Source organism: Evansella halocellulosilytica (genome assembly GCF_002335745.1).
In the GTDB taxonomy this organism is placed as follows: Bacteria; Bacillota; Bacilli; order Bacillales; family Salisediminibacteriaceae; genus Bacillus_CA; species Bacillus_CA halocellulosilytica.
On the sequence record NZ_NIST01000001.1, the window covers coordinates 1,031,313 to 1,088,983 of the forward strand.

The 57,671-nt window shown below is 38.7% G+C and carries 63 protein-coding genes and 1 pseudogene (2 of these 64 cut by a window edge); 50 read left to right on the forward strand and 14 right to left on the reverse strand.

Annotated elements, in window-relative coordinates; translation table 11 throughout:
• From CD001_RS04885 to CD001_RS04920, 7 genes are all read left to right on the forward strand, one after another.
• A protein-coding gene (locus tag CD001_RS04885) for a hypothetical protein (RefSeq protein WP_096186445.1) crosses the window boundary here: on the forward strand, nt 1–530 show its 3' portion. Its footprint begins 268 nt before the window's first position; only the last 530 of its 798 coding nucleotides appear in the window; its start codon lies off the left edge, out of view; its stop codon occupies nt 528–530.
• Nucleotides 531–533: 3 nt separating this feature from the next.
• Nucleotides 534–920 (forward strand): GntR family transcriptional regulator, encoded by a 387-nt coding sequence (locus CD001_RS04890; RefSeq protein WP_096186446.1) that lies wholly within the window; start codon nt 534–536, stop codon nt 918–920.
• Complete coding sequence (locus CD001_RS04895) at nt 913–1,602, forward strand: ABC transporter ATP-binding protein (RefSeq protein ID WP_096186447.1); 690 nt, start codon at nt 913–915, stop codon at nt 1,600–1,602. The genes CD001_RS04890 and CD001_RS04895 overlap by 8 nt, the downstream gene beginning before the upstream one ends.
• 139 nt (nt 1,603–1,741) lie before the next feature.
• Complete coding sequence (locus CD001_RS04900) at nt 1,742–1,945, forward strand: hypothetical protein (protein ID WP_179298604.1); 204 nt, start codon at nt 1,742–1,744, stop codon at nt 1,943–1,945.
• 402 nt (nt 1,946–2,347) lie between these two features.
• The gene (locus tag CD001_RS04910) at nt 2,348–3,544 is read left to right on the forward strand and encodes a DUF418 domain-containing protein (RefSeq protein ID WP_096186449.1); all 1,197 of its coding nucleotides are present in this window, start codon (nt 2,348–2,350) and stop codon (nt 3,542–3,544) included.
• Between the two features lie 144 nt (nt 3,545–3,688).
• A complete protein-coding gene (locus CD001_RS04915) occupies nt 3,689–4,318 on the forward strand; it encodes a TetR/AcrR family transcriptional regulator (protein ID WP_096186450.1) in 630 nt (209 codons plus the stop codon).
• A gap of 331 nt (nt 4,319–4,649) precedes the next feature.
• A complete protein-coding gene (locus CD001_RS04920; RefSeq protein ID WP_096186451.1) occupies nt 4,650–5,033 on the forward strand; it encodes a GrpB family protein in 384 nt (127 codons plus the stop codon).
• An 83-nt stretch (nt 5,034–5,116) separates the two neighbouring features.
• Here the strand turns inward: CD001_RS04920 and CD001_RS04925 are convergent, their stop codons facing one another.
• Nucleotides 5,117–6,289, reverse strand: a complete 1,173-nt coding sequence (locus tag CD001_RS04925; protein WP_096186452.1) for a hypothetical protein — start codon at nt 6,287–6,289, stop codon at nt 5,117–5,119.
• Between the two features lie 4 nt (nt 6,290–6,293).
• Nucleotides 6,294–6,896 carry a TetR/AcrR family transcriptional regulator gene (locus CD001_RS04930; RefSeq protein WP_096186453.1) on the reverse strand — a complete coding sequence of 201 codons (603 nt, stop codon included), beginning with the start codon at nt 6,894–6,896 and terminating at the stop codon, nt 6,294–6,296.
• Between the two features lie 302 nt (nt 6,897–7,198).
• Here CD001_RS04930 and CD001_RS04935 point away from each other — a divergent pair, with 302 nt between their 5' ends.
• From CD001_RS04935 to CD001_RS05015, 17 genes are all read left to right on the forward strand, one after another.
• Nucleotides 7,199–8,638, forward strand: a complete 1,440-nt coding sequence (locus CD001_RS04935; protein WP_096186454.1) for a PTS mannitol transporter subunit IICB — start codon at nt 7,199–7,201, stop codon at nt 8,636–8,638.
• A 747-nt stretch (nt 8,639–9,385) separates the two neighbouring features.
• The gene (ltrA, locus tag CD001_RS04940) at nt 9,386–10,657 is read left to right on the forward strand and encodes a group II intron reverse transcriptase/maturase (protein ID WP_096186455.1); all 1,272 of its coding nucleotides are present in this window, start codon (nt 9,386–9,388) and stop codon (nt 10,655–10,657) included.
• A gap of 470 nt (nt 10,658–11,127) precedes the next feature.
• Nucleotides 11,128–13,242, forward strand: coding sequence for a BglG family transcription antiterminator (locus tag CD001_RS04945; RefSeq protein WP_096186456.1), 2,115 nt, complete (start codon nt 11,128–11,130; stop codon nt 13,240–13,242).
• The gene (locus CD001_RS04950) at nt 13,239–13,676 is read left to right on the forward strand and encodes a PTS sugar transporter subunit IIA (RefSeq protein WP_096186457.1); all 438 of its coding nucleotides are present in this window, start codon (nt 13,239–13,241) and stop codon (nt 13,674–13,676) included. The genes CD001_RS04945 and CD001_RS04950 overlap by 4 nt, the downstream gene beginning before the upstream one ends.
• Complete coding sequence (locus tag CD001_RS04955) at nt 13,677–14,819, forward strand: mannitol-1-phosphate 5-dehydrogenase (protein ID WP_096186458.1); 1,143 nt, start codon at nt 13,677–13,679, stop codon at nt 14,817–14,819.
• A gap of 250 nt (nt 14,820–15,069) precedes the next feature.
• Nucleotides 15,070–15,804: a class I SAM-dependent methyltransferase gene (locus tag CD001_RS04960; RefSeq protein WP_096186459.1), complete on the forward strand. Its 735-nt coding sequence runs from the start codon at nt 15,070–15,072 to the stop codon at nt 15,802–15,804.
• 497 nt (nt 15,805–16,301) lie between these two features.
• Nucleotides 16,302–17,036: a coiled-coil domain-containing protein gene (locus CD001_RS04965; protein WP_096186460.1), complete on the forward strand. Its 735-nt coding sequence runs from the start codon at nt 16,302–16,304 to the stop codon at nt 17,034–17,036.
• Nucleotides 17,037–17,069: 33 nt separating this feature from the next.
• On the forward strand, nt 17,070–18,290 hold the full coding sequence (locus CD001_RS04970; RefSeq protein ID WP_096186461.1) for a polysaccharide deacetylase family protein: 1,221 nt from the start codon (nt 17,070–17,072) through the stop codon (nt 18,288–18,290).
• A gap of 90 nt (nt 18,291–18,380) precedes the next feature.
• A complete protein-coding gene (locus tag CD001_RS04975) occupies nt 18,381–18,839 on the forward strand; it encodes a VOC family protein (protein WP_096186462.1) in 459 nt (152 codons plus the stop codon).
• A gap of 205 nt (nt 18,840–19,044) precedes the next feature.
• A complete protein-coding gene (locus CD001_RS04980; RefSeq protein ID WP_096186463.1) occupies nt 19,045–20,361 on the forward strand; it encodes a spore germination protein in 1,317 nt (438 codons plus the stop codon).
• Nucleotides 20,362–20,368: 7 nt separating this feature from the next.
• Nucleotides 20,369–21,448 (forward strand): spore germination protein, encoded by a 1,080-nt coding sequence (locus CD001_RS04985; protein ID WP_257009706.1) that lies wholly within the window; start codon nt 20,369–20,371, stop codon nt 21,446–21,448.
• Nucleotides 21,441–22,511, forward strand: coding sequence for a Ger(x)C family spore germination protein (locus tag CD001_RS04990; RefSeq protein WP_096186464.1), 1,071 nt, complete (start codon nt 21,441–21,443; stop codon nt 22,509–22,511). Before CD001_RS04985 ends, CD001_RS04990 begins: the two co-directional genes overlap by 8 nt.
• 667 nt (nt 22,512–23,178) lie before the next feature.
• Nucleotides 23,179–24,852 (forward strand): GAF domain-containing sensor histidine kinase, encoded by a 1,674-nt coding sequence (locus tag CD001_RS04995; protein ID WP_096190494.1) that lies wholly within the window; start codon nt 23,179–23,181, stop codon nt 24,850–24,852.
• Nucleotides 24,849–25,481 (forward strand): response regulator, encoded by a 633-nt coding sequence (locus tag CD001_RS05000; protein WP_096186465.1) that lies wholly within the window; start codon nt 24,849–24,851, stop codon nt 25,479–25,481. The genes CD001_RS04995 and CD001_RS05000 overlap by 4 nt, the downstream gene beginning before the upstream one ends.
• 146 nt (nt 25,482–25,627) lie before the next feature.
• Nucleotides 25,628–26,248: an FMN-dependent NADH-azoreductase gene (locus CD001_RS05005; RefSeq protein WP_096186466.1), complete on the forward strand. Its 621-nt coding sequence runs from the start codon at nt 25,628–25,630 to the stop codon at nt 26,246–26,248.
• Nucleotides 26,249–26,286: 38 nt separating this feature from the next.
• Nucleotides 26,287–27,276 (forward strand): ATP-binding cassette domain-containing protein, encoded by a 990-nt coding sequence (locus tag CD001_RS05010; RefSeq protein ID WP_096190495.1) that lies wholly within the window; start codon nt 26,287–26,289, stop codon nt 27,274–27,276.
• Nucleotides 27,273–28,112, forward strand: coding sequence for an ABC transporter permease (locus tag CD001_RS05015; protein WP_096186467.1), 840 nt, complete (start codon nt 27,273–27,275; stop codon nt 28,110–28,112). The genes CD001_RS05010 and CD001_RS05015 overlap by 4 nt, the downstream gene beginning before the upstream one ends.
• A 660-nt stretch (nt 28,113–28,772) precedes the next feature.
• Here CD001_RS05015 and CD001_RS05020 read toward each other — a convergent pair.
• Together CD001_RS05020 and CD001_RS26805 are read right to left on the reverse strand one after the other, a co-directional pair.
• Complete coding sequence (locus tag CD001_RS05020) at nt 28,773–29,600, reverse strand: DUF6612 family protein (protein WP_096186468.1); 828 nt, start codon at nt 29,598–29,600, stop codon at nt 28,773–28,775.
• A gap of 265 nt (nt 29,601–29,865) precedes the next feature.
• Nucleotides 29,866–30,063 (reverse strand): annotated as a pseudogene (locus tag CD001_RS26805) (IS3-like element IS655 family transposase); the annotation flags it as partial.
• Nucleotides 30,064–30,310: 247 nt separating this feature from the next.
• On the opposite strand from CD001_RS26805, the gene CD001_RS05025 reads away from it, so the two are divergent.
• The 3 genes from CD001_RS05025 to CD001_RS05035 all read left to right on the forward strand — a co-directional run bounded on the left by CD001_RS05025 (nt 30,311) and on the right by CD001_RS05035 (nt 34,078).
• Nucleotides 30,311–31,300 carry a foldase protein PrsA gene (locus CD001_RS05025; protein ID WP_179298605.1) on the forward strand — a complete coding sequence of 330 codons (990 nt, stop codon included), beginning with the start codon at nt 30,311–30,313 and terminating at the stop codon, nt 31,298–31,300.
• A 223-nt stretch (nt 31,301–31,523) separates the two neighbouring features.
• A complete protein-coding gene (locus tag CD001_RS05030; protein ID WP_096186470.1) occupies nt 31,524–32,741 on the forward strand; it encodes a winged helix-turn-helix domain-containing protein in 1,218 nt (405 codons plus the stop codon).
• 68 nt (nt 32,742–32,809) lie between these two features.
• A complete protein-coding gene (locus CD001_RS05035) occupies nt 32,810–34,078 on the forward strand; it encodes an MFS transporter (RefSeq protein ID WP_096186471.1) in 1,269 nt (422 codons plus the stop codon).
• A 166-nt stretch (nt 34,079–34,244) separates the two neighbouring features.
• Here the strand turns inward: CD001_RS05035 and tnpA are convergent, their stop codons facing one another.
• On the reverse strand, nt 34,245–34,646 hold the full coding sequence (gene tnpA / locus CD001_RS05040) for an IS200/IS605 family transposase (protein WP_096186472.1): 402 nt from the start codon (nt 34,644–34,646) through the stop codon (nt 34,245–34,247).
• 86 nt (nt 34,647–34,732) lie between these two features.
• On the opposite strand from tnpA, the gene CD001_RS05045 reads away from it, so the two are divergent.
• A complete protein-coding gene (locus CD001_RS05045; protein ID WP_142303544.1) occupies nt 34,733–35,239 on the forward strand; it encodes a hypothetical protein in 507 nt (168 codons plus the stop codon).
• Between the two features lie 67 nt (nt 35,240–35,306).
• On the opposite strand, the gene CD001_RS05050 is transcribed toward CD001_RS05045, so the two are convergent.
• Together CD001_RS05050 and CD001_RS05055 are read right to left on the reverse strand one after the other, a co-directional pair.
• On the reverse strand, nt 35,307–35,963 hold the full coding sequence (locus CD001_RS05050) for a permease prefix domain 1-containing protein (RefSeq protein ID WP_096186474.1): 657 nt from the start codon (nt 35,961–35,963) through the stop codon (nt 35,307–35,309).
• On the reverse strand, nt 35,950–36,303 hold the full coding sequence (locus tag CD001_RS05055) for a PadR family transcriptional regulator (protein WP_096186475.1): 354 nt from the start codon (nt 36,301–36,303) through the stop codon (nt 35,950–35,952). The genes CD001_RS05050 and CD001_RS05055 overlap by 14 nt, the downstream gene beginning before the upstream one ends.
• Nucleotides 36,304–36,654: 351 nt before the next feature.
• Here CD001_RS05055 and CD001_RS05060 point away from each other — a divergent pair, with 351 nt between their 5' ends.
• The 3 genes from CD001_RS05060 (at nt 36,655) to CD001_RS05070 (ending at nt 39,559) form a co-directional block, all read left to right on the forward strand.
• Nucleotides 36,655–38,193, forward strand: coding sequence for a hypothetical protein (locus CD001_RS05060; protein WP_096186476.1), 1,539 nt, complete (start codon nt 36,655–36,657; stop codon nt 38,191–38,193).
• 362 nt (nt 38,194–38,555) lie between these two features.
• On the forward strand, nt 38,556–38,885 hold the full coding sequence (locus CD001_RS05065) for a PadR family transcriptional regulator (RefSeq protein WP_096186477.1): 330 nt from the start codon (nt 38,556–38,558) through the stop codon (nt 38,883–38,885).
• Nucleotides 38,885–39,559, forward strand: a complete 675-nt coding sequence (locus CD001_RS05070; RefSeq protein WP_096186478.1) for a DUF1129 family protein — start codon at nt 38,885–38,887, stop codon at nt 39,557–39,559. Before CD001_RS05065 ends, CD001_RS05070 begins: the two co-directional genes overlap by 1 nt.
• 87 nt (nt 39,560–39,646) lie before the next feature.
• On the opposite strand, the gene CD001_RS05075 is transcribed toward CD001_RS05070, so the two are convergent.
• The 4 genes from CD001_RS05075 to CD001_RS05090 form a co-directional block, all read right to left on the reverse strand.
• The gene (locus tag CD001_RS05075) at nt 39,647–40,225 is read right to left on the reverse strand and encodes a CBO0543 family protein (RefSeq protein WP_096186479.1); all 579 of its coding nucleotides are present in this window, start codon (nt 40,223–40,225) and stop codon (nt 39,647–39,649) included.
• A gap of 260 nt (nt 40,226–40,485) precedes the next feature.
• Complete coding sequence (locus tag CD001_RS05080; RefSeq protein WP_096186480.1) at nt 40,486–41,013, reverse strand: bZIP transcription factor; 528 nt, start codon at nt 41,011–41,013, stop codon at nt 40,486–40,488.
• A gap of 106 nt (nt 41,014–41,119) precedes the next feature.
• Nucleotides 41,120–41,965 carry an AraC family transcriptional regulator gene (locus tag CD001_RS05085; RefSeq protein ID WP_096186481.1) on the reverse strand — a complete coding sequence of 282 codons (846 nt, stop codon included), beginning with the start codon at nt 41,963–41,965 and terminating at the stop codon, nt 41,120–41,122.
• A gap of 80 nt (nt 41,966–42,045) precedes the next feature.
• Nucleotides 42,046–42,645 carry a LysE/ArgO family amino acid transporter gene (locus tag CD001_RS05090; RefSeq protein ID WP_096186482.1) on the reverse strand — a complete coding sequence of 200 codons (600 nt, stop codon included), beginning with the start codon at nt 42,643–42,645 and terminating at the stop codon, nt 42,046–42,048.
• Nucleotides 42,646–42,902: 257 nt separating this feature from the next.
• Between CD001_RS05090 and CD001_RS05095 the strand changes: the two genes are divergently transcribed.
• The 3 genes from CD001_RS05095 (at nt 42,903) to CD001_RS05105 (ending at nt 44,299) form a co-directional block, all read left to right on the forward strand.
• The gene (locus CD001_RS05095) at nt 42,903–43,349 is read left to right on the forward strand and encodes a DinB family protein (protein WP_096186483.1); all 447 of its coding nucleotides are present in this window, start codon (nt 42,903–42,905) and stop codon (nt 43,347–43,349) included.
• A 52-nt stretch (nt 43,350–43,401) separates the two neighbouring features.
• Nucleotides 43,402–43,845 (forward strand): DinB family protein, encoded by a 444-nt coding sequence (locus CD001_RS05100; RefSeq protein ID WP_096186484.1) that lies wholly within the window; start codon nt 43,402–43,404, stop codon nt 43,843–43,845.
• A 160-nt stretch (nt 43,846–44,005) separates the two neighbouring features.
• Complete coding sequence (locus tag CD001_RS05105; RefSeq protein ID WP_096186485.1) at nt 44,006–44,299, forward strand: DUF5316 domain-containing protein; 294 nt, start codon at nt 44,006–44,008, stop codon at nt 44,297–44,299.
• Nucleotides 44,300–45,515: 1,216 nt separating this feature from the next.
• Here CD001_RS05105 and CD001_RS05110 read toward each other — a convergent pair.
• Nucleotides 45,516–46,292, reverse strand: coding sequence for a CsxC family protein (locus CD001_RS05110; RefSeq protein WP_096186486.1), 777 nt, complete (start codon nt 46,290–46,292; stop codon nt 45,516–45,518).
• Nucleotides 46,293–46,507: 215 nt separating this feature from the next.
• Here CD001_RS05110 and CD001_RS05115 point away from each other — a divergent pair, with 215 nt between their 5' ends.
• From CD001_RS05115 to CD001_RS26810, 16 genes are all read left to right on the forward strand, one after another.
• Nucleotides 46,508–47,509, forward strand: a complete 1,002-nt coding sequence (locus CD001_RS05115; protein ID WP_096186487.1) for a DUF3231 family protein — start codon at nt 46,508–46,510, stop codon at nt 47,507–47,509.
• 772 nt (nt 47,510–48,281) lie between these two features.
• Entirely contained in the window at nt 48,282–49,037 is a 756-nt protein-coding gene (locus CD001_RS05120) for a class I SAM-dependent methyltransferase (protein WP_096186488.1), read from the forward strand.
• Entirely contained in the window at nt 49,037–49,789 is a 753-nt protein-coding gene (locus CD001_RS05125; protein WP_096186489.1) for a class I SAM-dependent methyltransferase, read from the forward strand. Before CD001_RS05120 ends, CD001_RS05125 begins: the two co-directional genes overlap by 1 nt.
• A 30-nt stretch (nt 49,790–49,819) precedes the next feature.
• A complete protein-coding gene (locus CD001_RS05130; RefSeq protein WP_096186490.1) occupies nt 49,820–50,023 on the forward strand; it encodes a hypothetical protein in 204 nt (67 codons plus the stop codon).
• Nucleotides 50,024–50,215: 192 nt separating this feature from the next.
• On the forward strand, nt 50,216–50,983 hold the full coding sequence (locus CD001_RS05135) for an RNA polymerase sigma factor (RefSeq protein WP_096186491.1): 768 nt from the start codon (nt 50,216–50,218) through the stop codon (nt 50,981–50,983).
• 18 nt (nt 50,984–51,001) lie between these two features.
• Nucleotides 51,002–52,009: a hypothetical protein gene (locus CD001_RS05140; protein WP_096186492.1), complete on the forward strand. Its 1,008-nt coding sequence runs from the start codon at nt 51,002–51,004 to the stop codon at nt 52,007–52,009.
• Between the two features lie 19 nt (nt 52,010–52,028).
• A complete protein-coding gene (locus tag CD001_RS05145) occupies nt 52,029–52,487 on the forward strand; it encodes a hypothetical protein (protein ID WP_096186493.1) in 459 nt (152 codons plus the stop codon).
• Nucleotides 52,488–52,866: 379 nt separating this feature from the next.
• Nucleotides 52,867–53,283, forward strand: a complete 417-nt coding sequence (locus CD001_RS05150; RefSeq protein ID WP_179298606.1) for a VOC family protein — start codon at nt 52,867–52,869, stop codon at nt 53,281–53,283.
• A 55-nt stretch (nt 53,284–53,338) separates the two neighbouring features.
• Entirely contained in the window at nt 53,339–53,728 is a 390-nt protein-coding gene (locus CD001_RS05155) for a VOC family protein (protein WP_096186495.1), read from the forward strand.
• A gap of 162 nt (nt 53,729–53,890) precedes the next feature.
• Entirely contained in the window at nt 53,891–54,265 is a 375-nt protein-coding gene (locus tag CD001_RS05160; protein WP_096186496.1) for a VOC family protein, read from the forward strand.
• A 20-nt stretch (nt 54,266–54,285) separates the two neighbouring features.
• Nucleotides 54,286–54,804, forward strand: a complete 519-nt coding sequence (locus CD001_RS05165) for a GNAT family N-acetyltransferase (protein ID WP_096186497.1) — start codon at nt 54,286–54,288, stop codon at nt 54,802–54,804.
• A 15-nt stretch (nt 54,805–54,819) separates the two neighbouring features.
• Nucleotides 54,820–55,212 carry a VOC family protein gene (locus CD001_RS05170; RefSeq protein ID WP_096186498.1) on the forward strand — a complete coding sequence of 131 codons (393 nt, stop codon included), beginning with the start codon at nt 54,820–54,822 and terminating at the stop codon, nt 55,210–55,212.
• A 19-nt stretch (nt 55,213–55,231) separates the two neighbouring features.
• On the forward strand, nt 55,232–55,636 hold the full coding sequence (locus CD001_RS05175; RefSeq protein ID WP_096186499.1) for a VOC family protein: 405 nt from the start codon (nt 55,232–55,234) through the stop codon (nt 55,634–55,636).
• Between the two features lie 5 nt (nt 55,637–55,641).
• A complete protein-coding gene (locus CD001_RS05180) occupies nt 55,642–56,046 on the forward strand; it encodes a VOC family protein (protein ID WP_257009964.1) in 405 nt (134 codons plus the stop codon).
• A 90-nt stretch (nt 56,047–56,136) separates the two neighbouring features.
• Nucleotides 56,137–56,622 carry a GyrI-like domain-containing protein gene (locus CD001_RS05185; protein WP_096186501.1) on the forward strand — a complete coding sequence of 162 codons (486 nt, stop codon included), beginning with the start codon at nt 56,137–56,139 and terminating at the stop codon, nt 56,620–56,622.
• Between the two features lie 79 nt (nt 56,623–56,701).
• Complete coding sequence (locus CD001_RS26810; RefSeq protein ID WP_257009708.1) at nt 56,702–56,836, forward strand: hypothetical protein; 135 nt, start codon at nt 56,702–56,704, stop codon at nt 56,834–56,836.
• Nucleotides 56,837–56,897: 61 nt separating this feature from the next.
• Here CD001_RS26810 and CD001_RS26275 read toward each other — a convergent pair whose 3' ends face one another.
• Both CD001_RS26275 and CD001_RS05190 read right to left on the reverse strand, forming a co-directional pair.
• Complete coding sequence (locus tag CD001_RS26275) at nt 56,898–57,068, reverse strand: hypothetical protein (RefSeq protein ID WP_179298607.1); 171 nt, start codon at nt 57,066–57,068, stop codon at nt 56,898–56,900.
• A 157-nt stretch (nt 57,069–57,225) separates the two neighbouring features.
• On the reverse strand, nt 57,226–57,671 hold the 3' portion of the coding sequence (locus CD001_RS05190; protein ID WP_096186502.1) for a hypothetical protein. The gene runs 235 nt beyond the window's last position; the window shows 446 of its 681 coding nt (coding positions 236–681); its start codon lies off the right edge, out of view; its stop codon occupies nt 57,226–57,228.

A 57,671-nucleotide genomic window follows, 5' to 3' on the forward strand; every position in this document is an offset into this window, starting at 1 on the left:
TGTTGTTAGCGAAATTCGTTGCTGGAATTTTTTCAATGCTTATCACGATAACGATTCCGATTGCTGTTGCTTTAACTGTCGTTTTCATTTCTGATGCGGTCGCAGTCCCAGTTTCTTGGGCGCACATAATTGAAGGTGGCATCTATGGTTTCATTTCGCTCTTTTTTATGGCGATTTCAATTGCCATTTGGTTTTTGTTTTATTGGATGATTTTCCTCTGTCTCACTAGATGGGTTGGCACATTTTTGAGCTTCTTAGGAACCTTTATTTTCGTGATCGTTACGCTGAATGTTTACAATTGGTTCACTTCCTTAAATATTTATGACCTGCTGACACAATGGGGCGGAATAAACCTTGGTAATATGTTAACTGGATTAAGTTATTCAATGGATTTAGAGTCAGGTGCTGTAAGTGAAGTCGTCACAGATATGGCGACGATTTACGTAGGAGCTATATTGTACGAAGCCGTGCTACTTGTCATCATATTTGCTGCTGCTACTTGGCTGTTGAACCGAAAAGTTGAGGTGTAGACGATGACTGATCAATTTCAATCTTCGCAACCGATTTATTATCAACTAGCAAATCGAGTCATTCGACAAATTTTACGAGGTGAGTTAATGCCGGGTGAAAAGCTTCTCTCTGTTCGTGAAATGGCGATAAAAACGAATGTCAATCCGAATACAGTTCAGCGGACGTATCGTGAATTAGAAGGAATGAAGATTGCGGAATCAAGAAGAGGGCAAGGAACATTTGTTACTGAGGATGAGCATGTTTTGCATCAAATGAGAGAAGAAATGAAGCTGAGAGAAATCGAGCAGTTCGTACAAGGAATGTACGAGATGGGATATGAAAACAAAGAAATTGAAGCTGGGTTACATCAGTTTTTGCAAAAAAGGGAGCAGGAGGATAAAAATGATTGAACTTAACCGAGTATCGAAAAAATATCGAAACAATGTTGCATTGCAAGATATAGATTTACAGTTGAATAAAGGAAGGATCGTTGGTCTAGTCGGAGAGAACGGAAGCGGAAAATCGACGACTTTAAAATTAATTGCAGGGTTGATCCGGCCGTCAAGCGGTACGATAACGGTAAATGGGGTTAAGGTCGATCGAAGAGTTGCGAATCAAGTATCGTATTTATCAGAGCTTGACACGTATTATGGGTTTTATAATGTCGGCCAGACAATCGATTTTTTTGCTTCTCAATTTCAAGATTTTAATGAGGAAAAAGCGGAGGAAATCCGTAAGTTTATGAAGCTGGATCGTCAAGCAAAACTAAAGCACCTATCTAAAGGAAATCGCGGCCGACTTAAAGTTGTCTTAACGTTAGCTCGTGAAGTACCAGTCATTCTCATGGATGAACCGCTGTCTGGATTAGATCCAATGGTGCGAGATTCGATTGTCAAAGGGTTTATTTCATTTATCGATTTGGAAAAACAGATGGTTCTCATTACGACTCATGAGATCAAAGAGCTGGAAACGATTTTGGATGAAGTCATTGCCATTAAAGACGGAAACCTGATTGGACATCACGATGTTGAACAACTGCGATTCGAAAAGAATATGGGCATCGTCGATTGGATGAATGACATATACAACTAAAGAATGAAAGCTATATAACAAAGGCTTAAGGAACCCGAAGTCTAGATAGCAATCGGATTTTATCTGAAAAAGGTTACCGTAACAATCCCTCCACATCACTTGTTACGGTGGCCTCTTTCTCAATGAAAGGAGGACTTTGGTGGAGCCGAACACAATCAATTTAATCATCGTTTTGTCATTGCTTTTAATTGGACTAATCATAAATGTTGTGACGAGTTTGTGGGCCTACCGTGATGCACAATCGAAAGGCCATAGTAAAGAGTTTGCACTAATTGTATTGTTTGGAACATTGTTTTTACCTTTTGTCGGAGCGCTGATCTATTTATATATTCGAAATAAATAATGTGTCATAACCAAGTATCATCTAGGTGGTGCTTAGTTTTTTATATAGCGTATTTTCTAAATGATGAAGAATCGAATTTTCGCGGATGCACCTTACAGCCAAGGAACGAAAAGTAGAGTCTTGGCGGTAGGAAAAGGAGTAATAGAACTGTCAAGAGAAGATTCCGAGTCCCTTGACGGTAGAAAAAAGTCAATTAGCCAAAAAAGCCTTTCAATAACCAACTGGAAGGCTTTTTTTATATCCTCATTTTTGCGTTTGCTCTGTATATAAAACGGAATCTAAAAATTCATTCGTGTTTAATAGTCGGTTATGATACAATATTGATTGATCGACCAATCAAATAATTGTACGATTAATCAAATATAACTAAACGTCTTTTGGAAACTGAAGGGTGTGTTGACTATGAAAGCTACTGATCATAAAAAACAATCAGAAAAGGGGATCACGCGTGGAGCTGTCACATCACGTGAGCGTTCACTTTCGCTCGATTTAGCTAGAGGCTTAATGCTTTTACTTATCGTACTTGCCCATGCACCAATTTTCTTATTCGGGCTCGAACCAGGCGTGATGAACCGCCCTGAAAGTGTGACAAAAGTTGATGGAGTGATTGATTTTATTTCGCAATTATTTGTTGATAATCGCGCGCGACCGATGTTTGCCGCATTATTTGGCTACGGTATGGTGCTCGTCATTGAACGTCAACTTGAAGCTGGAACAGACATAAAGGAAGCAAGACGATTATTAAAGCGCCGGGCTTTCTTTTTAATCTTTTTTGGGATCGTGTTATCAGTTATTATTGGCGGAGATGATATTCTCGCGGCATATGGTATTGCAAGTTTGTTAATTGGTTGGACCTTATTTCGTCATAGACGAGTGTTTACACGAACAATGATCATCATCTGTATATTTTTTCTCTTTTGGCTACCGTTAGCGTGGATGGTTATCGCATATGAGTTAGGTGGATTAGGATTTGACAGTGGATTATCTGCCACAAATACTTATGCTGACATGGCTTTAGAAAGGTTGCTTGGTTTTCCTTTCATCTCCATCTTCATTCAACTTCTGTTTCCTGTCGTTGTCCCTATGTTGATAGGGATGTGGGCTGCGAAAAAGCGTCTATTAACAGAACCACAGATTCATCGTCATAAACTAAAACTGATCGCAATTATTGGTTTATCTGTATCAATTATAGGAGGACTACCTTTAGCGCTATACGGCACACAATGGTGGGAACCAGCTCCAGTGATCGCTGGACTCGTATACGCATTGCATATGATAACGGGATTTTTCGGTGGTTTTGGTTATGCGGCAATGTTTGGACTTATTGGTTCTGCTCTTACCCATCCAGGGAAAATAGCAAAGGCAATTGCTGCGTTAGGAAAAAGATCACTGACATTTTATGTGTTTAATGAAACGATGCTCGTCATTCTTTTGTCACCAGTAGCATTCGGTCTAGGTGGAATGATGACTAGTACGAGTGCTGCAGTCGTTGCTATTTTTATTTGGCTAACCGCAATGGGGCTAGCTGTTTTGTTGGAAAAAAAGAAGATGCGTGGTCCTCTCGACGCATTATTGCGTCAGTTAATCTATCGGAAGTAAGCATACTTCAAGAAGCACATAAGGAAGAGTAATAATGAATAACAACGAAAACGTACAATGGGGCAATCTTCCTAGTTCGTTTTCGTATCTTTTGTATTTATAATGGATTATAGGGGGAAAAAGAGAGAGTGAGGTGAACATAAATTGAAGGATGAGAAAAAAGAAGGAAATAAGCAATCTTTTATCGCCGAAGCAAGACGGGAACAAATTATTGAAGCAGCAATTCAAACGCTCGATGATATCGGATATGTAAAAGCGAGCTTGTCTCAGATCGCAAAACGAGCAGGCATCAGTACAGCGTTAATTTCCTACCACTTTTCTGATAAAAGCGATTTAATGAATCACTTGTTAATGAATCTGATCGAAAGGTCAACATCCTATATTTTAGAAAGGGTGAGTCAAGAAACGTCACCTAACGAAAAGTTAAACACATTTATTGTCGCTAGTTTAGCTTATCAAGGTACACATCCTACCCACAATTCAGCACTGGTCGAAATTATCTTTAATGCGAGAACTGATGAAAATATCCCATACTATAAGTTAAATGATGAAGATGATGAGCCTGTTCTAAAAGAGTTGCAACATATTTTACGAGAAGGTCAAAAGCAAGGGATTTTTGGGGAGTTTAATGTAGAGGTCATGGCTAGTTTTATTCAAGGTGGTATTGGCGAGTATATGATTACTGCCGAAGGGAATAAAAAAGTTGATTTAGAGACATACAGCAGTGAATTAGTGAAAATTGTTAATCAAGCGGTGAAAGGTGTAAGTAATTAGTGATTAGAGAATTTTTTTGCCGTGAGTGGAGACCAAATTGCAACACGATTTGGTCTTTACATTTACCTGAACCCGTGATAACAGGTGTTGAGGTGCCATCCATCTACTCGTTTTCACCTCTAGCATAAGTGCGACATCCGTTGTGCTGTGGAGTGAAAGCGTCCGCCAGTTATGGATTCGAATTTTACTCCACCAAGTTAAATCAAAAGATTTTTAAGGTTCATACAAAGAATACATCAATTCATCACGGATTCAGGTTTTATATAATTTAACAAATAAAGGAGCTTTATAAGTCTATATCGAATACTATTGTGCAAAGGAGAGGCCTATAATGATTGGGCTAAAACGTAATGTCGTACGTGTTGTAACTCATGAACAAACATGGGCTGCTTTGTATGAGGCTGAAGCCGAGATGGTTCGTAAGCATATTGGAGACATTGTAGCAGATATCCAGCATGTCGGCAGTACATCGGTTCTTGAATTGTCTGCAAAGCCGATACTCGACATTGCTGTGTCTGTTAATACGGTGGAAAAAATACAACCAATCATTGAAAAGCTGACTCGTTTCGGTTATTTAAACTGCGGAAATAAGGAGAATCAAGGCGGTTATTTACTCGTAAAGGAAAGTGAGCCGAACATTCGAACGATACATATGCATATTGTAGAGAAAAACGATCCTCAATGGATAAATTACATAAAGCCCAGTAGCATATAAAAGAAACAGTACCTTCGGATGAAGGAACTGCAGTGTCATAAGTAGGGGGCGTGAATACTCTTTTTTGTTAATGAAAAATAATTTTACATTAAGACATCTTCAATAGCTCTACGAGGGCTAGGTAATGGATCTTTGAGAGGATATCCTAATCGAAAAAGAAAAATACCTTCCCATGTAGATGGTGTTAATCTTTTTAATTCCGACTGAAAGAAAGGAGTACTTCCTAATGCTTTCTCACGGTCACTCATTTCATTTAATTGATTTAGTGGATGCATTCCTAATCCTTCTTTTGTTCCAAATAAATGGAGTCTCTGCCAGACACGTCCTGCGCGTGCGAGTTCTTCATGGTCAGATGCATTTCGAACAGAAAGCAGTCCATATGCTGCAGCGGAGGTAGTGTGCCTCTCCTTTGTTGCGTTTAGCCAAAACTTATCATTCCTCTCTCTAGACAATGGCGGAAGAATTTTTCCAAATGTCCGAATCAAAAAAGATTCGCCTTGCGCATCTAATGTAATTCCGTCACGGGAATCTTGTAATTCCTTCCAGCTATCATTAAACCAACGATTGCTAGCGATACTCATTTCCTCATCTGCGATAATCGCTTCAGTAGAATTGATGATAAGGTCACTGATTACCTTTTTTTCTTCTGTGGATTGGAACGACTGCAGGTTGACGTTTCTTTCTTCTGAAGTAAGGAATTCCATTTCTTCAAATAGTTTAGGAGAAATCAATAGATCAAGGTCATATAATCCACGATTCGTATGTCGTTCATAAATATAGTGATAAAGTGGGGAAGGTTTAACTTTACCTTTTTTAAGGTGAATACGTCCAAGACATAATGGCTCCGATGTCATGGGGGTGTAATGTATTCGAGGGTGATAGCCGTTGGCCTCTGCAGCTAACATTAAATTCTCAATTGCACATCCAAGTCCAATAAACATTTCACGTTTAAATGGGTCAAAAGCACCTAGGTGTCTGCTCATATCCGCATACACGTCAATATAATCATCGGATACTTTAAATAACCATGGCTGACTATTATGTGGATTCGAAGCAAGGATCGCAGCATTAATTAAATGAAGCTGATCATGAAACGGCCCTTCATCATCTTTTTCCCATGGTTCAAAAGCGGGCCCCTTCCCAGCCTGAAACACTCCTTCGTCGACTGCACGCCAAATGACTCCGCCAAAAGCAACAACGAAGATGAATGCTCCTGCCTTCTTTAAAAAGGTTCTTCTTGAAATGTTTGCATCCACAATGTCACTCCTCCTCTATTGAAAAATAAGGCTTAAAATTCATCATAATGAGATCAATACCTTCCTCTAGCATCTCTTCTGTAACTTTTTCAACACCACTCGATTCGAGAAACGATAGCCAATAATTACTAATAATCCAACTGATTTTTAATAACGAATCAAAATGATCTTCTATCCTATCACCTTTAAGTACACCCATTTCAACGAATCGGTGAAGTAATTGACTTTGCTGTTTTATTCGGTGCTGCTGTACGTGCTTATGCATCATTTTTAATTCAGGATCATTCTTCATTAGTACAATCAACTCTCTGTAAAAAAAACGATACTGCCATTCCAACTCAAAGCTTTTTTTTAAAATAGTCCTAATATCATCAAAGGAAAATTCGTTTTTATCATTTGCCCATGACCAAATAGCATTATAATCAGCGACCATCTGGTCAAAAATTGCACGAATAATCTCTTCTTTGTTTTTGAAATGATAGTACAAGTTTCCGGGGCTAATCCCTATCTCCTTTGCAATATGGTTAGTAGACACCTCACCAGTTCCATTTACATTAAACAATTCAATAGCAGCGGTCATAATCTTCTCCTTCGTCCTTTTTGTCACGCTACCCCCTCCTCTTTTTTAGAGTAAATACTCTAAAAAAAAGTGTAGAGTATTTACTCTAAAAAGTCAATTCCAGTTTTAAAAAATGATGAATCGTTAGTTTAAAATGTGTTAGATTCATCGGATGAGAAAGAAACGATATTCTTATTCCGCGATTTCCTCCCATTTTCCACAATTTAATTATGACAACATTGTGAATGACAAAAAGGCTTTTTGTTTAAATTGAAACCGCTTTATTTCAACCGTATCATTTAATTATAAGCCGAAATACTATTAAAACTCATTTTATAAATGAAAGGAGAATGAAAATGGCGAATGAAAATAAAGCTGATTTTCGTGTAAAGATACAACGATTTGGCAGTTATTTAAGTGGCATGATTATGCCGAATATCGGTGCATTCATTGCTTGGGGGATTATTACTGCACTTTTTATTCCTGATGGTTGGACCCCGAATGAAGATTTAGCACAACTTGTTGATCCGATGATCATTTACTTACTGCCATTATTAATTGGTTATACCGGAGGAAAGATGATCTATGACGGTCGTGGTGGCGTAGTTGGTGCTACGGCAACGATGGGGGTCATTGTCGGAACAGATATTCCGATGTTCCTAGGAGCTATGATTATGGGGCCACTTTCTGGCTGGCTTATTAAAAAGGTAGACGAATACATCCAGCCGAAAGTAAAAGAAGGCTTTGAAATGTTAATTAATAATTTCACTGCTGGTATTTTAGGAATGTTATTAACATTGTTTGCTTACTACTCAATCGGCCCAGTCGTATTCGGTTTAAATCAGGTACTGGCAGCAGGAGTCGAAGTGATCGTTAATGCGGGATTACTCCCACTGGCAAATATATTTATTGAACCAGCGAAAGTATTATTTTTAAATAATGCGATTAACCATGGGATTTTAAGTCCGCTTGGTGCAGGTGAAGCAGCAGAAGCGGGCAAGTCGATCTTGTTTTTACTTGAAACGAACCCAGGTCCTGGTTTAGGAATTTTGTTAGCGTTTATGATTTTCGGTAAAGGTTCAGCGAGACTGACAGCACCAGGTGCAGGAATTATCCACTTCTTTGGTGGAATTCACGAAATTTACTTCCCTTACATTTTAATGAAACCTGCATTAATTTTAGCAGCGATTGCAGGTGGAGTAAGCGGTGTGTTTACGTTCGCTCTATTTAATGTCGGTTTAGTAGCACCACCTTCTCCAGGAAGTATTTTTGCCTTAATGGCGATGTCAGCAAGAGGAGATCATCTCGGTGTTTTACTAGGGGTTATCGTAGCGACAGTTGTATCGTTCCTCGTAGCTGCATTGATCTTAAGAACTGGCAAGCAAAACGAGGAAGAAGATATTGCGGCATCTGCAGCAAAAATGGAAGAAATGAAAGGAAAGAAAAGCTCAGTAACGGGTACGTTCACTAGCGAAAAAGAGGTGAACCCTGTGGAAGAGCAAGGAATTGAATCAAGTAAAGTGAACAAAATTATCTTTGCATGTGATGCAGGGATGGGATCAAGTGCAATGGGAGCTTCTATTTTAAGGAATAAAATTAAAAAAGAAGGGTTAGACATTGATGTTACGAACACTTCGATTAACAATATTCCGAGTGATGCCGATATCGTTATCACGCATAAAGATTTAACATCTCGTGCGAAAGAGAAGCTGCCGACTGCTCACCATATTTCGGTTGAAAACTTTTTAAACAGTCCGAAGTATGAAGAGCTCATGAAAGATTTAAAATAAGGATGGACAGAACTGATTCTATCATGAGTCAGTTCTGTTTTTCGCGAGTGGCAGCACATGTGCTAAAGGGTGAAAGTCCCGAATGCATCGACTAGCCGGCAAGCATTAGCTGACAGGTAGTGCGTTGACTGTGAAGTAGCGTGCGGAGGATCTGAAGGCAAACCTCTGAACAGAGCTGATATCCCATGTTGGCACGAGAGTTGGATGACTGTGCAAGACAACAGAAAGTCCGAATAGTTAGAAACTCAAAGTGTTATGAGGGCTGGGTTAGAGGGAAAGTACATGATGTGACCCATTGAGATCTCCCTGCTTCCTAAAGTAGGTACTGATGTCACAAGGCTAAGCCAAGGACACAGGATGAGCTTTAAAGGGAGAAGTCAGAGATCGCCATAGTAGTGAAGAAGCACATGCCAATGACCTACTGGCGACAGTAGCGAGGACAGCACATGAGTGAAACTGTACATAGATACAGTTGCGAACCTATACTCAAAAGGTAGGGATTCGTGCGAAGGGCGTGACCCATAGAAGAACAATGTGAGTAGGCTTACTTATGACTGCGGAAGTAGACAGAAGCTGGACAAGAGCCAAGGGGGCTGATGCCAGGGTGGAACAGAAGGGTACACCGTCTACCGCCAAAATAGATGCACAAAGTTATTGCCGTGAGCTATCAACCTTGTAGAATCACATTTATATGGGGAAGCAGAAACAAAGGAAGAAGCGAAAGCAATGGCGTAAGGGGAATAACAGATGAAAAGACGTGTATGGTACAGTTTGTATGACAAAGTGTACAAGAAAGCGAATCTAGTAAGTGCCTTCTATCAAGTGAAGAAGAATAAAGGTGCACCAGGGGTTGATAAGGTAACAATTGAAGGCTATGAAGCAAAGCTGGAGGACAATCTAGAAGTGCTCCAACAGAAGCTAAAAGATAAACAATATCGACCCAAACCTGTTCGACGAAAGATGATCGACAAAGATAATGGCAAGAAACAACGTCCACTAGGGATACCAACGGTGGAAGATCGCATCGTACAAGCTTCTCTTCGAAATGTATTGGAACCGATCTTCGAAGAAGAATTCCTTCCGTGTAGCTATGGTTTTCGGCCCGGAATAAGTGCTCATATGGCTTTAGACAAAGTCACTGAACACTTGAATGCAGGATACCATTATGTCATCGATGCCGACTTACAATCCTACTTTGACACGATCCCACATGATAAACTGGAACATCAAATAAGGAAACGAGTGACAGATGGGTCTATAATCAAACTCATTCACCGTTTTCTCAGAGCAGGTGTCATGGTAGGAGATCGATACGAAGATACCCCTGAGGGAGCTCCGCAGGGTGGCGTGCTAAGTCCATTACTTTCGAACATCTACTTACATCAGCTTGATCAACTGATGACTGAGCGAGGTCACCGAATCGTCCGTTTTGCGGATGATTTTATCATTCTTTGTAAAAGTTCAAAAGGCGCAGAAAGAGTTATGCGAAGTGTCTCAAGATTTCTTGAGGAAGAGCTAAGTCTAACTGTGAATCAAGAAAAGACTAAAGTTGTCAACGCCAACAAAGAGCCATTTACATTCTTAGGCTATGAATTCATCGGAGATATTCGAAGAATAGACCCTAAGAAAGAGGCGACATTCAAGGAACGAGTGAAAGAAATGACTCGTCGAAACCAAACAGTTGATATTCAACTACTTATCCAAGACAAATTAAATCCATACATTCGAGGTTGGGCAAATTATTTTCGTTATGGAAATGTGAAGAACAAATTCAAAGTATGGGATAGCTGGATAAGAAGACGGTTACGAATGGTACAACTAAGAAGCTGGAGACATATAAAGAACCTCCACCGCCTTCTGAGAAGAAAGGGATGGAGGGAAGAAAACCTTAGAGGAATCCGTATGTTTGCTTGGCGAAGTTCCAAAAGTCCAATGGTTCATGCGGCACTAGACAATAAGTTCTTTTCAGAACTTGGACTCGTTAGTTTATCATCTGTTTATGATGAACGTTATCTCTAAAAGGGATATATGGGAAGAGCCACATGCGAAGATCCGCACGTGTGTGCTCTGTGAGAGGCGTGGTCAGTAATGGCGACGCCTACTCGGTTTAATAAAATTAAAATTTTTTACAAGGATGTTTCTCGCGCTTCGATACGGATGTGATGACCTCAGTGTTCTCGCTGGACGCAGAGGTTTTAGCCGACGATCTTACCTAGCAGTTTTCTCGACGGACAGAACGTGTCACTTTGCCGTGTGCAACCTAGCATAGCAAGTACTAGTAAAGGGAGGGAAAGCGCGTGTTGCCATATACGGGCGCTTTAGTTATTAAATGTTGGCAACAATGCTTATGCCGAAACTATATCTACCTTTTGTTGAGATAAGGGTTCACAGACATTATCATAATAAGTGAAAGGGATAACAATTCATGTTTGTCATGGTGGATGGCTTATTTTTTCATGAAGCGTACCCGAAATAGTGGAGTGGATAAAATGTATATTTCTGCACGGGAAAGAAAAATACTTGATTTTTTGTTAGATAAAAGTGACGAAACGACAGTAAAGCAGTTGGCAGAAGAATTGGACGTCAGTGCACGTACTGTTCATCGTGATTTAAAAGGTGTAGAAGAAATATTAAAAGAGTACAGACTTCGTTTAATGAAAAAGTCTGGTTCTGGCATTCAAGTAGCGGGTGACGAGGAAGGGAAAGAAAAGTTAAAGCTATTTTTGTTTACTCTCTCTCACAACGAATATACACCAGAAGAACGGCAAAATATGATTTTATCTGAATTGCTTGATGAAAAAGAACCGGTCAAATTGATCTCATTAGCGAATGATTTAAATGTTACAATCGCTACCATTAGTAATGATTTAAACAAAGTTGAAGAGCGAATTGCCCCTTTTGATTTAACATTAATTAGAAAAAGAGGATATGGTGTTGAGATTACCGGGACAGAATCGGCCAAAAGAAAAGCAATGAGCCGGCTCATCATCGAGAATATTGATGAATTCGAATTTATCTCCATATTAAAAGAAAACATTCAAAAAAAATCGACTCAGTATATGGATACGATTACCGACCGTTTATTAGGCTTAGTCGACAAAAAGAAGCTTTTAACGATTGAAAAGCAAATCGAGAAAATCAAGCCTGAACTGCCTTATTCCATTGCTGATAGTGCATATATCGGCCTCGTCGTACACCTTGCTCTTGCAATTGAACGAATTCAGCAAGGTGAAGAGATAAATTTTGATTTAGACGATTTAAATCAATTGAAGGAGACGAGAGAATATAAAGTGGCAGAAAAGATTGTCTCTGGATTAGAAGACGCTTTTCGTATTGAGATTTCTCATGGCGAAGTCGGTTATATTACGATGCACCTAATGGGAGCAAAGCTTCGGAACGAGAATGACGATATGTTTGAAGAGCCAAGCCTTCACATCGGTCTATTTGCTCAAAAGCTCATCCGTTATGTCAGTGATGAAGTTGGTCAAGATTTAACGAGAAACGTATCTTTATACCAAGGTTTAGTCGCACATTTAAGGCCGGCAATGTACCGAATTAAACAAAATATGGGGATCTCGAACCCGTTGTTATCTAAAATTGAAACCGATTATCGCGAACTTTTTGACACGATTCAAAACGTGGTAAAGGAGATGACTCCAGACCTCTATGTACCTAAAGAAGAGATTGGCTATTTAGTGATGCATTTTGCTTCGGCTCTGCTGAAGACTGATATCGTCAAAACGTACCACATTTTAGTCGTCTGCTCTAGTGGAATCGGTACGTCAAAAATGCTTTCTACTAAATTGGAACAAGAAATTGCCGGGATTAAGACCGTTAATGCCTCACTTTTTGATCTCGAGACAGTTCGTTTAAAAGATTTTGATGCAATCATTTCGACGATTCCTCTAAAAATTGAAAATGACTATTTAGTTGTGAATCCGTTATTATTGCCTGATGATGTCGAGAAAGTGAAGAGATTTTTATTTGAGAAAAAAGAGTTTGCATTAGAGGAGTCTTCTCGTGCAGGGAAAACGAACGAACATATGTATCGAGCTAATTTTCTAGAGGAAATGACGAAGGTAAAAAACTATGCAAATGCGATTTATCACATTTTAAATGAATTGCATATTTCAACTACTCGAGAAGAAGCTACAAAAGAAGTAATTTTAAAAGATTTATGTGAAACATTGCAAAAGAAAAACGTGATCACAAGTGTTGGTGCTGTTTTACATGACCTTCATAAACGCGAGGAAACTGGCGGTCTCGGGATACCAGAAACGGCCATAGCGTTATACCATACGAGAAGTGATCATATTCGTTTGCCTAGTGTGTCTGTTAACAAACTGAGTCATCCTATTCCTGTAAAAGCGATGGATGATTCAGTTATTCATATAAAGACAATGATTCTCATGCTAGCCCCAAAAGATGAGGCCAATGAGGAGACATTAGAAGTTTTAAGCGGGATTAGTTCATTTATTATCCGTGATGAACAGACGATCACGCAGTTTGAATCCAGTGAAGAAGAAGAGATAAAACGCTTATTAGAAAATGAACTACAAATGAAATACGAAGAAAAGGTGTTAAAAAAGGAGAGCAAATCATGAAAAAAGATATTTTACCAGCAGAAAACATTATCCTGAATGCAAGTTTTTCAAATAAAGAAGAAGCAATCAGAGGAACAGGACAAGTTTTAGTAGAAAAAGGCTATGTAAGCCCTGAATATATCGACAAGATGATTGAACGTGAAAATATCACCTCAACATTTATGGGGAATTTTGTTGCGATCCCTCATGGAACAGAGGATGCGAAAGAGGCGGTCATCTCATCTGGGATTACCGTGATCCAAGTTCCTGACGGCGTTGATTTTGGGGATGGGAACATTGCGAAAGTGTTAATCGGCATCGCAGGTAAAGGGGATGAGCACCTTGATATCCTTTCACAAATTGCGATCGTTTGCTCAGAAGAGGAAAATGTTCAAAAAATTATTGAAGCCAATGAACCTGAAGATATCATCAGTCTATTTGATGAGGTGAATTAAATGTTAGCCGTTCATTTTGGAGCAGGAAATATTGGTCGAGGATTCATTGGAAGTCTTTTATCCAATGCAGGCTATGACGTTTGCTTTGTTGATGTCAATGACGAAATCGTTCAATTAATCAATGAAAAACAGCAATATCGTGTTGTACTTGCTGGTGTGGAGACGAAAGAAGATGTCGTACAACATGTAAGAGCGATCAACAGTATCGAAAACCCGGAGAAAGTGGTCGAGGCGATTGCTTCTGCTGATATTGTGACAACAGCTGTCGGACCGCACGTGTTAAAGATCATTGCTGAGCTTGTCGCAAAAGGGTTGAAAAAACGTGCAGAAGTGACGTCAAAGCCATTAAATATTATTGCTTGTGAGAATATGGTTGGCGGAAGTTCGTTTTTAAAAGAAAAAATCTATGAAGCGCTCACGGTTCATGAAAAAGAACAGTTTGATCACTATTATGCTTTTCCTAATGCCGCTGTCGATCGAATTGTGCCAGATCAAACGAATGAAGATCCGCTAATGGTTTTAGTTGAACCGTTTTTTGAGTGGGTCGTCGACAGATCTCAAATGATTGGTGATGTACCGTCCATTGAAGGCGTTACTTTTGTGGACGATTTAACCCCGTACATTGAAAGGAAGCTGTTCACGGTAAACACCGGTCATGCCGTTGCAGCCTATTTAGGCTATCAAGCAGGGTTAAAAACAATTAAAGATGCGATGGAACATGAAAGAGTATTACCACTCGTGAAGGGAGCCTTAACGGAATCGGGGGATGTATTGATCAAAAAGTATAACTTTGCTGCGGAAGAGCATCAGCTTTACGTTGAAAAAATTATCGGCCGTTTTATGAATCCGCACATGAATGATGAAATACCGCGGGTTGCGAGAGGTCCGATTCGTAAGCTAGGAAGAAATGATCGGTTAATTAACCCAGCTCTTCAATATGCTGAACAGCTTGAAGGCGAGCCAGAACATTTAATTAAAACGATTGCTGCCGCTCTAAAATACGACTACCGAAACGATGAAGAAGCAGTGCAATTACAAGAAAAAATAAAAGAGTTTGGCTATGAAAAGGTGCTTTACGAAGTTTGTGGTTTGGCGGAAGGGCATCCATTCGTGCAGGCGATTTTAGAAGAAGTGAATAAATAATTAGCTTAATATCGCATTGTTTTTTGTTTAGTTAGGAGATTTGCCGGTGTCGGGGTTATCTGACCTCGCGGTTCCTCGGGTTCTGAAGCCTACAAAAATGAACCAGGTTCACGTGAACTTGGTTCATTTTTGTATACATGAGTATAAACACCTGCCATTTGAATATATATACAACCTTTACACCTGGTTGGTACGCTAGTTTAATGAGAGTAGAATATTCTCGACAAACAACATTCTAGGGGTGGATGAGATGAAACAGAACAAATATGATGATCCTGCATTTTTCAAAAACTACAGTCAAATGAGTCGTTCTGTAGAGGGCTTGGAATCTGCAGGAGAATGGCCTGCTTTACGTTCCATGCTTCCTGATTTAAAGGGGAAACGTGTATTAGATCTTGGTTGTGGATATGGCTGGCATTGTCGCTACGTACGTAAACAAGGAGCACAGTCAGTCGTTGGCATCGACCTATCAGAAAAGATGCTGCGCCGTGCAAAGGATATGACGAATGACTCTGCAGTAACCTATGAGAGGATGGGAATAGAAGACATTGATTTCGAAGCAGAAGAGTTTGATGTCGTCATTAGTTCCCTTGCCCTCCACTACACTGAGCGTTTCGATCTTGTCTGTCAAAACATTCATCACTGTCTTACTACAGGAGGCAGCTTCATCTTATCGGTAGAGCATCCGGTCTTTACTGCAATAGCAGCACAAGATTGGTTTTACGGACCAAACGGTGAGCGCTTGCATTGGCCAGTCGATGGCTATCAAAATGAAGGGCAACGAGAAGCGAGATTTCTAGACAATGATGTTGTGAAATACCATCGCACAGTTGCCACACATATGAATGCATTGATAGAATCAGGCTTTTCGATTGTAAAGGTTGCAGAACCTCAGCCCTCTCAACATCTGCTTAAACAAAACGAGGATTGGCGTGATGAGACTCGCCGTCCAATGTTTCTGATAATAAGTGCTGTCAAAAATTAGATCTAATAAACATATCCTAGTTTAAGCTATGCTTCGATATCCTTGGAACTTCTTATTTGTCCGCTACTTTTCCGTTTTAATCTACAATAAGATGATGAATTCTTCCAAACTCTTCTAACTCCACAGTTTGTGGAGTTTTTTCTTACGATTGCAATGAATGATAACGATGTATTGAGTGAAAAGACCTATATTCCGCATGAAAATAAAGGGTTAAAATGCCTAAAAATGTCTAATTTTGTGGAATTGAACAATTGGATGTGTATAATTTAATAGTATAAAAGGATTGGGGATAAAATAGGTCTCTTGTTTCACAATGATCGCAAAAATGTAAGTTACGACGGTAGTAGGTTACCGAAAAACCTGATTAGGTGGCTATCTGTTTTTTGGTACCAATTGATAGTATGTTAATAACCTAAGGTGAACTTTTGGTGGGTCAAAAGGGGTGTGAAGAAAGGTACATATACGATTGAAAAGAAGAGTGATAGGAGATGAAAAAGATGACGAAAGAGACAAAAAACAAATCAAGAGGTTGGCTAAAAGGAGTTCTTTCTAATCCGAACGAAAATGACCAACATCGTGAACATGCTGGTGAACAAGTTGGTAGGGAAGAAGATGAACCGAACAATATTAATCACCCTGAATCAGCAGAGTATCCAAACAATAACAATTTGTTTTCAAAAGAAAACCAAGACAAAATATCGTTAGATTTAATTGTAGCTTTAGAAAATATGTTAAATGACCGGCAATTAATTTTACATAATAAAAAAGGTCTTGAAGACAAATTAGAATCAGCAAATGAATCAATCCACCGTCTAAAGCACGATTTGACTAAGAAGGATCAGCTTATACAAGATAAAAGTGAAGAAATTCATCAATTGGAAACGAACTTGACGAATAAGCAAATGAGCTATGACCAGCTACTTGAAGACTATAAAGATTACCAGTACTCTTCTAAAAATGATTATGAAAAGCTATCAAATCAACTAGAAAAAGAGATTAATAAATATAATCGATTAAATGAAGAATCGAAGAACAATCAGTATGAAAGTATGCTGAAAATAAAAGATCTTGAAGAAAAAGTGAGAGAGTTAGAAGTAGAAAACGAGAAACATGAGGAACAATTCCAACAGCTTCAAGATGAGAAAAATGAATTAATAGGAACGATTAACGATTTTACAGAACGAATGTCTTTGTCCTTCCCGAAAAAGCCGTCGACATCTCACTCGGAATAACTGATACCTGAACCTAAAAGAAAGGGGGCAGCCATGTCAGTCTACCACGAAAAGCTACTTGAACTCTTATCCATAGAAAAAACGTCAGATCAAGCATTTTTGCGAATGAAACTATCATTTAAAAAAGAAGTAGAACTTCTTTGGGAAATTGATATTGATACAGCTCGTAAGTTGCAAGTATTAACTGACGCAGGGAATCATTATAAATTTAGGTTATCCTTTTATCATTCGTGGAACACGACCAAAAAGCAAAGCTTGAGCTATGTAACTAAAACGTACCGGAATGAAAGCGAAAGAGTTTATTTTTCATGTTCTGAAAAATATGTTAAAGGCTTACAAGCGATTAAGAGTGTTAGCGATATTGATGAAGTTTATGCGCTTCCTGATGTAACCGTTCACGATCCTGTTCAATCTGAAGAGCCTGTTCAAAAAGAACCGGAATCTAGTAACAACAGGCTCACATTGATTGCTGTTGCGGTACTAAGTGCTGCCTTCATATTTTTATTAGGGTATTCAGGTTACGATCACATTAGTCAGCCGGTATATGGCGAAGAAGCGAATGTGATTTATGAATCTCCAGAAAAAGAAATCCTTTTAAAAAGCAAAAGAGAAGTGCTTCTTTCCTCAAGTGGAAATTATGAAACGAACGCCATTACCGAAAGGAATATGCCTGCTATAGAAGTAACTGGCTTACAAACGTTTACGATTCCACAAGGCAGTGTTGCACTGACTTTCGATGACGGACCAACACTAAATACGATTAAAATTACTGACATTTTAAATGAATATCAAGTTGGTGGGACTTTTTTCTTTACTGGAATGAATATCCAAAAACACCCTGGTTATGTGCAGTATGTTCATGAAAACGGTTACTCGATTGGAAATCATTCAATGACTCATGTTAATATGAACCGATTAAATCGTGACGAGCAAGAAAAGGAACTTGTCGTAACAAGTGAATTAATTGAAGAGCTTATTCATGAGCCTGTCGAGTTATTTCGGCCTCCATATGGCGCTTATAATGAAAAAACGATCGATTTAATGGAAGAGCACGATCATAAAATGGTCCTTTGGGATATTGATCCAGAAGATTGGCGGTCGAGAAGTGCAGAAGCTATTATAAATCAAATACATAAAAACGATGTGTCAGGTTCAATTATCCTTCTCCACGAATCACAAGCAGTCGTTGATGCTCTGCCAGATATCATTGAATATTTACAAGAGCAAGACTTAGATATCGTAAATATTAAATAGGCTACAACAAAAGTCGTATGAAACTTCAATCCATAATCGGGAGACAGTATATTTATCTTCCTTTACGATGAAGTAAAGGAGGTAAGTACAATGATTAAAGGTTTATATGAAGCTCATCTACCTGTAAGTGATTTAGAACGCTCCATACAGTTTTACGAAAATCTTGGATTGGAGTTTGATCACCGTGTTGGCGATAATCTCGCATTTTTATGGATCGAAAAAGATAAGAGCTGGCTTGGCCTTTGGCAATCGGAACAAGTGCATTTAGAATACCATCCTTCGATCAGACATATTGCTTTTCATGTGTCTTTAACAGATTTAAAAAATTCGGTCAATTGGTTAGAAAATAAAAGGTACAAGCCAAGGGAAGCGTTTGGCTTTGAACCAGTAGAACCATTTGTTCTCGTTTCTAACGGTGTTTCCCATGCGAAGATCCATTTCAATGATCCAGACGGAAATAGTCTAGAATTAATTTGTAAAGTGAGAAATCCAAACAACTTGACTGAGCGCATGTACTTAAGCGAGTGGGAGAAGAGAAGTAAGGAATAAACGAGTCGGCTGCATACATAGATATGCAGTCGTTTTTTTGATTTACATCTGTCAATGCAGTTGAAGTGTGAGTGCAGACATCTAATTAGTAGAACGTAACGTTTATTAAGAATGCGCCTTATAAGCAGCAAGTTCAACTGCATAAAAAACATGAAATGGAAGACATTATAACAAAGTCTAATTAGCCTATGAAGGGATTTATGGAATGGATAACTTTGTAGAAGATATCAAAAATAAGTTTCAAAATAATGACGATTTTTTTTACCAGATCGATTACATATTAGATGTCCCAGTCATGTTTTTTGGCTTTAAGACGTTAATTGACCTTGATAAGACAAAGGTGACGATTCAAAAATGTGTTGATCGTGCTGTGGCTAGCGAGATCCCATTTGAAAAGCTGCTGGCGTTATTAGGAAAGGTAAAGGAGGGGAGTATAGAGGAAGCCACCGCGTCTATTGTTGAAGGAAAGATGATTATCCATGTTGGCGATGACAAGTTTGTCATTGTTGAGCCCATTTTCAAATCTTTAAATCGTGCAGTCGAACAGCCATCAAGTGAAAATGTATTACAAGGTTCATTAAGTTCTTTTATTGAAGATTTAGATACAAATATCGGCATTCTTAGAAGAGGGTTTAGTTCTGAGCGGTTATGTGTGCAATCCTATAACGTCGGTCATGAGAAAAAAAAGAAGCTTTCGCTTTTATATGATGAAGACCGTGTTGATATGAGTTTAGTAAAGAAAATTAGCCAACAAGTCGAAAGTAACAATCAAATGGACGTTACGAATATACAGCAGCTATCAAAAATGTTGAATTTTACCCCATGGGATTCGGTATCAAAATTTCAGACGACAGAACTGACTTTGGAGGCTGTAAGTTTTTTATTAAAGGGCAGAGTTGTGTTGTTAATAGATCGAATTCCTTATGCACTCATCCTTCCAAGTCTGTTATGGGACATGTTTACCGTTGATAATGACCGAAATTTTACGATCCCTTTAATGCTGCTTATTCGCTCAGTTCGAGTCATTGGCGTGTTAGCTACATTAATTATACCTGGTTTATATGTCGCGTTAGTCGCTGTCAATCCAGAAGTTTTACGAATGGAAATGGCATTGTCGATCGCTCAAAGCCGTCAAGGCGTTCCGTATCCTGCACTCGTTGAAATCATTATTATGCTTGTCATTCTCGAGTTAATTCTTGAAGCGAGTGTCAGGTTACCTAAAAGTGTCGGTCCGACGATATCAATGGTAGGGGGGATTATTCTTGGACAAGCGATCGTTGATGCACAATTAGTCAGCAATTTATTAATTATTATTCTTGCAGCCACAACGATTGCTAACTTCGCGATTGTTGGGGTACAAAATGCACTTGCAATTCGTTTATTTAAATATGTCATTGTTGTTTTAGCTTCAATTTATGGTGTTTTAGGAATATTGGTCGGAATGTTATTTGTATGTGCCTATCTTGCAAGTTTAACGTCATTTGGTGTCTCTTATCTTCACTTAAACTCAAGCAAAGGATGATAAAAGAGTGGATAAAAGCTTACATGTTGTATTCATGTATCTTCTTATACATATTGGGCTCATTCTGTTTATGTACCCAGCTGATATTATAGATAGTGTGAGCCGGACGCATTGGCTGCCGATTCTAATCGGGGTCGTTGTTCACATTACTTTTATATGGATTTTTATGAAAGGGCTAAGCTTTTTTGAAAATAAAAGCATTGTTGATATATATTTTGAAGCTGGAAAAGGGATATCATTCATTTTCCTTGTACCGGTTATGATTTACTTCCTTTTAGTTACCATCACTACAGTGAGTGCTCATTCAGAAATTATTAATATCGCTTTTTTATCAGAAACACCTGATTGGGCAATTATCGTGTTGTTCCTCGTAATTGCAGCCTATATTGCGACAAAAGGGGTTGAAGCCATTTTACGAACGGGTCTCTTAATTGCTCTTTTGTTTTTTCCGCTTACTATATTTATTTATTTTATGTCTTTTCAAAATGTTGATTGGCGTTATTTCTTTCCCCTATTTGATATCGATTATTCATTTTTGACTGAACGTTCTTACTACAAAAGCTATTTTGCTTTTACAGGCGGTTTTTTATTTCTTGGCTTTGTGCAGCCTTATTTTTATTACAACCGTAAAAAAGTGCTGCTAGCGGCTTTATTGCTTATTCCTTTCTTTCTCTTTGCTGTTTATACTCCAATTCTTACGTTTGGCCAGGCGACATCTGCTACGTTGCATTTTCCTTTCATTTTAGTGCTCGATTCGATTTATATACATTGGCTTATTTTTGACAGGGTGACGATGTTTTTCCTGTTAAGTTTAATCATTTTTATTATGCTTTTAGTTTCGTTAGTGTTATGGAAAATGTCGAGAATTATGACAGGATTTTTCCCGAAGCTTAAGCCTAACTATATCATTTACTTTCTGACAGTGCTTACGTTTGTCGTTTGCCTGATCATCCCCAATTGGAATGACATTGACAAGCTGTTTTGGTGGAATACCTTTTTTAGGTTCTATTCTTTATTAGTCGTTCCAATATCGATTTATATTTTAGGGTGGCGGTCGCAAAGAAAGGGGAACGTTGAAAATGGTTAGGTGGGCAGGAAAAGTAACGTTAGCTCTGTTCATGATTGCGCTTCTAGGTGGATGCTGGGATACGAAAGATATTGATCACCGCCAAATGCCGGTTGCCATGGGGATTGCAAAGGAAGGTGATGATTATCTAATCACTCTTCAATTACAGGAGCTTATTGATAATAGAGTTCACAATAAAATCATTAAAGGGTCAGGGTATACGATCACAAATGCTATCGATAAGTTAAGTATGAATATGGAGAGTAGGATTGATTTGCTCCATGTGAAAGTTGTCGTGATCGAAAAGCCATTAGCAGAAGAGGGGATTAATGATATTATTTCAGGTTTTATGAGAGCACGAGATGTTTCTCCAAATGCATTAGTCGTCGTATGCGAAGAGAATTTAAATCAATTTTTCCCCAAAATAATTAAGAATATGGATGGGGAGAGTATTAATTTTCTTGAATTTTTTGAAAAGCATGCTGGGTGGACACCGCATATTGCCTTAACGAGAGTTTGGCAAGTGTATAGAACGATTTATTCGTATACGCAAGATGTCAGTTTACCAATAATCGTTTCTGGGGATACGACAATTATTGAACATCTAGGCTCAGCAATTATAAAAAATGGAAAAATGGTCGGGCAAATTACTTCAGATGAAACACTGCTTTTTAATGCGTTTAATGGGGAAACGACACAAGCAAAAATAGAAGTGTTGGAGGAAGCGAGTGTATTAATCGTGGACGAAAGGTTGCGCCATAAAAGTGAATTAGTGAATCGTGTTCCTCATTTACGTAGTGTGTTAGAGTTGAAAGTAGTGATTTTAGAGACGAGGGGGGAAGCGTCAGTTGAACAAATAAAAAGTGACATAAATCAACTGTTAACCGATCGATTTAATCAGATGCTTTCAAAGGCAAAACAAAGTGAGGCAGATATTTTGGCACTTGGCCAACTTTTTAGAAATAATATTCATAGAGAAGACTTAAAAAACTGGCGATCCGAGTATTACCCAAAATTAAAAGTAGAATTTGAAGTGGAAACAGAAATTCAAAACACGGGTTTCTTAAAGTCGATCTCGGAGTAATCGCAGAAATAGTGTCTTTGGTGTTCACGCCGGAGCAGGGATATTAGCTGAATGCTTTAGCAGATAAACAAAGGAGCGATGCGAGTAGTGGAAGATAGCAGCGTTCTTCGCCTTACGTTATTTTGACGATAATGAGAGAAGTATGGCTGCATACATTAGTATGCAGTCGTTTTTCGGGTGGAATGAGTGTATGTTAGTAGTTTTGTGTGGAAGTGGTCGGTTTTGGATGTTTGACCTTAGGTTTTTCTTGAAAGATAAGAAACAACCATGGCTACGCTTCTCGTAGTTTATATAATTTTACACTCTCGATTGCTGTCTAGACTAGCAGGAGGCACGAGCGTTTCCTACACGAGCTTCCATACGGATGTGGTGACTTCGGCGTTCTCGCAGTACTCGGGGGGGGGGTTTAGACGAAGATGTTATCTTTCGAGTTGTCTCGACTTTTGAACCCTATCTGATGAAAGCAGGGTACAGCTGAACTTGCTTCATTCTTGTATGCTTCAATATGTGAATACAATTAAGTATAAGTTTATATAGGGAAGTAGGAGTGTATTAATACACAAATTGACTAAACCCACTAAACTGACATAAACATCATCTCCTTCGCTCACTTCTGCTAAAATAAAAGAAGAGAGTTTTGATGGAAAACAATTATGGAGGTGAGACGATGTCAGACAAAGAAGAGCACTATCATGAAATGAACATCTTAAAAACGATTGCTGAAACATTGAACGAAAATGTAAACATGAAAGAAATGCTGGAAACGACGCTTGAAAAGCTGTTAGATTTAACGAATCTAAAGACTGGATGGATTTTTCTTGTGGACGATGAACCAGATTATGAACACGTAGCAGACCATAATCTTCCTCCAGCTTTAGCGAAGGATAATAGAGAGCCGATGAGATGCGATGTCTGTTTTTGCCTTGGACTTTATTGGAATGGTGATTTGGATAAAGCGGTAAATATTATTGAATGCGAGCGGTTGTACAATGCAGAAAAGTATTCTTGGGGTGATACGGATAATTTGACACACCATGCGACGATCCCCTTAACCGTTCGAGGAGAACGCCTTGGCCTTTTAAATGTCGGGTCACCAGGAAAAGAAAGCTTTAGTCAGGAAGAGCTGACTTTTTTAGAGTCAGTTGCTTTTCAAATAGGAACTGCTATTGAACGAACGAGACTTTATGAACAAAGAGAAAAACAGGCTGTTGATAAAATAGCCGAATATATTGTTAATTATTATGCAAATGCGAATAATGTAACCCGTCATATATGGAAAATTAATGATATGAATAAGCTGCTTGAAACGGTTGTCAAAGAAGTCTCCCAACATTTTCAGTGGCCGACAGCAGCAATCGTTTTAAGAGAAGGAAAGAAGAAAGTACTTAAGTCGATTTATACCAATGGCAAAGGTAAGTTGAAAAACGATCAGCTCGCTGATCATGAACATATTATTAATCGAGCTTTCAATGAGCGGTCATATTGCATAAGTAACAAACGGGATGAAAGGTTACCTGAAGTGACGGCTCATCAGTATACTGTAGCAATCCCTTTAAAAATTCATGAAATTCATATGAACAATGATCCGGTTGGCGTTCTTTATTTGGGGCGCGAAACAGAAACGTTTAAAGGCTTGGAAATGGAAATTCTTGAAGTGTTGACCGATCACATTTCCTTAGCGATGGAAAAGATTCGTCTTTACGATGAGTGGCAAGGATGGCTGCTTGCTGAGGAACGAAATCGTCTCGCCCGTGATTTACACGATTCAGTCAACCAGAAGTTGTTTTCCTTGTCTTTAATGGCAGAAGGTCTGAAAGAGTTAATGAAGGGAAGCCAACCAGAAATAACGGAAGCTGCCAATGATATCGGCCAGTTAGCTCAAGAATCCTTAAATGAAATGCGTTCGATCATTTTGCAAATGCGTTCTCAAGGTGAAGTGAAAGGTATTCTTGGCGCACTACAAGACTATGCTGAACAAATAGATATTCATTTAACGATTTATATGAAAAAAACGGTTCCGATTCCTGAAGAGATTGAAAAGGCATTTTGGAGAATTGGCCAAGAGGCACTAAATAATGTAAAAAAACATGCCGAAACAAACCGAGCATGGATCAGAATTGAAAAGGATTCTGATGAATTGAGAATGAAAATTTCTGATCAGGGTCGAGGTTTTGTACCGGAGCGGGTCGAACAAAGTACAAAGTCGATCGGAATATCGAGTATGCGAGAAAGAGCAGCTGAAATAAATGGAGTATTAAGTATTAGCAGTGAAGAAGGGAGTGGGACGATTATTACAGTCGCTGTCCCTCACCGATCTAAGGGAGAGGAGGAAAACGAGTGAAAATAAATGTCTTGCTTGTCGATGATCACCTTGTCGTTCTCAAAGGATTACGATTTTTCCTTCAGACTCATCCTGACTTGAATATCGTCGGCCAAGCACAAGATGGTAAAGAAGCACTTGAGAAAGTGGAGGAACTAAAGCCGGATGTCGTATTAATGGATTTAATTATGCCTGAAATGAATGGGATAGAAGCAACAAAGCAAATTGTCGCTACATATCCTCATATAAAGGTGATCATGTTAACGAGTTTTTCTGATAAAGATTCTGTTTTGCCTGCGATTAAAGCCGGAGCGATTGGCTACCAGTTAAAGGATGTTGAACCTAGTGTACTTATCGACACAATTAAAGCCGCAATGGCTGGAAACAAGACCCTTCATCCGCAAGTCACTAACCAATTAATCGACCAAATGACAACAGATGACGGAAAAGATGTCTCGATGCTGACTGAAAGAGAGAAGAATGTGCTTGAGCAAATTACGTTAGGCCGCAGTAATAAGGAGATCGCTGCAGAGCTTCATATTACAGAAAAAACGGTAAAAACACATATTACCCATATTTTTGCGAAAATGGAAGTTCAAGATCGGACACAAGCGGCGATGTATGCAATAAAAAATGACTGGTTTAAGTAAAGATGCTTTCTCAGACGAAGGTCGTATAAGAAGGTCTTACATTTATGTAAGGCCTTTTTTGTATGGGAAATTCAAACATGTAGAGGACGTTTTCTGCTGCTGAAATGGTTAATCTGATAGTAGAAAAACTTTAGGAGGAATGAAGAATGAATACTGTTTTATTTGTAAAAGCCAATGACCTTCCAGTAGAGAATTCAGTTAGTGTCAAAATGTATAATCGTTTTTTAAAACGATATAAAGAGTTGAATCCAAATGACAACGTCGTAGAGGTTGATTTGTATGAAGTGACGTTACCTTATTTAGGGTCGAAGTTGATCAAGACAAGTAGTAAAGCAGCAAAGGGCGTGGCAATGTCTAGGGAAGAGAGAGTGATACATCAATTTGTGACAGATAAACTAGAGCAATTCATTTCAGCTGACAAAATCGTAATCGCGTTTCCGCTATGGAACTTAACTGTTCCTGCAGTATTGCACTCCTATCTCGATTACATGCACCATCCTGGAAAAACATTTTCTTATTCTGAAGAAGGGGCAACTGGGTTACTGACAGATAAAAAGGTCGTTTTATTAAATGCTAGAGGAGGCGTTTATGCGGAAGGTGACCGCTTTGAAATGGCTGTAAATTTCGTAAGAAATCATTTGAATTTTTTCGGGATAACGAATATTACGACGTGTGTCATTGAAGGACACCATGAGTTTCCTGATAGAGGTAAAGAGATTATTTATGAAGGATTGAAGCAAGTTGAAGAGACTGCAGCTCAACTTTAATAAAAAAGGAAGATTGGAGGAGAAAGAATATGACCAACATGAATTACGATCACACTCAGACGGAGCTAGCTATTAATGCTAAAGGGCTCGTGAAAACGTTTGGTAATACCCGTGCTGTAAACGGGGTTGATCTTCAAGTAAAGAAAGGGACTGTATATGGCGTGCTTGGGCCGAACGGGGCTGGGAAAACGACAACCGTTCGAATGCTTGCGACTCTTCTAAAGCCGGACGGAGGAAAAGCAGAAGTGATGGGGCACGACCTTGTGAAAGAAGCTGATGAAGTGCGGAGCAATGTGAGCTTAACCGGTCAGTTTGCTTCTGTTGATGAGGAATTATCCGGAATGGAGAATTTGATTTTAATTGCTCGGTTAATTGGCTACAGTTGGAGAGAAGCAAAAGTAAGAGCGATGGAACTTCTTAAGGCATATGACCTTGAAGGTGCAGCTCACCGCCAAGTAAAAAAATATTCTGGAGGGATGCGCCGACGTATTGATATTGCAGCGAGTACGGTCATTTCACCGGAGGTTTTGTTCCTCGATGAACCGACGACAGGGCTAGATCCGCGGAGCAGAAATCAAGTGTGGGAAGTTGTTCGTATGCTCGCTGATTCGGGGACGACGGTGTTGCTTACAACTCAATACCTGGAGGAAGCCGATCAATTAGCTGACCGGATCGCAGTGATTGAAGATGGCAAAGTGATTGCTGAAGGAACGAGCAGTGAATTAAAAGCATTGATTGGATCGGGGGCCTTTTTGATTCGACTTGTACATTCTGATGACAGACCACGTGCAGAGCATCTGCTCACGAATAAGTTGAATACTCCTGTTCAGCGTGCAACAAACTCAGCGTCATTGTCTGTTCGTATTTCAAATACTGAGCAAGTATCCGAGATTTTGACGGAAATAGGAAAGGAAGGCATTCAACTTGCTGACTTTTCATTCGGACAGCCAAGTTTAGATGAAGTCTTTTTAACCTTAACCGGAAATCAGAATAAGACTAACGAAAAAGTAAAGGAGGTACCACTATGAGTATATCCACTTTACAATCTAAGAAAAATGCAGACTCACTTTTACAGTCAGCTATTTCTAAACGTAATCGTCCTAATCGTCCAAGTGCATTATCATCGACGACGACATTCGCATGGAGAGCAATGCTAAAAATAAAGTACGTCCCTGAACAATTGTTTGATATTACAGGATTTCCGATCATGTATTTGCTTATGTTCACCTATTTGTTCGGAGGAGCGATTGCTGGTTCAGCTGACCAATATTTGCAGTTTCTCATGCCGGGAATTCTTGTATTAACTGTCACGATGATTACGATGTATACAGGAGTAGACTTAAATAAAGACGTATCAAAAGGTATTTTTGATCGGTTTCGATCACTGCCCATTTGGAAGCCATCCGTTTTAACAGGAGGACTTTTAATCGATACACTCCGCTATAGTATAGCCTCGGGTGTCATGATCGGACTTGGTCTCCTGCTCGGGTTCAGGCCAGAAGGTGGAGCATCTGGAGTCATTTTAGCGATTGGCGTACTTCTCGTCTTTGCATTCAGCCTGTCCTGGATCTGGACGACACTCGGGTTAATCATGAGAACTGAAAAAGCATTGATGAATTTCAGTATGATGATTTTGTTCCCTGTTACATTTATAAGCAATGTATTCGTTGATCCAGAGACAATGCCATCCTGGCTTCAAGGAATTGTTGAATTAAATCCTGTATCAATTGTAGTGACGGCTGTCCGAGGACTGATGGAGGGAACCGCAGCCATTGATGAAATCGTCTGGGCATTCATAGCGTCAGGAATTATAATCGTCATTTTCGCTCCACTGACGATGTATTTTTACCGAAACAAAAGGTAATAAAGGTAGTCGATAGATGGTTGTTTGGGATGGAAAATTAAGAAGCTGGCTCGTTCATCAAGCTGCATTAGGATTCTTGACAAAGCTTGCTTCTTTCAAAGAAAGACAGAGGACATCGTATCCTCTGTCTTTTTCATAGAATAAGAATTTATATGAATAAGCTGCGATTTACCTCGTTTATTTTCAGGGTTTTTAGGATGGTTTTTGTTGTACACCTTGTTTATTCCTGAAAAATTTAAGTTTATTCCTGAATATTTTCGTTTTATCCGCGAAAATCGGCTTTTATCCTGTAAAAATCCGTGTTTATCCGCTAACTAGAATCATTCTAAATAAGTCCAGTTTAACCTCATCGAAACTCTCCTAAATAGAAATCATTCTAAACCCTTAAAACATGCTTAGATAAAACCGAGTGTCCTCGATAGATATTCGGTAATCGGATTATTGAGTGGAAATCATACAGAAAATAAAAACCAACTACAACGAGGTAGCCGGTTCTTTCATTTATTTTTTCAGTAATCTTTCGTAAGGGTTCTTCCAATTTATAAAAGAAATATTACGTGTTGAATTGAAATAAAGTTTGATCATTTAAATAAAGTTATACCGTTTTGAAAAAAAATTATAAAAATACTAGATAAACACCATCGAGTCAATCTGAAATAATTATTCATTATTTTCAATATACCGTTCAACTCCGATTGGAACTAAAAAGTATTCATCTTCATCTTCAAATATGTTAATGCCTTCAATAGATGAAGTCATCGTTTCAAAAAGGCTAATAACTTCTCCATCGAAATCAACTGTACCGTACATCTTTGTATCGAAATCGATGAGATGACCCGTATCCTTTTCGAGCTTTACCGATAATGAAAACTCATCGACAGAAGCTCGCTCCTCGGCTATATCAACCAAATTATCTTGAGTCAATAATTCATGATAAATATTAGTGTCTCCATTTAAGATCAACTCATAATACTCTCTGTCATCTATATCATCGTCAACATCATTCACAATTAACTCGTCTATATGTTCAAGTAAAAGGTCATAATTGATGAAAGAAGTGGTACTTTTATAATCTGCGATGATTTCTTCGTGATCAGTGTCAGGAAGTCTTTGCCAAGCTTCATTCTCAGTGTTCGGATTCTCTGTGAAATAAGTCGCATCTTCATTAGAATACATGGCATATGCCACGTTTTGACCTAATGTGGTCATCGATACATGTACGCTTGAAGAAAGCGGATCAAACATTAAGTTATTATCAATTTGCATTGTGGTTTCCTCATTGATTGAATCGCCTGTAAATTGTTGAGTTACAATCATGATTGACTTCATGCTTTGGATGTCCTTGACAGCAGCTTGAGCTATTTCTATAATGTCGTTTTTTTCATCAGGATCCTCAATAGACGTCATGTTATAGCCTTCAGTTTCTTCTTTTGTGGAACAGGATGAAGCGATCACAAGAAATAACAAAATGAAACATATTTTTTTCATTTTAAAGAAATCCCTCCAATGGAAACGCTGTATTTTAGACTTACAATAGCCACTATATTGAACGAAAGCTACCTTGTTGCCATTATTATCGCATGAAAAAGTATTCATGGGGATATTTAACAGAGTTTTTCATTTTATATAGATACAAGGGATGGCTGGGTTCGTTTATCCCCACGTTATTTTCATTAGGAATGATATTCTCATTATTACTTTTGCGTATTTAAGAAGATTTGTGCCGAGAAAACCATCCCTCGAGCAAACTTTGTTTGAATGTTGCCTCTTCTCCGACATTATCATAAGACGCTCCATTTTTACTCAATGAGTGTTCAATACCAAAGGCTTCTAACGCTTGATCAAACAACCTATTTTTATATTCAATTCCACTATCTCTGTCGAATCATTCTAGTCTATTAAGATTGTAATTTTCAGATGCAAAGGCACGCTGAACTAGCTCAGCACTTTTTTAAGGTATATAAACTAGTTTTATATATCCAAGTTATTCATCAGCTATTCATCATACTGTTGTATAATATATTATGTACTTGCTTAAACGATAGAAGGAAGTAGTCAGAATACTTACGGGCGGATTATGCTAGATAGTCTGCAAGATTCATAGGATGAAAATTAGGAGGGGAAACGAGTAGGAAATCTGGTGGCTTTAAGTTTTATCTGAAGATGATCGATTGAATAAATGAATGAGGTGTCGTGCATTGAAGTTGAAAATGACAAATATGTTAGTAGTAGTTTTTGCAATCGCTTTGCTCGTAAGTGCATGTGGGGGAAATGATGAGGAAAGTAATAAGGCAGTGGGAGAGACTGAGTCCGGAATCGAATTCCCTGAATTAGATCAATCGGATTTAGGAGATGAAGTCGTTGCAGAGTTTGATGGTGGCGAAGTTACTGGAGATGAATTTGCAACGTTTTTAGCTGTACAAGCCTTTTTAAATCCGGAAATGCCTATTAATGACCATGACTTTCGAGTTGACGTGATTCAAGAATTGATTATGGAAAAAGCAATCGTAAGCTCTTATGAAGAAAATGATGAGTGGGTGAACGAACAAACTGAAGCGGTCTGGGAACAACTAGCCACTTTTTATGATGAAGAGACGATGGAGCAAGCATACGATACGTTAAACATTACAGAAGAGGATATAAAACATTCATTAACGTCCGTGTTTAAAATGGAGTCGTACTTCCGTGAGCAAGTGACAGAAGAAGACAGTTCTGCGTTTTACGAAGAAGTTGCTGATGAGTTGACGACCGCTGATTTTACTCATATTTTAATCGCTACAGAAGAAATGACAGCTGATGGAGAGGTGGATGAAGTCCGCACGGATGATGAGGCTCTTGAATTAGCGAATGATCTTTATGAACAATTAGTAGAGGGTGCTGATATTCATGAATTAGCATCTGAGTACTCTGACGATGCAGGAAGCGTAGAAAATGGAGGACGATATACAGAAGCGTTCATAGCAGAATTAGTGCCTGAATTTGGAGAAGCGATTTTAGAGCAAGAAATCGATGAAATTGGCGATCCGGTTCGCACGGATTACGGCTACCACATCATTATGGTTGAAGATGTACAAGTTATTCCGTTTGAAGAAATAGAGGAGTCACTCATTGCTGAACTTGCCCATGAGAAATATGTTGAGTATTATTTTGAAACATTGCCAGAAATTGTTGGCGACATTCATCTTTAATTGTATGAGTAAGCAGCTGTATACATCGGTATGCAGCTGTTTTTTACGTTAGCAGGTGGAGGAGAGGGAGGTTGTCTGATTTTGCGCCTGCGTATGTATAGTGCTGAATTCTCAGTTTCTGAACCATACAGATTTGAAGCAGCTTCAAACTTGTATGCTTCAATTCATGAGTATTCAAGCGGCTGAGTGCAAATAAATCATTCTTAAATGAATAAACATTCAAATGACGATCATTTCCGAAATAGATGGTATGATATGGATAACGAACGACGAACGATTTTCAACTGAGGAAGGTGACTTAACCGTGGCTTTATCTTTTGATATTAATGATTATAAAGTAACGATAAATAGCCAGGAAGTGAAGCTGCTTCGCAAAGAATTTTTGTTGCTTCAATATTTATATGAACATGCGAATAGAGCACTGTCACGCCAACAGCTTCTTGATGCGGTATGGCCGTTGCAAGTTCCTTCTGACAGAACCGTTGACGATCACATTTACAGATTACGTAAAAAGCTTAAAGCATGGAGTGACATAGTCAACATTGAAACTGTAAAAGGATTCGGGTATAAACTTGTTTTTTCAAAAGGAGAAGGAGCTTTAGTCTTTCGAATGGAACAAGATGAAGAATTTCAAGAGCTCACCCAGAATTTAATTAATAAATACCATCTATATGGGCATGGCGAGGCAATGCATCAATTAATTGAAAAAAATACGTTTGGTGTGTTTTTAGAAGAAGACCGACAGAGAGTGATTCAGTTTTTAAGAGGGGATTTTCGAACGCTAATTCATACAACGAATATTCCATTTGAAAAACGAGCATTTCCTTTACTAGCGCTTTATTTTTTGCTAGAAAATGATCTACGTAAGATGGATCGTATGTTTCATAAATATGAGCAAGCTCACGAAATTGGTGAGTCGTGGAACAATGAGGACTACGGTCTTTTTCGAATTTTGCTAGATCTTTATGCAAATCGTTATACTGCGGCACGTGAAAAGCTTGTCAAAGCTGATGAGTCAATTAGTGATGAAGTTCCAGGGTCTTATGGATTCTATCAGCTATGGTGGCTGATGTATGCATTATGTGTGAACGACTTTCCTCTAGCTGATGAAAAAATTGACGTATTAGAACAATTTTTCGAAAAGCATTTCTTTCAAAGAGAATATGGTTTGTTTTTAATCCTTCAAGGTTTTTATTATTTACATCAAAGAAAAAGAACGAGAGGAACTGATTTACTGTCACAGTCTTTTACGGTCATTGATAAAACTCAATTTGTTATTCATACATTAGTTGCACTTTTTGTTGCTGAGAAGCTCCTTACGGTTTTTCCGTTCGAAGAAGCGGCAGAGCTTATTGTGCAGAAAAAAGAGGAGGTGTACGAACAGTACGAGTTACGTTCGTTAAAAGAGATCATAAAAAATGAACTTGATCAATATCTCTGATATCCCTCTGACATGAATGTATTATTCTTAAAACAACATAAAATGATTGTTTGAAGGGATGTTTAGAGATGGAGAAGGAAACCACGATTTGGCAGAATAAAGTTTTTATGAAGCTGTTCGCTTCCTATTCAGTTTCGATGCTTGGCCACTGGTTTGACATGGTCGCCATCATCATTTTATTTAGTTATGTTTGGTATGCAAGTCCGCTAACGATTGCACTCATTCCGGTCGCTTTTGCCTTACCACAAGTGTTGTTTGGTCAGTTAGCTGGTGTTATGACTGACAAGTATCATAAAGTGAAAATGATGATGATCTCCGATATAACGACAGCAGTTTTGACTGCTGCCTTATTATTTACAAATACACCATGGCTTGCCTTAGTCATTATTTCGTTACGTGCGACCGTCAACGTCTTACACAGTCCTGCCCAGCAAGGGTTAATTAAGCTTGTCGTGGAAGAACGACTTATTTTAAAGGCAGTTACGTTAAATGGGACAGTCAATCAGCTATCGAAAATAGTCGGTCCGTTTATCGGTGCGACTTTAATCGGTTTTGTATCACCGAAGCTATGTATTTTAATTAATGCAATTGCATTTACGATTTCAGCTATCATTCTATTGTTTATCCTGTTAAACAAAGAAATGAAAGAGCAAACGACGGTAAAAATTGAAGTCACGGAAGTGGAATCAAGCTTCTGGTCCTCATGGCGTCAAGGCTGGCGTATTGTATATAAAAGCAGGGTGTTGTACGTAAGCTTATTGGCGATGGTACTTGGATTTACAGCATTACAAATGGTTGATTTTCAGTTCCCAATACTGTTCCGTGAAATCGCACCGAACCTTCCGGAAATCGCTGGCTGGCTAATGGGGGCAACGGGATTAGGAGCTGTCACGATGATCATCGTGTTAAATCGATTTAAGAAGCTAACGCACTATGGTTTGCTGTTTGGAGCGGGTATGCTCTTAATCGGTGGTGCATTTGGAGGAATCGGTTTACTACGCGAAGGGTTTTTAATCATTTTGCCGATCATATTAGGCTTTTTCGGTGGCTTAGGTGTTGGATTGTTGACGATCACTTTTCAGTATTTAATTCAAACCGAAACGACGGAAAAAGATATCGGCCGAGTATCTGGAATTGCGAATTCGGCCATTAGCCTTACCGTTCTCGCATCACCGCTTATTGGTGGATTTCTCGTCCAAACTTTTGGAACGTCTCCTGTTTTCATCGCTGTTGGAACGTTTTTGGCCTTACTCGGAATCGTTCTTTTAGCAGGAAACGCAATATTATTTAAAAAAGAACCAGTGGTAACAGACCAACAAGTAGCAGTAGGGGAATGACGTCGTTATCTGAATTCGTGTTTACGTATGTATAGTGCTGAATTCTTAGTCTTCTTACTTTCTTCAACCGGAGGCAAATTAGAGAAAAAGAAGAATTGAACAAAAAAATTAGCGACGCATTCCCCTTCAAAATCTATTGATTTAGTGGGGGTTAGTCGCTAAGGTCTTATTCTCCCTGTTCTTCAATGTATTTTTTTATTACATCGATTGTCGCTCCGCCAGTCGTTAATACCATATAACTTCTGCTCCAAAAATACGGTTTCCAATAGTATTTACTTAGGTAATTTTGGAATTCTTTGCGAATATATCGAGAAGTGACGGTTTTAAAGCTATTGATGGTGTTTGCTAGATTTATTTGAGGAGGTGCGTCGAAAAGGATATGTATGTGGTCTTCTTCACCGTTCATCTCGATCATCTCGCAATTCCATTTCGAAAATAAATCTTCTGATATTTCCTTCAACCTTTTCATCACATCATCATTGATGCATTTATGTTTGTATTTTGTAACGATAACTAAATGATAAGTCAACTTAAAATATGCGTGTCTATTCTTTTTATAATCAGTCATTTTAATCCCCTTTTCAATTTACAACTAAATTTGATTTTGATATGATAAATCTATCATATAAATGAAAGTTTTGGAAGGAGGGTTTGATGATGAAAATAGCTAAAACGTTATCTCACAAGATTACGAATCATTCTCGCATCTTCGATGCTACGTTAGAAGTGTATAATCATGCTTTATCTTTCATTATTGATATCATCGAAAAAGAGTTTGATCATCTTGATGATATGACGACGAAATCGATCGTTCCGTTGGTAGAAAAGCTCATTCATACAACGAAATCAAACCCTCTTCCGAAATACCGAGAGTTTAACTCTCTTTTTTATAAATTTCCTTCGTATTTCCGTAGAGGGGCAATTGCAACAGCTTTTGGCAAGGTCAAAAGTTATCGTTCTCATTACCGTAATTGGGAAGAAGAAAAAGCAATCGTCCTTTCCGAAGGAAGGAAATTTAAGAAAAAACCACCACGTTTGCAACTCGAACATAAGGAGTTTCCTGTGTTTTACCGTGGCAACATGTTCGAGAGAACATCAGATACAACAGCTCAAATCAAGGTTTTTCATAAAAACGATTGGGTTTGGAGAGGTTCACTTTAATGTTAGAACGATAAGGCTTTATCCATAATAAAGCTAGGCACACTGAATGCCTAGCTCTAACTTATCTTTATGATTTTTTTCGGTCATTTCCTGTTAAAATCATCCATAAAAGTAACCCGACTCCAGCGATTAAGAAAGACATCGAGGATGCAACAGCGATAAATGCTTCTCCAGTAGCAAAACCGGATGACGCTGAGACAAAAAATCCAAATAAGATGAGCCCGACTGCTAAAGTGAATAGTGAAGCTCTAATTTTGTTCATTCCGTATTTTTTACGCGTCTCTTTTGTGAGTGCAGCGTAAGTGATCAAAGCGCCGCCAGCTACGATGAAGACTAATGGACCTGTTACGCTGACAGTTGGAACACCTAAGAAAAACATCATTAAAGAGACTAAGATCCCGAATAAAATCAGCAATATACCAGCTACAAGACCTGCCGAAGAAATGCGATTGGTCATAGAGGAATAAACGGACTTCTTTGCTGAGTCTTGTCCGTGTTTCCTCAAATCATCAACAAGTCCGCTAAGATCGCCCATTGAAACGATCGCTTCTTTAAACGCTTGGTCTTCTTCCATACCGCGTTCTTTATAGTCTGAAATTTTTTCTTTCATATTTGTACTCAACTCTTCTTTTAATTCAAAAAGCTGCTGGCTTTCTCCTACATCTGCAAACAGCTGGTCAATATAACGGCTCACTTTTTGATCAATATGATTATTTTTCTTCATTGTTCATCTCTCCTTGGATTAATTTATCCAGTACATCTTTTGCAAATAGCCACTCTGCTTTGTTTTGCTCATACAAATTCTTTCCATCTTCGGTAATTCGGTAATATTTTCTTCTGCCGCCTTGTGTTTCATCTCCCCAGTAAGATGCGATATGGCCTTCTTTTTCTAAGCGACGAAATGCGGTATATAACGTCGCTTCCTTCAACTCATACTCGTTTTCGCTCAATTCAATGATCGATTTATAAATCTCATAACCATAACTGTCACCTTGTCTAAGGATGTTCAAAATAATTGTCACGGTATTTCCACGAATAAGTTCTTTTGATATGGTACTACTCATATTATTTCACCTCTTTATGTATAATTTATTACATATTACTATGTGTGTCAATGTAATATTTCACAAAAAGTAAATTTCGTTCCAGCATTATGTTTAAATGCGAGGTAGCTTGTCCATTTAGAATGTTTCTAGTTAGCGGAAAATCCCTAATTTTATACCGGATAAAGTTACATTATCGCGGATAAATCTTCGTACATGAGATTCGACAAGTGTACGGCACTTGTCGAATAAAAAAAAATATTACAACATCTTCGTGTTAACGCTTTCGTAAATTGTTTACACAGCTGTTTTAAGGTATGATAAATACTTGTGCAAAGTAAAGACGACTTTATATAGACGAAGGGGATTTGAATGGAGATCGTAGATCAGCTTACGAATTTGCAATTGCTAAATCAGTTTTGGATTATTTTGCTCTTCCTCATTCCGATCGTTCTCATATCTAGAACGGTCGTGGCTGGAACGAGGTATTCACCAATATTAATTATAGTCTTATTTGGTCTCGCGCTTGGGTATATTCTTGAAATGAGCGGAGTATCGACACCTGGTCTTGAAAACTTTCCGTTTATCGACTTAATGGCGAAAACGACGATAATTGCATTGACGGTGTCTTTCTTTGTAGGAGGTCAAGAGCTTCGCAAAATCTTAGGAAAAAAATCACTGGATGATATCGATGATATGGTCGTCCCGGCAGATGAAGAGGTTATTCTCGGGACAAGCCGAACGCAGCTATTTTTTATTTTACGTGCCTTTTTCTTACTACTCGGTATTGAAGGGATTACGAGACTTTTACTACGTACTGGGACAGAAGATATGCTCGCTGCGTATTATCCGATCGTTGCTTACATTGGCCTCATCGGTGCTGTCATTCTTATTGATAATAAAGCGAAGATATCAAATAAACATCAGTATTTACGTAAAGGAATCATCGAGATAGCTGGCCTCATCGGAATTCTTCTCGGCTCATATTATGTTGCTCAAGTTGTCGCTCCGCTCATTGCGTTACCACAGATCTTCTATGCGATGATGATCGCGGCTAGCCTTGGGGCGTTTTTTTACAAATGGACGTTTGGTCCGACGCTGCGTGCACTTCTCTTTGCCGGAATTCCAATTGTGCTCGCTGCTAACTTCTTAATAGGTGGCTCACGTATAGGTGATGCATTTACGATTCCAGGTGTCAATGCCGTACTTGTTTATGGATTTTTTGGACAGCTTTTATGGATGTTTGGTGGTATTGCCCTTTTAATGTTTTTCGCGCGAACTGCAAATGCACGAAATTTAGCGCCAGGTATGGCTGGTGCCTTGTCTCACTCAGGATTAACAGGTGCTTGTACAGCTGGTGACTTTGGGAAAGTCGCGGCAACTCGTGCCCCAATTATGATTAATATCCCATTTTTCGGTCACATTTTCGTTTTCTCCGTATTAGCTGTCAGTGCTGATCGAGGAAGCTTGTGGCTAACACCAGCATTAATAATTGTTGCTATTGGGGTCATCCTCACAGTGCTGTCCTTAATGAACTTGCGGAAAGCAAATGGTGAAGATCGTTATGAAGTGACGGCTTTAATGCAATTTTCATTCGGCTGGCAAATTTGTGCGGTGTTCGGTGGTTTAGCCTTTCTTGGCTTAAGTTCGCTCGGTATCGATTATGCAGCGATGGCACAAGCGTCAGCCATATCGCATTTCGGTTTATTTGCCGCCATACAGGAAGGGATGTTTGGTTCTGAAGCTTCGCTTTTAATTCCGTTTATTTTCTCTATGCCGTTTCTCGTTCATCCGTTAGTGTTCTTTATGTTTGGAAAAGCAATGGAAAACCGCGGAGAAATGCCAGTAAAGCCAGTATATACGATGGCGATTATCGGACTTGCAGGAATCATTTTTGCGTTGTTTATATAAATCGGAAAGCTCAGTTCTTCTAATTTAGGAGGGCTAAGCTTTTGTTGAAGTATGGGAGCAGTGATAAGATCAAAGTTAGAGAATGAATGTAAAGTTTTAGTTGATAAACATCATTTTCCTAGGGCGAAACTAAATTTTTGCATGATAAACTTGAATTTTCTTGGATAAAAAAATTCCAACCCTTGCATTTCCGATAATGCCCAGTTATGATTAGGTTAAGCAGCTATTATGCATTGCATGATAGCTGAATTTTTTCAGAGGCTATCTTGTATAACAAGGTATTAGTCTCGCATTTTTAAGGGTGCTATCTTGCTTTGCAAGTTACTGCCTATTTCTATCTTGTATGACAGGAAGGTGGGAAAATGGCGATACGAAGTCAATTATTAAAAGGGATTCTCGAAGGATGTATTCTTGCGATCATCTCAAGGCAAACCGTTTATGGTTATGAGTTGTCTGTGAAATTGCATGACTATGGGATCGAAGTGAGTGAAGGGTCGATTTACCCAATCTTGCTGCGCCTTCAAAAAGACAAGCTCATTCAAGGGGAGATGAAAAAGTCTCCAAGCGGCCCGAATCGGAAATATTACACGTTAACTGAAAAAGGGAAAAAGTCATTAAACGAATTTAAAGGAAACTGGGATGCATTGAAGACACCGGTTGATCAGCTGTTAGATAAGGAGGAGAGGGAATAATGAATGCGGAAGTTTTAGTGAAAGAAAACAATAAGAAGCGTAAGGAATTGACGGAAGAGAATCAAAAAATTTACGGTGATATGCTTATTTATATTCGCACGTCTTTCAGTAAGTCCGAGCAAGAGACGGAAGAAATATTAATGGAAATACTTGATCATTTGCTTGAAGCGCAAGAAGCTGGCAAAACAGCAGCAGATGTTTTCGGAAACGATCCGAAACAATTTGCACACGATATCGTAGGAGAACTGCCGCAAATGGTCACCAAAAAGAAAATCGCAACTGCAATAAAATGGATGATTTACTTATTTGCAACGTTAGCTATTTTCCAAGTGGTTTCTCAAATCATTTTATTTTTCACTGGATTAGATGACTTAACAAAAACGTACCATCTTGGCTCATGGATTGTTTTATTAAGTATAAATGTCGTGATCTTTTTTATCCTTCTGTATAGTGTTTTTTCGTATCTTCGTTTTACTTGTTTTAAACGAGTAAAAAAATTGGTGGAGTTCCTTTATGCTTTCTTATTTGGGGCAATTATATTTGGAGTCTTTCTAGCTCTTTATTACTTCATACCTGAATTCGGTCCAACAATTGATGTACCGATTTACATGGTATTTTTACTAGGAGTAGTTCTCTCTGTTATCGGACGTATAATCGGAAAGCTTAACAAGTAACAAAGAGGCACATGTTCAAACAGCATGTGCCTCGTTATGTTGAAATCAGTCTGTAACGTGGGAAAAAGTGATGGATTATGAATGTTTTTAACATTTTGGCTTGAGCATTTGCAATCTGCCTTTCTTTGGAAAGAGAACCGTTATTGAACCTTTTAAAAACCTTGTCGTTAGCGGAACTTGAAAGGTGATGATGAAAAAGATAAGTGAACATAATGACAGAATACAAGCAAACAAAGGGTTGATATAAAATAAATAACTATATACATACATTTTTATATAAATGAGGGTTGACCAATAAATATTCCAGCCATATTTAAAACGGATCATCTTTTTTTTATGAATAAAGTGTTCAATAAGAGAGGAACACGTGACCCATTTGATAACGTGGACAATTCGTTTTAACAGTGTATCAGGGAGCTTGGATAAAAAGAGAATGACGAGTGACGGAGTAATAAAAAATGTTTGGATGGCTCGCAGCAATCTCCAATTTACCCCTCTCGTGTTAAACTCCCACACTAGGTGTCTTTTACAAATGTAATAATAGAGTGAGTTCAAGAAGCTGATGAAAATTAAACTTCTATAGTATTTAGGAACATATCTCCAAGACTTCCCGAAAATATTTAATATAAAAATGAACAAGATTAATGCAATTTGTTTTTGTTTCATCTTTTTCTCCTTAAACTTATTCTGCGTCTATATTACATTATATGTAAAATATAACGATTGTTCCCTGGGAATTAATGTAATAAATCTGGTTGGCATAAGGAAATGAATAGAAACGTTTGTGGCGAAAATCGTATCTTAAGCATGAGTGAAAGCGACATCGTTCTGAAACGCTGAAAAAACAGATCCATTATATTGGACCTGTTTTTATGTATGAACGAATTATGTATATCCACTAATTGAGTGTTTAGTTAAAACGAAAACTACCGACTTATGTGATCAATCTTCCAGATTTCATCTTCTTCAGCGATGATATATGTTATTGAAATGTTCTTATTAGTGTTAGAAGTGTAGGTTAAGGAGATGTTTCCCATTTCATTTCCAAGTTTCTTTAATTCAAATTGGTCGAGTGTATTTGGCAGCCATTCCTTTAATCCACTACCACCATTAATGTGTAATGTTCCACGATCCTCATCTCCATTGAGATTGTCTGAAAATTGGATATGATCGGTGAGGAAGTTTTTTACCTCGCCGATTGTTTCACTAGCGTAGAATGATTCTACTACGTCTTTGGCATGAAGGAAATCTTGAAAATTAATCGACTTTACTGAATCTAGCTCTTCCTCTAGATGAGAGATTTCTGCTAATAATTGTGTGTTTCCCTCTTGTAATTGTTCAAATGTGATCTCTTGTTCTTTAGCCGCTAATTGGTCATCTGGGTCATTAAAAACGATTAAAACGGTGATGACGAGAACTGCTATAATTGCAAAATAAACAATATTTTTTTTCATAGAATCCTCCCGTAAATCAATCTTTCTTTTGTTCAGCTTAACATCCTTAACATATATATCCAAATAATAAAGAAACAGCCCTTCGAGGAGGGCTGCTTCTAACTATTTATTTTTTCTTCACGGGGATCCAAATTTCGGTTTTTTCATGGGTGCTTGAGAGAATTTCAGGTCTATCCGATAGTTCATAATTTGATGCGGGAAACCATTCGGAATAGACTCTTCCCCAAACGTCTTGAATGTCTGACCATTCACCGTCTACTTCAAAAATCGCCCAAGTTGATGCAGGAATCCCGAGCTGGCTTAAGTTATCTGGGCACGATTTTGTCGTTGCCACAGCATAATAATAATCAAGTTCGCCTTCTTCCGTTTTATCCTCAACATAGTTTGTATTTACATGTAGGATCCCAGAAGGATCAATGTTTGATAACCCTTCCAATTGTGTTGTTAACTCATCTGTAACTTCCTCTAAAAATTGGGCGATTCCAGGGTTAACTCCTTCATCACTGACACTTACTCTTCGTTTTACCCCGACAATGTGGAAAGCATCTTTCTTTTCGATTTTGTAATTCATTTCTGTTCCTCCTTGAATGGTTAGTTGGAATGTCATTCGAGGATAGGCTTTCAATGAATGTTTGTGAGCTCGAGCTTCTGATGGCGTGACGCCGTGTAAGCTTTGAAACGCTCTCGTAAATGAATCTGGAGAGGAGTAGCCATATTTTATCGCAATATCAATCACCTTAGTATCACTTTCCATTAAATCAAGTGCAGCAAGTGACAATCTCCTACGCCGGATATAATCGGATAGTGAAATCCCTGCTAAAAACGAAAACGTACGTTTGAAATGGTAATCTGAGCAGCAGGCAATTTTTGCGACTTCCTTCATGTCGATCTCATCGGTTAAATAATCCTCAATATACTGTAATGCTCCATTCATTTTTTCAAGCGAATCCATGTAAATGACCTCCTTTACACTACTAGAATAGCAAGGGCTGAATGTTTGCTCTCGACATTTTGAGTTCAGTTCTGCAGGGGTTAAATATGAAAGAGCATGTAGACAGCAAGTATCCACATTGTGATCGCTGAAATTTTATTAATCACTGTACGAAACGTAAAGTTTTTATCCTTTTTGCCAATGATTCGTCCTACCAAGGCGAGCAGGAAAAAGTAGATCCAAGAGACAATAATCGTTGCTGTCATGAACATCCATTTATCAATGTTTGAAAATAGCAGTGATTGTGTCCCGATGACCCCGACAGTATCAAGCAATGCATGCGGATTAAGCAGCGAAACAGATGAGGCAAATATCACTTGTTTTTTTGCGGTAGCAGGTGGCTCTTTGCTGCCATTTCTTACATTGGTTTTCCAAATTGTCCAGCCCATATACAGCAAAAAGATAAATCCTCCGATTAGCAACGCCGGTTTCATGCTTTCAAACAAATCTGCAACGATACTCATTGAAAAGACAGCAATGATAATTAAAATTGTGTCACAAATCGATGCGCTTAATATCGCAGGCAATGATTTTGAATAAGATGGCTGATTCATCCCTTGGTTAAAAATAAAGACGTTTTGTGCGCCCATTGGCAAAATAAGACTGAATGCTAGTATGAATCCATATATAAATGCTTCCATATCGCTTTGCTCCTTTTTGAAATAGGTATGTTCGGCAAATAGAGAACATCAACTCTGACAGGCGTTGGTGGCAATGGCATTATAGCAACAAGAAAAGTACCTTTAAGGCACTTTTAAGAATATGAATATTTTAACATTTTTTAAAAACGATGTGGACAAATGATTGGGAATGCGAATATATGTTCTTGTCTTTCGGGTCAGTATTGTGTATGATTGTGTTAATAACTTCTAACATGTCGCCCATAGAGGAGGGTAAGATGCAAAATAATACATTAAGTCACTTTGAAGGAACGATTGTCAGAATATTGGAACTAAAGGATGTAACTGAATCTGAGCTATGTGAACCGATTCGAGAAGAAAAATGGTCAATCAGAGAAATTGTTGGGCATATGTATTCATGGGATCAGTACAATTTAGAACAGATGGTCCCAAACATGTCTGAAGGGAACGCTTTACCACCATTTCCTGATCACGACGAGTTTAACGAATCAGCGATGTCACAACTGGAAAACGTCCCAGTGGATGAGATTATTGAAACCTTTGTGCGAACAAGAAAAAAGTTAATACAGTACTTAATGGACTTAGGAGATGTTAGGTTTACAATTGGAAAAGGAAAACGGCAATTCTCACCGGAAAGTTTTATAAAAATCTTTCTCAAACATGACCAACATCATTTAAAGCAAATTGAAGAAAAGTTGTCATAAGTGTTTTCGAAAAAGGAAGCTGCTAAAAAATCGCAAATAGGAGGAAGAAACATTGTATACTTTTTTTCAGTATAACTGGCAAGTAAGGGACGAGTGGTTCGAATGGTGTAAAAGTGTTGATCCTGATGAGTTAACACGAGAGCGTACAGGTGGGATGGGGAGTATATTAAAAACGTTGCATCATATTGTCGATGTTGAGCAGGCATGGATAAACGGGCTGCAAGGCAAAAAAGAATACCATTATCGTTATGAAGATTATCAATCGCTGAACGCAATCATTGAACTATCAGACAAGTGTAGAAATGAAATACAAGAATATTTATCTCGTTGGGAAGAAGAGGATGAGTCGAAAACATTTGAGGTATTTTCTTATGGTGAAGTCGTCCGCCATGTTATTGCGCATGAAATCCATCACATCGGTCAGCTTTCCATTTGGTCAAGGGAGTTAGATAAAAGGCCGATTACAGCGAACCTTATTAGAAGAGGACTAGGATAGGAATATTTAAAGTTTTAGGCGAGCTGCATAATGCGGTTCGCCTTTTCATGAGATTCATTTATGGCAGTATGAAACATTTGCTCAAATGATACGTATCCATATTAATATGTTGAAAACCGATTCTAGGGACGATTTTAAAAAGAAAGGAACGGTGTTTCAAATGTTAAAAGCGTTGTATGTCGGATTTGCCATCGTATGTGCAATTTGTCTTGTTGCAGCCGTTATGCAAGATGCCAACATTATCTTCGTGTTTTCAGGTGCTGTAGCAGTTATCTGTTTCATTCTATCTGGTATTTTTTCAGGAGCATTAAATAATGGTGATGCCAATCGAGCTCATTTTCATACAGAGTCAAAACAACAACGTCGGGAAAGAACCGGGCTTGCAGGGAAACTTTTCTTTGTAGCTTTGCCAAATGTTGCTGCTTTTGTTTTCATGTATATATTTTATATTTAGAAATGGACTTAGAGGATTGTTTCGTTCTCTAAGTCTTTTTATTGTATTCTTTGTAAACCACAGGCTCTGCCTGTGTGAAAATAAACCTTTAAGGGTTGTATTCGTGAGAGCTCTTTAAAAGTAAGAATAGTTGGAAGGTATACTGCTTGCTTTCACCCCAGGGCACAAGTGCGACATCCGCTCTTACTTCACTTTGTTCGTATTCACGGTGTCTTCTTTGCCACGGACGAACGGTTGAGCTACTTCGATCAAGCTCGAAGGGATCTCAACTCGTCCGTTTTTCCGTAGGAAAGAGCTTTACTTCTTCGAAAATACACCGATTTGTCTCGACGGATAATCGGCAGAGCCATACTAGTAGAGGAAGAGACAGTCCCAGTACCTTCCCCCTTTTGATGACAACTTTATTTGCGTTATGTCATTTATTATCTTAAATGATGGATACGAAATGAACATAAGTTTCTTTGATAACAAAAGCCCTTTAATGAGATAAAATGAGCTGAGATACAACTTCCCCCAACTCGTTTTTTCTATGTATGCTATTAGAATGTTATTTAAATGTCATCATATACTCGAAAGAGTGCCAGGCGGTGACTCAGGCGGGAAAAGCAATCGTCGAAAATCCCCTAGGTGCACACAGTGTGACACCTAGGAAGTTGAGGCATTGCCCGCTGCAAAGAAGACACTACGAATGCAAACGAAGTGCAGCACGAGTAGATGTCGCACTTGTGCTTTGGAGTGAAAGCGTCCGCCTATAGCGATTTCGAATTCTATATGATTATGAAAAGGGATATCCTCAAAAAACTTTTGACACGGACCAAATTAAATAAGGTCCCTTAAGGGACTCTGGTGGTAAAGTGCCCTTATAGGGCGAAATTAAAACCGCCCGTTTTACGGGCGGATACTTATTGTGAAATGTTAGGTCGGGGGCGGAGTACTTTATCGTAATTCTAATTAGCGGATAAATCGAATTTCTTACAGGATAAAATCAAATTTTTGCTGATATAACCTAGTTTTTACAAGAGAAATCAACATTTTCGCGGATAGACCCATGATGAACACGATCACTAACAACCTGGCACTTTGTCACGTTAGACAAGCAAGATGAATATACTTTTAGTGGACGAAAGGTCCAATGAAGAGGAAAACTTCATCTTTAGCAAATTAGATTCTAATAAAAAAAGCTATCCATCGGGGGATAGCTTTAAGAACACGGTGATTATTTAGAATCTACTCGTACTTGTTGATTTTGAAGGACTTTGAGTGTAAGTTCAAGTACCATTTTTTCTTCAACAGAAGTAAAAGTACCTTCTTCGAATGGTGCTTGAATGCACTCACCTCTATGGTTGCTCACTTTACCCATTTTTCGGTCTAAAGCAGAATCCATTTCAAAGAAGCGACTAGACACTAATTCACAAAACGGTAGCTCGTTAAAATTCTCTCCGCTAATTTGGTCAAATTGAGAAAGGTCTCCAGACATCAACTCTTCTTTTTGAGCAAAACCTTTTGGAAGCGGGGAAGTCGTAAAAAATGTGAACTCATTTCTATCAGGCTGAACACTGAATTTCGGCTCTTTGATAAAGTCAACTTCAGCTACAGCTGAAAACGGGACATCCTTTGTGATTGATCGGATATTGGAAATGACAGAGTGAGGTGAGCCGTATTTCGGTGAAGCATATTGAATGTTTTTACGAACAAACCCACTTAAAAATAGCTTCTTAGTTGGCAATAAGAGACGACATTGTGTGAGCTTTAAGTTCTTCTTAATGTCTTTAATTTCAAGAACTGGCTCAGGGAATTTAATTGTCGTATTCAAGTCAATTTGGACCGTAGTTTCTGCTAATACAACAGGTGACTTTATAATCGTGTGACCTTTTGTAATGTCAGGTTTAGCAGGAGATGTTTTGGCACTTGGAGAGACGGCATTTTTTTGCGCTTTCGGTCTGTGGTTATTTTTGAAATAGGGTGGTGCAGGTTTGTGATTTCTATTCCACATAACAATTCACCTCCTTATTTTAAAGTAAATTACGAGTTGTGAGTTACCTCGTACAAATAATATATGTAAGAAAAGCTTTGTGGACAGGGTACCTGTTCACGGCTTTTGAGCATTTTTTCATATTTGACAATTCGACAAGTGCCAGGCACTTGTCGAATTTTTTGGTTAAATGATGGGCATAATACTGTCTGACAATTACTAGGAGGTGGAAGGGAATGAATAGAAAAACTGATATGAGGTTAACGTCTGCTGAAATGTCCAATCTATGGAGCCAATATATAAATGACTCAGCGTTAAAACATGTTATCAATTATTTTTTAGCTCACGTTGATGACGAAGAAGTTCGTTCGATACTTGTAAAAGCGCTGAAAAGTGCGAATCAACATATTGATTTTCTTATAGAGTTTTTTAATAGGGAAGGCTTCCCGACCCCGATCGGGTTTACAGAAAATGATGTAAATGCGGAGGCTCCACGATTGTTTTCTGACATTTTTTACTTGTATTATTTAAGTCATATGTCGATTATTGGCATGCAGTCAGGAGGTTTAGCGATCAGTACTGTAAGCCGGGAAGATATCGTTCAATTTTTTAAAAACGTTACACAAGATGCAACAGTTTTAAATTGTGATATCAAAAAAATGATGCAGGAAAAAGGGATACATAATCGACCTCCATATATTCCGATTCCGAAAGAAGCGAAGTTTGTGAGAGACCAAGATTATTTAGGGAAGATGTTTGGAAAGCAGCGAGTTATCAATTCAGTCGAGTTAACCCATATTTTCCTTAATATTCAAACGAACACAATCGGAAATAGTTTAATCGTCGCTTTTGCACAAGTATGTCAATCTGAGGAAGTACTAGGTTATTTCGTCAGAGGTAAAGAAATATCCCAAAAGCATAAAATGGTTTTTAGTCAAATACTCGAAACAAACGATATCCCATCACCGAGTATGTGGGATACAGCAGTGATGGATTCTACCGTCTCTCCTTTTTCAGATAAACTGATGCTGTTTCAAATAACTGCAATGTCAGCAGCAGGAATTGGTAATTACGGTGTTGCATTGGCAGCAAGTCCACGAAGGGATATTGGATTAAAATATGCTCGTTTATTAACAGAGATATCGCTTTATGCAGAAGATGGAGCAAACATCATGATCAAAAACGGCTGGCTTGAGGAGCCCCCGCAAGCACCAGACCGCGATGAGCTCATCAAGTGACAGGCACTTCCCGAAATATGTCGATTTGTCTTTGCGTTTGCATAAACAAAACGTGGATTATCGTGAAAGAGTTCTCAGCAAGCAATTGATGCTTTTGTGCAAATCTTAAGGGTGAAAGCCTTAGATACAGTTATACGATCATCCAGATGTTTTATAAATTCTGATGGCACAAAAAAAGCCGGTGCTAGATCTCTTGGCACCGGACTCTGAGAAAGGGGGGATATACTTATAATCATATCTTTTCCAGACAATCTAGCTTTTATACATAGATTTGATGATTTTTTTCTATCATTATTGCCTAGAAACTCTTATGATTTCGTACAAATTTTAATGGCGAAAACGTTTAGTTGGACGGTCCCTTCGATTAATAAATTCATATCGTAAAAAAACCCAATGCTCGTAATTAAACATTGGGCTAAAAAAATGGGGGGTATACTTGTGCTCATCACCTATTATCGCCACTAAATCTGACTTTTATACTTATAAAAATTAAAGTAACCTAGAACCGGGCTTGAAGTAATGAACAAACGTGAGCAAGCAACATACATACGGTGGATCAAACTGTTACTCATTTCTATGAAACTACACTTTAAAATTTTTCGAAGGATGATAAGTGAACGCAAATGTTCGTACCTTATCAATTAACTGTGCAGCATGTGAAAGTCGTATAATTTGGAACGGTATGTGAATCCGAAAAAATTTTCCAAATTTTTAAAGGGAAAGCCCGTTTAATACAGAATATATGTTCTTATGAGGATTGGGGGAATCTAAAATGAAAACAGAAACACTTCAAATAAATAAAGAAAGCTGGGATGAGGTAGCAGAACGCTTTTTTGCAAGGAATCCTCTTCCGGAGTATGGGCCACTCGCACCAACAGAAGACGAGTTGTATTTGTTTGGCGAGATAAGAGACTTACGTGTACTCGACATTGGCTGCGGGAGCGGGCACTCCTTAAAGTATATGGACGAACAAGGTGCCTGTGAACTATGGGGCTTAGATTTATCAAGTACACAAATTGAAACAGCGAAAGAGGTTCTTCAAAACTGCATTGCACCGGTCACCCTTTTTGAATCGCCGATGGAGGAAGATCCAGGCTTGCCGCACAATTATTTTGATATTGTCTATTCCATTTATGCATTAGGATGGACAGCAGACTTGAATCAAACGTTAGCGAATGTAAATCGCTATTTAAAGCCTGGAGGCACATTTATTTTTAGTTGGGAACATCCGTTTTATAACCGGGTTCGCCAAAATGATCATACTTTCATTTTTGCAAAATCCTATCATGAAGAAGGACCTTACGATCATGAAGCGTGGAAACAAAAGGCAATGATGCAGCAACTAAAGGTTAGCACTTACGTAAATACGTTGATTGATCAAGGATTCACAGTGGAAAAAATAGTCGAGGAAGTCTCATTGAAGGAAGAGCAAATTCCAAAGCACGTGAACGGCTGGTACTCGTATGACAAAGCAAACATAGTACCAACAACAATGATTATTAAAAGTAGAAAAAATGAGGTGTCATGATGTATAGCTTTTATAGTAAATTATCAACAGAAGTATATGATTTAGACAAGCCGATTGGGCATTCTTTCGGGGATGTAGAGTATTACAAAGAACGCTTAAAGGGTGTGAAAGGGAGAATACTAGAACCTGCAGTCGGTACAGGACGAATCTTAATTCCGCTAATCAATGAAGGCTTTGACGTTGATGGGATCGATTACTCGCCTTATATGCTTGAATTATGCCATAAGTATTGCGACGAACACAACATAAAGCCGAAGCTGATCGAAGGGGATATGTCTGCACTTTCACTCCCTGAAAAATATGAAGCTGTCATTGTTCCGACAGGATCGTTCCTATTACTAGATGAACGTGAAAAATCATTAAATGCACTGCAATGCTTTTATGATCACCTCCAGCCTGGCGGACGTCTCATCATTGATCTTTTCATCCCGACCGAATATGAAATAGGGAAACGAACAATACGAACATGGGAAAACAAAGAAGGTGATCTGATCACTCTAGAATCAACGATCATCGCTGTAGATTTTATGAAACAATCGAGGTTCTCTCACAATAAATATGAAAAATGGCATAACAAAAAGCTTATCGAAACGGAACTTGAACAATTTCCGTTACGATGGTATGGTGTCGAAGAATTTAAACTTGTCCTAGAAAAAGTCGGATTCAAGGACATTACCGTTTCTGCTGATTACGAATATGGAAATGAGCCAAAAAAAGATAGTGAAGTCATGACGTTTGAGGCACGGAAGTAAGGGAAATGCTTCTAAAAAAGGAGGGATCGTATGTCGGTCATAAAAGCAGCGCAAAAATGGGCAAAGGTCCCAAAGGATTTTCAAGAAAAACTCATTCATAACGTCTTTTGTCGCAATTGTGGAGTGACGACCATTGTGGACTATGAAATAAAAGATGACAATCAAGGTCTTACCCTAGAAGGTAAGTGTAAGCAATGTGGTGAAAATGTTGTCCGCTTCGTAGAAGGTGTATAGCATTGTCCTAAAAAATGAAGAAAGTTTTGTGATCGAGGTTAGCTCAATAGAATGGAGCTAGCCTCTTTTCTTTTTATGAGAGCATTGTATAATAAAAAAGAAAATTTTTGAAATTTTTTTACTTTTAAAGATAGATTTTTAACTCCAGCTGCATCTATAAGGTAGAAAGGTTTGGAAGGAGATCTTATTTCGATGATGACAAATGCCGTGAATAAAAATGAACGACCTTCAATTATCCATCAAGACGCCCCTTTTCAGAATGATCGAGCGAGTGAACGATTAGTTGAAAAAGCAAGGAATGGAGATCAAGAAGCGTTTAGTGAGCTAGTAAGGGTGCACCGAGCAAAAGCTCATGGATGGGCTTATTCTGTAACGAAGGACACATTTTTAGCGGAAGATATTGTTCAAGAAGCGTTATTTCGAGCGTTTATAAAACTAGGGACGCTTCTCGATACAAAAAAGTTTACACCTTGGTTAAAGCAGATTGTTTACAACCAAGCGTACATGAACATGCGTAGCACGAAGCATAAAAATGAAAAGCCCTTTACTTCTTTTGATTGCGGTCCTGATTATAAACAACTATCTGCTTTATCGGTCGATTGGGGGGACATTGATCACATCTTATTTTTTGTTTCGTGTTCGGCATCCGAAAAGGCAAAAGAAAACAGCCCTGAAGAGCATTTAATGCGCTTAAGTGTCATTGAAGGGATCAGGTCGTTACTCCACTGTTTAAGCAGTCGTGAAAAAAGAATATTTGAAGCTTACTTCTTTGATGACCTTCCACCGCTAGAAATCGCAAAATTGTTCAATACATCAAAAGCAAACGTCTATAATACAATTTCTCGATCGAGATCTAAAGTCCAAAAAGAGCGGTTACGGATTTGTATCCAAAACTATGTATCAAAGCGTGCTGAATTAGGGTTATCGAAGCGAAGAGTTCTTTCCAAACCTGTAATCTAACGGTAAGGGGTGATTCAGATGACACAATTTACATTAAAAAAGGAAGATTGGACGTCAACTTGGACGTCCGCAGCAGCTGCAATTCACGGAGCTGTCAAATATACCGAAAAGAAGGACTTGAATTTAGTCGATGTGATGGGACTAACAGGTCACGCCTTTCGAATCAACATTGACCTGAAGGAAATCAATGTTGCAGGTCCTACTGCGATGCCAGGGGGTTATATTGTGCGTCGCAACTTATGTAATTTAGGCTTTACGAGCAATCTTGCTGATGGTGAAGCCCCGATTACACCGGAAATTCTTGAGCAGACGATTGAACTTATTCAGGAATCTGTTGATCGAGGTATTCCAGCAATCGTCTTTGACATGTTCATCCCAGAATTCGGGTTAATTTATGGCTATGATGACAACAAAAAAGTGTTTTACGCAAAAGATACGTCGCGTGACGGAGAAGTAACCTATGAGGATTTTGCCGATGTGAGAGGTGTGCTTTACGCATCTACCATTAGTGAATCATTGCCGCATTCAAAATACGAAATGCTGCGGATGGCGCTAGATATGATTATAGACCATGCTCGTGGTCGTGAGTGGCAGCACATTTTTGAAGGGAAGTTTGTGACCGGTCTTAACGCTTATGATATTTGGATTGACGTGCTGGAAAAACGAGGAGCTGACCCGAACGGAAATGCGTATAATGCGCAAGTCGTATCTGATGCAAGGGAATTCGCAGCAAAATTTTTATATGAACTCACTGTAAAATGGGACGGCACAAACGTTGTTGAAAGAGGGGTACGTAAGTTTGCCGGCTTGGCTGCGAAGCATTATGCAGACGTTGCCAAAGCACTTATTGAATTTCGGGAGATGTTTCCTTTTCCTCATGGCGGTGAACCTGCAAATCGTGAACAAGCCGATCGCGCAATCCAATTATTAAAAAAAGCGAAGGAAGCGGAAGAGCAAGGGGTTGAACAATTAGAAGTTTTGCATGGATTTATGAAAGCATACTACTGCGAAAAATGGATTCATTAAAAGGGGGAGTGGAAACAGAGTGAACATTTATAGAGAAAATAAAGAGTTTTATGTGATTGGAAAAAAGTATACCGGGAAGTTCGAAGATTACCCGATGATTATTCCCGAAGCTAAAGAAGATTTTAAAAAGGATTACGAGAAAATAGTCGGATCATCAAGGTTTACAAGAGCGATTGTATATGAACCGAAGCGCAGTGAGAACCATACTATAGGGTATTTTCACCTCGGAGCTCTTGTTCATGAAGATTTCCAAGCAGAATTGCCCTCAGACATGAAGAAGCTCTATTTAACGGGAGATTTTATCTTTACATCTGACATATTTGATGTTAGTCGGATGGGCGAGTTTTATACCGCTCTTGATAACTGGTTCATAGGACGAGAAGAACAAGTGGACCTTGACCACGAATTGATCGAAATCTATTACCCAAGAGACGACAGCCAAGAGCAACTAGAAGTCTACATGCGCATCAAAGATTAGCCAATTCCAATTACTTCCACGTGCCTGGCACATGGAAATGAATTCCCATGTGCCAGGCACGTGGGGAATTATGGCAATTCGCAATTCCATATGAAACTTGAAGAGGTACGGATTAATCAAACGTTTGTTTAACTATTTTTTGACAAAAGCCTTTCTAAACAGTCAAAAATTCGATAAGAAATGAAGTTAAGTAATCCACGAATGTCGATTTCGAATCGGAATGAGGGTAGGGATGTCTAACGTATAAGCGTAGATGAGTCGTCATGATCATGGTGCAACGGAAAGCAAAATAAACATATTTGTGAAAACGTTTACTGTCGTTGGTAGGAAAGTTGAGATTCCGAGCAGCGTCAGCTAATAAATAAAAGAGGTGATGAGAATGAGTGAAGTAAAAACGAAGCAATTGGTGAAAAAGGTTCATTGTAATTACATCCCGGTATCAAACGCCGAAGAAGCAGTTAAGTGGTATGAAAGGTGTTTAAACATCAAGCGGTTGAATCCAAATGAAATGACGATGGAGCTCGGTAACGGGGATTGGCTTTTCTTAATCGAAGCAAAGCACAAAACGAATACCAACTTTGTCACAGATAAATGGCGAGGAGACGACTATGAGATGTACTCGTTGACGTTTGAGACAACCGACATCCAAGCCTTCTACGAGCATCTCGTCGAACAAAATGTAGAAGTCACACCAATTAACGACGGTGGTCCATGCGGGTTACAGTTAACATTCAAAGATTTAGATGGTAATAAATTTCATGTATGGGAGGATACACATGAATGGGAGAAGGAATAAGTCGATCATTGCGGACTACGATTGTTACTACCACATTACAGGAGGAGAGTAACGTATGGCAAATCAAATAACTGGTTTTGCTTGCATAAATATCCCAGTTTCAAATGTGGAGGCTTCAGTAGAGTTTTACGTAAATAAGCTTGGCTGCAAGCTATTAAGAGAAGTACAAAGAGGAGAACATGTAACGAATGCATTTATTCAATTTGGCGATACCGGTCCGGCAGCCATACTCCATGAAGAAGAGGTAAAGTACGAGCTGCACTATAAGCGACATGATCACTATGTACCACTCTTTGAACTCGAATGTTCTGACGTACAATCCTTTTTTGAGCAACTGAAAAAACAAAGTGTTCGTCTTGAAGGTGAAGTCGGTACTCATACGTGTGGCGATCGCTTCCAAGTCGTTGACCCGGATCAAAATAGATTACTCTTAATACAAAAATAAAAGTTTATTAAAGTGTAAGAAATCGATTCTCTTCACGTAAATGAATATGAAATTGTACTTAAGTTACGGCTCCAAAAAAACATTTGAAATTTCTTCGTGCACGTGTAAGAAATCTTCATTCAATTACGTTAAAAGAATAGATCACAGTAAAGGAGGGTGAAGATGAAAAAAGAATTACTATATGGTGTTGGAATTTTTGTTCCAGTTAGCGACTTGAAAAGGTCTACAAATTGGTACAAAGAAATGCTCGGTTTTGAAATAGTACACGATGACGAGCCGCTTGCGAACACATTAAAGATATGTAACGGCATAGTTATGATTTGCCTCGTGAAAAGTGAAGACATCGTTCAGCCAGAATTCCCGAAGAACGATTATGATGTTGGTGTCTATTTTAATTTTCACACGACAGATGCAGATCAAGCGCACGAATTCCTCAGCCAAAAAGGAGCAAAGGTAAGTGAAATCCACGATTACGATGGCATTCGTGGGTTTGACTTGGTTGATCCCGATGGAAACCGATTTGGTGTCGTCACCTAAAGAAGTGGGGGAATAAATGAATGAAGATTGGTAACTATACAATTCGAAAAGCAACGGCTGAAGATACTGACGATATCATCGCCTTATTAGTGAATGCAGCAAATTGGATCAAAACGAAAGGATTCGACCAATGGGATTATTATTTAACAGATCTGGAAAAGAACAAACAAGAAATCGTTGACTCGATTGAGCATCAGGCATCTTACGTACTTAAAGATAGGATGCTAACAATTGCGACAGTTACCTTGGAGGGTCGAGCAAATGAGTGGGATGATGAAATATGGGGAGAAGAAGCAAAACAGCCGAATGTCATTTACTTACATCGACTCGTCGTTCATCGTGAATACGCAGGGCAAAACCTCGGCAGCAAAATCATCAACTGGTCGAAAAAGTATGTAAAAAACAAAGGATATTCTTGCATTCGTTTTGATTGTATAGGAAGTAATGAAAAGCTCAATGAGTACTACAAACAACATTGCCCATTAAAAGAACGAATCGAGATTTATGGTGGTCATAGCAAATACGAAATTCCGCTATAAAAAGGAGGGTAAACGTTGACTATTAAAGCATTAGATATTCCAATTATACAGCTGCCTGTTTCAGACGTAGCACAATCCGTTAAATGGTATACGAATATCCTGGGGCTAGAGTTTACCTTTGAGTATCAAGATGGAGATCAAGAAGCATGGATGAATGTGAACGGAGGAATCGGTCTCGGTTTGGTTCAAGCAAAAAATGTGCCCGATCTAACCTTTGAAAATATGAAAGGCGAGCGAAACTCGATTTTAACTTTTCGTGTTGATGACATTCACTCAGTTTATGATCAAATGAAAAAAAAGGGAGAAGCTGTTGGTGAAATGGTTTACAAAGAAGGTGGCGGCTACAGTTTTATAATAAAAGATCCGGACGGACACATGTCTTATCTTTGGGGTGGCTGGCCTAAGTAACAAGGGGGAGAATACACCGATGATTAAAATTGGTGCGATATTTATTCCAGTAACAAATATGAAACAATCAATCGAGTTTTACACAAATAAGCTGAACTTCACACACGTAGGAACATGGCCAGATGGTAAAGGAGCAGACTTTTATTTTTACGATGAAAAGGAGTATGTCTCGCTCGTAAAAGTGGAAAAGAAGCAGCCATTAGAATTTACAATAAACGAACATGTTCAAAACTCCTATTATAATTTTACGACTGGAAATCTTTCATCCTACTATGAAGAGCTGAAGCAGAGAGGAGTGAAGGTATCGGAGATCGTTGATCACGGTCCAGTCGTAGGCTTTGACTTTTATGATGCCGATGACAATAAGCTATCTGTCATCGTAGATAAAGAAAATTTCGAAGGCTTTTATGAAGAGGAGAGGTAAATTTGGTGGAGCATATTGCAACCATCGAAATTCCAGTAAAAAACCTTAAAGAATCGATCGAGTGGTATACGAAACACTTAGAGCTGACGTGTGTGTTCGAAGGAGAAACGAATGCGATGCTATCGTTCCATACGAACAGTCCGACGATCTTTTTAGTCCAAACAGAAGAAGTGAACAGTATTTCGTTCTTGAACAGTTATACAGGAGTCAAGCATAGTATTATCGATTTTTATACAGCAGACTTAAGTGAATTCCGTCAACAACTGATTGAAGAAGAGGTCGAAGTAGGTGAGCTCAAGGTCCACCCAGAAAACGGCATGGGCGGCTTCGGCTTTACGGATCCAAACGGTCATTCATTAAGTGCGACCAACGTCATGCACGAAGGTCAGGAAGAATTTAAGCAAAAATAAAGACGCAGACGTTAAAGACAATGCATGTTTATGAGCTAGACGAAAACAGATGCATGTCCCATACGACGTCTGATTAAAGGAGGAAGGAAAATGGAAGCAAGCATCGTAAATCGCGAGTCATTCGAAGTTGTTGGGTATCAATATGAAGCAAACTTAAAGGAAATTGAAGAACAGCAGTTAGGTAAAAAAACGTTAGAGCGTTTAAAGAGTAACGCTGAACATATTAAAAATAAAGTCGGGGACGAAATATACTTAATTCAGCTTTATGAGCCGAAGCCTACCTTTAATGCAAATGTCGACCGTTTCATTCAAATCATCGGCTATAAAGTATCAGGTGCAGCGGATATACCAGAAGGGATGGTTAGTCATACAGTGCTTGAAAGCAGTTATGTGACCGCTACACATCGAGGGTTAGAATCAGAGCTTTATCATACGTATCATTTCTTATACGGGGAGTGGCCTAAAGAAAACCCTTACGTCACGGCAAACTACGATTTTGAAATTTGGGATGAGCGCTACAAACCAACAGAAGAAACAAATGAAATTGATGTGTACGTGGCGGTGAAGAGGAAGTAGGTGTCTGGGAAGAACGCTGAGGGGCGGGTGCTGAAAGTTGTGCGTTTTTGCAGAGCGGAAGCGCGGATATTCGTTCCTTATGAATCAACGAAAACGCTTCGTCTCTGTATCGATCGAAACTGAGCGGCCATCAGATCCTTTATTTGTGACAAAACCGGGTATTCCAAGTGGTGAGAGGACACGAGTTCCTTTATTTGCCGAAAATGGAGTCTAATGCGTATCAAATTATCTAGATAACGGATCAGGTGTCCGTCAAAGCTGCCCAATCAACGTTTTCAACCAAAATAAGGGATCGACTGTCCGCCAACAAACGCTCCACCGATATGAGTCAGCGAAAAACCCTTCGACTTTGTATCGATCGAAACTGAGCGGCCATCAGATCCTTTATTTGTGACAAAATCGGGTATTCCAAGTGGTGAGAGGACACGAGTTCCTTTATTTGCCAAAAATGGAGTCTAATGCGTATCAAAATGGCAAGATAACGGATCAGGTGTCCGTCAAAGCTGCCCAATCAACGTTTTCAACCAAAATAAGGAATCGACTGTCCGCCAACAAACGCTCCACCGATATGTATCAACGAAAACGCTTCGGCTCACCAATGCGTTAATGCAGACTTTTCTTTTTCACAAAAAGTTCCTTCGCCATTGTTTTATAATTGGAATCGGTGGCACGATGAAGACTGACTTGGTGTAAAAACGGGAAATCATTCGGTGTAACGGACAGCTTGGCGAGCGGTTCTACATTCGTTTCACAGATCCACTCATTTTTCACCCCGCCTTGCTTGAACGCCTTTTTCGGTAAAATATAGATCGTGCCATCTGTCCAGCGCTTTCCGTAATACTCCTTTTCGAGCGAAAAATAGTAGTAACGCTTAAACCCTTTTTTCGTCGGAATGGTAAAGCACATATTTCGCAAAGAACCTTGATACTCTTTACGATTAATGACCGCGAAAAACAATGACCATATCCCGTCAGACGCTGCAAAAACAGCATGAACAGGTTTCCCGTTAAAAAGAGTGCTCGGCCTCGGCTCGAAGCTACTGATCGAAG

What these genes read in the sequence shown, in the direction of transcription:
- CD001_RS05135 (WP_096186491.1), top strand. Translation starts at nt 50,216, where the DNA reads ATGATGACAAATGCCGTGAATAAAAATGAACGACCTTCAATTATCCAT.
- CD001_RS04895 (WP_096186447.1), top strand. Translation starts at nt 913, where the DNA reads ATGATTGAACTTAACCGAGTATCGAAAAAATATCGAAACAATGTTGCA.
- CD001_RS05155 (WP_096186495.1), top strand. Translation starts at nt 53,339, where the DNA reads ATGGCAAATCAAATAACTGGTTTTGCTTGCATAAATATCCCAGTTTCA.
- CD001_RS05120 (WP_096186488.1), top strand. Translation starts at nt 48,282, where the DNA reads ATGAAAACAGAAACACTTCAAATAAATAAAGAAAGCTGGGATGAGGTA.
- CD001_RS05140 (WP_096186492.1), top strand. Translation starts at nt 51,002, where the DNA reads ATGACACAATTTACATTAAAAAAGGAAGATTGGACGTCAACTTGGACG.
- CD001_RS05065 (WP_096186477.1), top strand. Translation starts at nt 38,556, where the DNA reads ATGGCGATACGAAGTCAATTATTAAAAGGGATTCTCGAAGGATGTATT.
- CD001_RS04920 (WP_096186451.1), top strand. Translation starts at nt 4,650, where the DNA reads ATGATTGGGCTAAAACGTAATGTCGTACGTGTTGTAACTCATGAACAA.
- CD001_RS04960 (WP_096186459.1), top strand. Translation starts at nt 15,070, where the DNA reads ATGAAACAGAACAAATATGATGATCCTGCATTTTTCAAAAACTACAGT.
- tnpA (WP_096186472.1), bottom strand. Translation starts at nt 34,646, where the DNA reads ATGACTGATTATAAAAAGAATAGACACGCATATTTTAAGTTGACTTAT.
- CD001_RS05075 (WP_096186479.1), bottom strand. Translation starts at nt 40,225, where the DNA reads ATGAAACAAAAACAAATTGCATTAATCTTGTTCATTTTTATATTAAAT.
- CD001_RS26810 (WP_257009708.1), top strand. Translation starts at nt 56,702, where the DNA reads ATGAATCAACGAAAACGCTTCGTCTCTGTATCGATCGAAACTGAGCGG.
- CD001_RS05105 (WP_096186485.1), top strand. Translation starts at nt 44,006, where the DNA reads ATGTTAAAAGCGTTGTATGTCGGATTTGCCATCGTATGTGCAATTTGT.
- CD001_RS05090 (WP_096186482.1), bottom strand. Translation starts at nt 42,645, where the DNA reads ATGGAAGCATTTATATATGGATTCATACTAGCATTCAGTCTTATTTTG.
- CD001_RS05115 (WP_096186487.1), top strand. Translation starts at nt 46,508, where the DNA reads ATGAATAGAAAAACTGATATGAGGTTAACGTCTGCTGAAATGTCCAAT.
- CD001_RS05055 (WP_096186475.1), bottom strand. Translation starts at nt 36,303, where the DNA reads ATGAGTAGTACCATATCAAAAGAACTTATTCGTGGAAATACCGTGACA.
- CD001_RS05010 (WP_096190495.1), top strand. Translation starts at nt 26,287, where the DNA reads ATGAATTACGATCACACTCAGACGGAGCTAGCTATTAATGCTAAAGGG.
- ltrA (WP_096186455.1), top strand. Translation starts at nt 9,386, where the DNA reads ATGAAAAGACGTGTATGGTACAGTTTGTATGACAAAGTGTACAAGAAA.
- CD001_RS05070 (WP_096186478.1), top strand. Translation starts at nt 38,885, where the DNA reads ATGAATGCGGAAGTTTTAGTGAAAGAAAACAATAAGAAGCGTAAGGAA.
- CD001_RS05085 (WP_096186481.1), bottom strand. Translation starts at nt 41,965, where the DNA reads ATGGATTCGCTTGAAAAAATGAATGGAGCATTACAGTATATTGAGGAT.
- CD001_RS05035 (WP_096186471.1), top strand. Translation starts at nt 32,810, where the DNA reads ATGGAGAAGGAAACCACGATTTGGCAGAATAAAGTTTTTATGAAGCTG.
- CD001_RS05080 (WP_096186480.1), bottom strand. Translation starts at nt 41,013, where the DNA reads ATGAAAAAAAATATTGTTTATTTTGCAATTATAGCAGTTCTCGTCATC.
- CD001_RS05150 (WP_179298606.1), top strand. Translation starts at nt 52,867, where the DNA reads ATGAGTGAAGTAAAAACGAAGCAATTGGTGAAAAAGGTTCATTGTAAT.
- CD001_RS05030 (WP_096186470.1), top strand. Translation starts at nt 31,524, where the DNA reads ATGACGATCATTTCCGAAATAGATGGTATGATATGGATAACGAACGAC.
- CD001_RS04995 (WP_096190494.1), top strand. Translation starts at nt 23,179, where the DNA reads ATGTCAGACAAAGAAGAGCACTATCATGAAATGAACATCTTAAAAACG.
- CD001_RS04990 (WP_096186464.1), top strand. Translation starts at nt 21,441, where the DNA reads ATGGTTAGGTGGGCAGGAAAAGTAACGTTAGCTCTGTTCATGATTGCG.
- CD001_RS05130 (WP_096186490.1), top strand. Translation starts at nt 49,820, where the DNA reads ATGTCGGTCATAAAAGCAGCGCAAAAATGGGCAAAGGTCCCAAAGGAT.
- CD001_RS05095 (WP_096186483.1), top strand. Translation starts at nt 42,903, where the DNA reads ATGCAAAATAATACATTAAGTCACTTTGAAGGAACGATTGTCAGAATA.
- CD001_RS04975 (WP_096186462.1), top strand. Translation starts at nt 18,381, where the DNA reads ATGATTAAAGGTTTATATGAAGCTCATCTACCTGTAAGTGATTTAGAA.
- CD001_RS04955 (WP_096186458.1), top strand. Translation starts at nt 13,677, where the DNA reads ATGTTAGCCGTTCATTTTGGAGCAGGAAATATTGGTCGAGGATTCATT.
- CD001_RS04970 (WP_096186461.1), top strand. Translation starts at nt 17,070, where the DNA reads ATGTCAGTCTACCACGAAAAGCTACTTGAACTCTTATCCATAGAAAAA.
- CD001_RS05125 (WP_096186489.1), top strand. Translation starts at nt 49,037, where the DNA reads ATGTATAGCTTTTATAGTAAATTATCAACAGAAGTATATGATTTAGAC.
- CD001_RS05020 (WP_096186468.1), bottom strand. Translation starts at nt 29,600, where the DNA reads ATGAAAAAAATATGTTTCATTTTGTTATTTCTTGTGATCGCTTCATCC.
- CD001_RS04890 (WP_096186446.1), top strand. Translation starts at nt 534, where the DNA reads ATGACTGATCAATTTCAATCTTCGCAACCGATTTATTATCAACTAGCA.
- CD001_RS05045 (WP_142303544.1), top strand. Translation starts at nt 34,733, where the DNA reads ATGATGAAAATAGCTAAAACGTTATCTCACAAGATTACGAATCATTCT.
- CD001_RS05160 (WP_096186496.1), top strand. Translation starts at nt 53,891, where the DNA reads ATGAAAAAAGAATTACTATATGGTGTTGGAATTTTTGTTCCAGTTAGC.
- CD001_RS05110 (WP_096186486.1), bottom strand. Translation starts at nt 46,292, where the DNA reads ATGTGGAATAGAAATCACAAACCTGCACCACCCTATTTCAAAAATAAC.
- CD001_RS04950 (WP_096186457.1), top strand. Translation starts at nt 13,239, where the DNA reads ATGAAAAAAGATATTTTACCAGCAGAAAACATTATCCTGAATGCAAGT.
- CD001_RS04935 (WP_096186454.1), top strand. Translation starts at nt 7,199, where the DNA reads ATGAAAATGGCGAATGAAAATAAAGCTGATTTTCGTGTAAAGATACAA.
- CD001_RS05060 (WP_096186476.1), top strand. Translation starts at nt 36,655, where the DNA reads ATGGAGATCGTAGATCAGCTTACGAATTTGCAATTGCTAAATCAGTTT.
- CD001_RS04910 (WP_096186449.1), top strand. Translation starts at nt 2,348, where the DNA reads ATGAAAGCTACTGATCATAAAAAACAATCAGAAAAGGGGATCACGCGT.
- CD001_RS05185 (WP_096186501.1), top strand. Translation starts at nt 56,137, where the DNA reads ATGGAAGCAAGCATCGTAAATCGCGAGTCATTCGAAGTTGTTGGGTAT.
- CD001_RS04965 (WP_096186460.1), top strand. Translation starts at nt 16,302, where the DNA reads ATGACGAAAGAGACAAAAAACAAATCAAGAGGTTGGCTAAAAGGAGTT.
- CD001_RS04945 (WP_096186456.1), top strand. Translation starts at nt 11,128, where the DNA reads ATGTATATTTCTGCACGGGAAAGAAAAATACTTGATTTTTTGTTAGAT.
- CD001_RS05005 (WP_096186466.1), top strand. Translation starts at nt 25,628, where the DNA reads ATGAATACTGTTTTATTTGTAAAAGCCAATGACCTTCCAGTAGAGAAT.
- CD001_RS05050 (WP_096186474.1), bottom strand. Translation starts at nt 35,963, where the DNA reads ATGAAGAAAAATAATCATATTGATCAAAAAGTGAGCCGTTATATTGAC.
- CD001_RS05165 (WP_096186497.1), top strand. Translation starts at nt 54,286, where the DNA reads ATGAAGATTGGTAACTATACAATTCGAAAAGCAACGGCTGAAGATACT.
- CD001_RS05175 (WP_096186499.1), top strand. Translation starts at nt 55,232, where the DNA reads ATGATTAAAATTGGTGCGATATTTATTCCAGTAACAAATATGAAACAA.
- CD001_RS05015 (WP_096186467.1), top strand. Translation starts at nt 27,273, where the DNA reads ATGAGTATATCCACTTTACAATCTAAGAAAAATGCAGACTCACTTTTA.
- CD001_RS04980 (WP_096186463.1), top strand. Translation starts at nt 19,045, where the DNA reads ATGGATAACTTTGTAGAAGATATCAAAAATAAGTTTCAAAATAATGAC.